Below are 57671 nucleotides of genomic sequence, written 5' to 3'. Positions count from 1 at the left end.
ACCCACCGCGGACGCGCTCCTCGAGGAGTCCGCATGAGCACCCCCGAACCGCTGCAGTCGGCCCCCGAACGCTGGTGGACGCTGACAGCGGTCTGCCTCGGAACATTCATGCTGTTCTTGGACCTCACCGTCGTCAACGTCGCACTGCCCGCGATACAACGAGACCTCTCGGCCAGCTTCGAGCAGTTGCAATGGGTGATCGACGCCTACGCCCTGGCACTGGCCGCGTTTCTGCTCACCGCCGGCTCGATCGCGGACAGACTGGGCCGCACCCGGATCTTCGCCGTCGGCGCGCTGGCCTTCACCCTCGCGTCCGTGGCTTGCGGTCTCGCTGGGTCAGCAACTCTGCTCAACGCAGCACGTGGAGTTCAAGGCCTCGGCGCGGCCATCATGTACGCCGTCGGCCCAGCGATGATCGCAGCGACGTTCCACGGCCGCCAACGAGGAACCGCCTTCGGCATCTTCGGGGCCACCTCGGGCATCGCCATCGCTGCGGGACCGTTGATCGGAGGCATCCTCACCGAAGTGGACTGGCGATGGGTGTTCTACCTCAATATCCCTGTGGGACTGATCATTCTGGCCGTCGTCGCTCTGAAAGTCCGGGACCACCAGACATCGACCGCGCGCCGCGGTCTCGACCCCCTCGGTCTGGCACTGTTCTCCGCAGGTCTGTTCGCGTTGATCTTTGCAATCATCCGGGCACCCGTCGTGGGATGGACCGACCCACGTACCGCGGTAGCGTTGGCGGTCGGTGTGCTCGCCCTCCTCGGCTTCGCTGTGGTCGAGCGCCGCGTCCGCAATCCCATGCTCGACATGGTCCTGTTCGGAAACCGTTCCTTCAACGGCCTGTCCGCGGCAACGTTTGCGATCAACTTCGCCGTCACGGCCACCATCTTGTTCTCGGTGCTGTGGATGCAAGGCGTGCTGGGCTACTCGGCTATCGAGACCGGATTGAGGTTCCTGCCGCTTACCGGCGTCCTGCTGATATCCGGTGCCGTGGGCGGAATACTGAGCGCCCGGATCTCGACATCGATTCTGATCGGAATCTCGCTGTTGTGCACAGGAATCGGGTTTCTGTTGTTTCGATTCGCGGACGTCGGTGACAGCTGGACGGCGTTGTTACCGGGGTTTGTGATCGCGGGACTCGGTATGGGACTACACAATCCACCCCGTGCGAGCGCGGCAGTGGCTCTCGTTCGGGCCGAAGACTCAGGGATGGGAGCTGGGATCAACGAGACATTCCAGCAGGTCGGTGCGGCATTGGGCGTGGCGGTACTCGGAGCTTTGGCTCATCGCACCATCGAATCCGAACTCGACACCGCGTACGGATCCGCCCTGACTCCGGCCCAGCTCGACGCCACCGTCGACGCCGTGGCCTCCGGGGCCGTCGCGGCGCTGCAAGAGACCGGGCAGGACGTTGGGGTGGCAGCAGAAATCGCGTTCATCTCGGCGCTGCATCAGGTCACGACGATCGCGGGAATCGTCACCCTCATCGGTGCGATCGCGGCATTCACCCTCATCAGACGCAAGGACTTCCTCGTCGACCCCGCGGCAGCAGACCCGCACGCAGCGGCCTCTCCCCTACCCCGCGACGCGCCGTCCACCGGATACGAGGACGTGATCTCGGCCGAACAATCCAGCCTCGCCCCGCCTCGCCCGTCAGGAGTCCGGACATGACCGAGCACACCGTCCTCATCGTCGGCGCGGGCCCCACAGGTCTGACGCTTGCTTGCGAGCTCGCCCGCAGGAACGTCGACCACATGATTATCGACGGCAAGTCGGGGCCCTCGACCGAACCGAAAGCCCTCGTACTCTGGAGTGCCGCCCAGGAGAGCCTGCGCATCCTCGGTGTCGATCCCGCGGTATTCGATGCCGGCGTCACTCTCGACCGAGCGTCGTACTGGTCGAAAGGGTCACAGATCGGCCACGTCGACTTCACCGGCCTCGACCAGCCCGGCCTGCACAAACCACTGTCCCTTCCGCAGCCCCTCGTCGAGGCAGCTCTCCTCGAGCTCTACCAGGCGCTGGGAGGTACGGTCCGCTGGCGGCACAAGTTCCTCGGTGCCCTCGATCCGGACCCTGCCGGGCCCAGCGACGGGGCGAGGGCGTCATTGGTCGGTCCGAGCGGAATCCGCTTCACCACAACAGCAGAGTGGATCGTGGGCACCGACGGTGCACACAGCACCGTGCGGAAAACAGCGGCCATCGACTTCGACGGCGACAGCTACGACGACGCTTTTCTGCTGGTGGACGGCACCCTAGAAACCGATGGGTCGGTCGGGGAGGCTCAGTACCATCTCCACCCGGACGGGGTGACGGTCGTCGTCCCGCTCCCAGGTGGTGGACACCGGGTATTTCTCGGACACCGTCAGTCCGCTTCCCCTGCGCTCATACCGCCGACTCAGATCACCGATCGCGCCAACATCATGCTCGGCCAACGCGGCCTCGGCCGCTTCCGGGTCAGTAATGTGCTTTGGCAGAGCGACTTTCGAGTACACCGGAGACTGTCCTCGCGCTACGTGTCGGGCCGATTCATCCTTGCCGGCGACGCTGCACATATTCACAGTCCTGCGGGAGGTCAAGGTATGAACACCGGAATACAGGACGCGGCGAATCTCGCGTGGAAACTTGCAGCAGTAGCGGTCGACGGAGCCGATGCAGCACTACTCGAAACATATGAACTCGAACGACGACCCGTCGCAGAATCGGTCGCCGCGATGACCGATCTTCAGACGAAACTGTGGACAACTCGTGCTGCCGTTTCGCGGTGGATCCGCGACCGAATCCTCGGAATCCTCTCGGCGACAGGGCTCCTCACCCGGCGTGTCGTTCCTCAACTGGCGCAGATCGATACGGCCTACGGCCCGTCAGTGGCCCGCGGGGGCGGGCGCGGTCGAACCATCTCGCCGGGCAAGTTCCTGCCCCCGCATCCCGTCCAGTTCGACGGAGAGGTCGACAAGTTGCTGCCCGACCTCCTCGATGACCGACGAGTCCTGGCGCTGGCCACCATCACCAGTATCGACGAACTCCGGGCCTTACATGCCATCCTCGACTCGTGGGGGTCGCGGCTGCACGTCGTGGTCGTGGTCCACTCCCCCACCACACTTCTGAGCGCAACTCCCACCGTGATCGACACCCACGAGATCGTTTCGAGCGAGCTCGGACAGGGCGGTGTCGCTGTCGTGCGTCCCGACCGCATAGTGGGCATGACCGGCTCGCTGCAGAACCCTGCAGCCATACGGACCTACCTCACCGCAGTGGCCGGACCCGCGGACACACAGGCAGTCGAACGCGGTCGACCCGAAACGAGCGCCTCCAAGGAGACAGCATCATGACCGACTTCCCACACGTGAACCTCGGAACAGGCCTCGAAGTATCCGCACTCGGATTCGGCGGCATGGCATTGACCTCGATGTACGGCGAATCCGACCCCGACCAAGCACTGAAGACCCTGCATCACGCCGTCAACCTCGGCATCGACTTCATCGACACCGCAGATGTGTACGGCCTCGGGACCAACGAGGAACTGATCGGCAGACTCCTCGCCGACCGTCGCGACGAGGTCACCGTCGCCACCAAATTCGGTATCGATACCTCCGTAACCGAACCCGGCCGCAGAAGCCGCGGAGACAGGGCTTACGTCCGCCAGTGCATCGACAACAGCCTGCGTCGCCTCGACGTGGACGTCGTCGACCTCTACTACCTTCACCGGGTCGACCCACACATCCCGATCGACGACACCATCGGAGCGATGGCCGAGCTCATCGCCGACGGAAAAGTCCGGCACATCGGAGTATCGGAAGTAACCGCCCCCGAACTAGAACGAGCGCACCGGACCCATCCGCTCGCCGCGGTCCAGTCCGAATGGAGCTTGTTCAGCCGCGACGTCGAGAACGCCATCGTCCCGACCGCAGCTCGACTCGGCATCGGATTCGTTCCCTACTCCCCACTGGGACGCGGAATGCTCACCGGAAAAGTGAAACAGGAACAGCTCGGCGACAACGACTTTCGGCGGTATCTACCCCGCTTTCAACTCGACGCATTCGAAACGAACACCGACGCCCTCGCCCCATTGACAGACATCGCGTCACAGCACGGATCCACGCCCGCCCAGATCGCATTGGCGTGGCTACGGGTGAAAGGTACACAGTTCGCGCTGCCCGTCGTTCCGATACCCGGCACTCGGAATGCGGATCGGGTCACCGAAAACGCGGGCTCGGTGCACATCGAACTCACCGCGGACCAGCTCGCCGTCCTCGACACCCTCGCCGACGCCGTCACCGGAACCCGAGCACCCGACATGAGTTGGGTATCAGCCGGCCGCGAATGACACGGGCACAACTGCACGGCACAGCCGCATTCCCGCCCCGTCGATCAGATCGACGGGCGGGAATTGTGCCGCCGGGAACCGGAGCGTCACTGCGCCGAAATGCCCGAATTGCGATGACTCCAACTACGGCCACGACGAAAGCGCCAGTGGCCCAGGGGATCCACGCGGGGTTGGCTCCCAACACGCTTCCCGTGGTCAACAGAAGAGTGACCCACACGGTTGCGGCGACGATATTCAACACCGCGAACCTCGAGAACGACAACGAGGAACCCGCAGCGAGACGTGGCCCCAAGGTCCTCGCGCCTCCGACGAAATGCGTGGTCACTGTCCCGACGCGCGCATCCCCCGAAAACAACTGACGTGCCCGAGCAAGCACCCTGTTGATCAGGCGCGCAAAGCGGCCTGCGCCGGCGATATCAGCGCGACACGATCCACGCCTGATGGACCGAAAGGCCAGCTGAGCCCCTGCTGTCGACGAAGCGATCAGGACGATCGCCGTCACGACGGGATCAAGTTCGCCCAGCCCCACGAGAGCACCGACCGCCAGAACCGTGCCAGTACCCGGGAGGAGAAACCCGACGAGCAAGCCGGATTCCACCAAGAGGATTGCGGCAGCCACGAGCAGAACCATCGGAGCACACCAGGAAGCGATTGAGGCTATGACATCGATGAACAGATCCATCAGATCCCCACGTCCAACGGTGACGGCCGCTGCCATCAAATACGAGTATTAACTCGTAGAATACCATTCGTCTGGATTCGCCGCCTGCGATAGCGTGACTACCGAGACAGAACTGCGGGGCTCAGGTGTGGCCCAGCGCAATAAGCGGCTGCTTCAACACCTACTCGCCTCTGAGCGTTGCCGACACCGATTCCCGTCCGCTTCTGCGGTCGAACGCCGCGAAGCAATCGGCGACAGCGTGCGCCCGATCCAGCGCCGAAGGAAATTCCGCGAGCTGCACATTCCACAATTCGCAGCACACCTCCAGCCGCGGAATGTTGGTTGCGGGGATCCCATGGGCACCGGCGGTCAACGCCGCGATATCTGCGGGCAGGTGGTGCCAACGCGACCGGACACCATGCCGGTGAAAGACCTTGCTCAAAAATGCCGCATGGATCTCCGGATCTGCGCCGCCGAGCGTGTTTCCAGCCAACACATCACTGAGCGCCGCGAGCTCCGTTCCAATGGTCAACGCGTCATGCTGCGCCTTTTCCACCAGCCGTCGACGGTGGTATCCGCTGAGCTGCAGGAATGTTGAATCCGCCCGTTCGAGCTGTGCCGATGTCAAAGGCAGCGCGAGATCCCACACCCTCCCGGATGCACCGTCGATCGCGGCGAGCTCGAAGGCCTCGTGAGCCTCGAACGACGGCCCCGTGGTGTGGACGTCAACAACGACGAGCTGCCGGCCCCTCATCCCCGCAACTCCCCCTGCCACACCGAATCGATACACGGCACACCCACGCCGGCAGTATCGACGTCGAATTCGGTCATCACCGCGGCGAACCTGTCCACGACGTGTCCTACGGCGTCCCCGCTTCCGTCGACGTTCACATCTCCACCGCTCTTGTCTCGCATGATCATTCACCCCCACCGATAGGCCAAGGCCCCTGTTGGCTGTCTCTGTCGATGCACACTAGCGTCAGGACCGGACACCACGAACAGCTCGAATTCTCATCCGCAGGCCAACGGGTCTGCCGTTCAAACGGTTGTCAGCCCTAACTACCAGTGACATCGCCCCCCAACACGAGGACCATCAGAAGCGGCCTGGCCGCAACGACCAGCTCAGCGGGTTCGCGGTTGCACCTCAGGTATCTCCACCCGTCGATTTGAGTCAAGGACGACGAGTTACAGCGGGGGCATGTGCCTGCTGCGACGAACACTCGTGGAGGTTCAGATGGGCGAAATAAAATGCCGACCGTTAATCCTGATCAGGGGGTTCGGCGGCGTCGATGTCGCTGATGATCAGCGTAGTGCGTATCAGGGATACAACGACGGCACGGTCTACCCCACCAAGCGTGGTGACAACTACATCTACGAGGGCTTCCTGCTCCGCGCACTGAAAGCGAAGAGGTACCGCTACACAGACGCGACCAACGTTGTGGGCTACTACGCGCAGAATGTCGAAGGACCCGCCGACACGGGCGAATACGACCCCTCTGATGTAGGCGGCAGCGTTGTCATCGATCCGCGCACGGCCGCGCGCGTTCTCAACGAGGCCACTTCCGGGACGATATGGGTGTACCGATTTTACGACCTCTCGCCGCGGACCCTGGCCCGATACGCGGAAGGGCTGGTCCGCCTCATTTCCCTGATCGAACGGTCGTCAGAACAGCACAACCAGACATTCGACGGCGTCGACGTCATCGCCCACAGCATGGGTGGGCTGGTTATGCGGGAGGCCCTGTTGGCGATGGAAGAGAACGCACACCATTCAGCTCAAAGACTGGTGCATCGCGTCGTCACCCTCGGCACACCGCACCGCGGGATTGCCTTTCAACGCGTGCCCCGCTGGTTGCTCGACCTGCTGCCGGGCGCGCGCGACGCAAGCGACGAACTGGCCTCGTTCTCGCCGTCGAGCACGAGGTTCTTGAAGGTCTTGGACGCGTTTCCGATCCAGCGGATCCTGACTGTCGTCGGCACCAACTACCGCACCTACGGCGCGAGCGGAGCTTCGTTGGCAAATCGGCTGTCCACCCTGTTCGACGGAGGTTCGCTAAGTACGAACCGCAGCGATGGGCTCGTCAAACAGTCCGCCGCGCAGCTTCCCGGCGCGCCCCGCACCTTCGTACACAAGTGCCACGGCGGGGTGGACTCACTGGTGACGTGCAGGGAATCCTACGAGATAGCGATGCGGTTCCTGCACGGGTCGCATCGCATCCAGCTCTGGCTCGACGAGGCAAAAGTCGAGCGGGGACAGGACTGTTTCGGAAAAAGTGAGTTCTACTTCGGGGTGACGATCAAACCGCGGTACGTGGACTTCGAGCTGTTTCACCAAAGCCCGGAGGCGGAGAACTGCTACGGCCCGTTCGACCGTCCGGACCTGCTCGGCGGGCCACCCGACCTGGAAGGTGAACTCAGGAATCCCCTGGACGATGCCGGCGATCGCACCACGGGGTGGGCTGGGCCGGATCGGTTGGTCTGGGAAGGCTGGGTCGATCAGGATGACAAACCTGACACGGACGTGCCGGGTCTGGTCTTCCGCCTCGATGTATACGTCGGCGAGAGAGACAGCTACGGCGTCGGGTTCTCCGACAACGTGATCTTCCGAAAGCAGTATTACGTACAGGTGTTCCCTCGCGCTGGTGGACCGGCCGTGTTCGTGCACACCGGTGAACGGTTTCTCGGCAGCAACGACCCGCAATACGAGGCCGAGCTGGGACTTCTCGCCGACAACACGGCCAACGGCGTGCAACAGCTGGCACGGAACGACGCCGGTGACTGGACGTTTGCCGTCGACGGAACCGGATTCGCAGGAGAATTTCGCATCGCAATCAATGCCGAACAATGATCGGACGACCGGCTGTTCGTACTGGTCGTGGCTGTCCGCTCCTAGACCTCAGTCACGATGACTGCAGGCTGACCCCGATCAAGCACGACTGCATCGTCGTCGAAATGGCCCCGCAGCATACTTAGCGGAACCAGCATCGACCTGCCGATAGCACCCGTAGCGTCGGCAGCTATCGCTCAAACTCAGCGAGTCGGAAACCCTGAAACAACATGGGAGTTCGCAGGTACAGTCGAAAGCCGCTGGGCTCGACGAAGGGTATGTGACGTTGACGATCGATGGCACCGTGCCGGACTTCGCAAACCGCATGACTGCGTTGGGATCTGCACGTTTCATCGGGCTACGTCCCAGCCAGAGCCAAGTTCTCAGCGCATATGCCGCAGAACATTTGGCCACTCCGGACCTGGCAATCGAAATGGGCACCGGCGAGGGCAAGACACTAGTTGCTCTGCTGATCGCTGACTACGCGCTTGATCAAGGCCGCACTGTCGCCTATCTGGCCGGAACACGTCAACTCGCCGAGCGGGTTCGAGCGGAAGCGGAGGAGCTCGGGTTGGAGGTGGTCCTTTTCGCGGGCAAGTCCTACGGCGGGACCACGCTCGACGACTACAACCAGGGTCAGGTCGTCGGCGTAATGAACTACTGGGTCTACTTCAACTCCAGCCCAGTCCCCGAGCCCGCCGACCTCGTTATCTTCGACGATGCTCACCTCGCCGAACAACCGTTGAGTTCTATGCAGACCTTTCGCATCCCCGACGAAAGCGGTGCGGCCAGGTCGCTCTATCGGACGATCTGCGGGTTCGTGATCACATACACATCGTCATACCCCGGACTGCACGCCATGCAGGACGGAACAGCCCGGTCTGGTACTCCGCCAGAACTACTGTCCTTCAAGGACTGGAAGACTCTTGAGGAACGTATACGTAACGCCATTGAAGCATCGCCGTACGTCGAGGCCCAAGAAGCCAAATATGTGTGGCCCACCATCCGAGACCACCTCGGGCATTGCGGGGTACTGATCGGGCCTTCCGGGATCGAGATCCGGCCCTATCATCCGCCGACAACCCTCAACAAGTGGTACTCACGTGCCAAGCAGCGTATCTACCTGTCGGCAACGCTCGGAACCATGGACGACCTGCAACGACGAGTAGGCGGCCGACAGATTATGGCCCTGTCAACCGCCGACCCGTTGAATGCGGCATCCACTGGTGAGCGTCTGTTCGTACTCAACCCCAGCCCAGACGAAGCGCTCGGTCCGAACACACTTGCCTGGGCGCTCGAACAGTCGGCCGAAGCGGGCGGCAGAACGGCGTGGCTGTGCTCGAGCCACGCAGAAGCCGACGCCCTACAGACCAAATTGTTGGCGGAAAAGCTCACTGTATTTAGGCTGAAGCCCAGTGACGACTCCGCATTCGACAGTTGGACTCACGCACCCTCTGGCCACCTCATCGCCGCCGGCCGCTACGACGGTCTCGACCTCGCCGGCGACCTGTGCAAGCTCGTCATCATCACATCGGTACCCCAAGCAAGCAGCGAATTCGAGCGCTTCGTCGTCGCTTATCTCGGTGATGCCAGCTTCATGCGACACCGCGTCGGCCAGCGCGTCACGCAAGCACTCGGCCGCGCCAACCGCGAGCCCTCGGACCGATCGATGTACCTGGGCTTGGACCCACTGTTCGCTCGTGTGCTGGCCGACAACCGTCGTTCGACAATCCATCCCCGACGGCACCCAAGACACCATCAAGGGAGCACTGGAAATCTACGACACCGGCTGGGCCGGCACACGGGAAGCCTGTGACAAGTTCTGGACCGCAGCGACGTCGACCGCGTCACCAGCGTCTACGCGGCCTCGCCGGCGACGACCAGGAAAGAAGACAGGCGGCAGCAGCACCGTATCGAGCGCCGACCTCGAAGTGACCGCCGTCGCTGACATGTGGATCAGCGACCACACAGCAGCGGCACAACACGCACGCGAAGCATCGGACAAACTCGCGGCCGCGGACGAAACCGAACACGCCGCGTTCTGGCGGTACGTCGAAGCCCACGCACACTTCACCGGCGGCACCCCCAAAGACTTCGCAGCGGCCCGTAATGCATTGGAGGATGCCACCCACGACGGACCCCGGACCGCATGGTTCCAGAGGCTTCGTCGCACAATCTCGGACCTCGACGGCTTCACCAATCCCGCAGATGACACCGACCAGCTGTTCCTCGCGTGGGATGAGTGGCGTCGAGAGGCCGGTACCCGACTGGCAAAGGAAATATCGGCCGGACGCGCCTTGCTGGCCGGAACTCACGACGAGCAATGTGCCGGTCTGCTCGCGCTGGCGCGGTTGGCAGCTACCAGCGGTGAACGACCGCCGGACAAGGAACAAAGCGCCACTGACTGTCGATGGACATGGTCGACCACCAAACGCTCCGAACGCCGTGTGTGGGAAGTCAAGACTGTCCCGTCCGGTACCCCACCTCCGTTGAGCCGCACGGACGTCAATCAGCTGCTCGGTCAGATCCGGGTCGAGAAGACCCGCGCACCCAAAACCCATGTCTACGGCTGCCTGTTGACCCCCGCTACGGAGGTTCAGAAGGACGCGCAAGAAGCCGCACGAGACAGCATCGCCTTGATCAACCACGCGGCCGCGCTGCACCTGTACGACCTACTTGCAGATCGACTACAGCAATACGACGCACTGTGTGGAGACGACAGCGCAGCCTCTCGTGGAGATGCCCGCACCAAGGTAGAAACTCGACTGCCCAGCGGACGCTGGCTCGGCACCCTCCTGAGCCCGACACGCGGGAAGCTGCTCACCGGGGCCGAGCTAGACGACCTCTTCCCGAACTGAACGCCACCCAACCTATCTGCGTTGTCCTCGCCGAGGAGGGGGTGCAGAGCCTCAAGGGTTCAGCGCAGAAGAGACCAGTGGGGCGCACCATACCTAACTGATTTCTCGGTGCACGATCTTCACCACAGCCCCAGAGGCAACTGAGCTCGTGGAGGCACGAGGAACAACCAACAGAACTAAAGCAGTCGACGTCGTCGCCACCGTCGACTGCCAGATGATGCCGCCGACGGACCCGTCGGGCAGCATCGTCCTCGGTAGCGAGAATTTGAAAGATGGCAATGCGGTGCACTATCCCGCATGAATGGGTGGCAGAGATTCTGGTCGGATTGTGGAGCGCAAAGTGGCTGCAGACACCCGGAGTACCGACAGTAATAACCGTCGCGGGTCTTGCCATTGCATACAAATTCTTCACAGACCAGCTCGCCCATGATCGCTGTCTCGACAAACAACAGGCCCACCGCGACAGGAAAGAGCGCGACCGCGACCGCAAGATCGGGTTCGCATCGGCATTCGCGCTGGAGGAGAGGCGCATTGCCTACAACCTCCGAGACCTCGACCACGAGTTCCATAGTGGGCGAAGCGTCGACGACGTCGCCCCGTACATCGCCCGATCGCGTGAACTACCCAACGATGCGCGCCGCGCCGTAGACACTTGGGCCGCCCAGGTAGGAAGAGGCAGTTGGTCTGTCGAAACCCGTGGCGCGATAGCTGTCATCCGCAGCCAAGTGCGAGTGCTCGATCGTCGCAAGGAGGAACTGTCAGACACACGCTCGTCACCCGGCGCTGTCCGCCGACACCGAAGTTTCGTCGTGAACTCGACTACCGCGCGTGCCACAACTTTCCTCGATCGACTGACTGCAAAATTCGACATTTGGGATGGCGAGGAACCCGTACCGCAATTCAAGTTCAAACCACACGAACGACGGCCAGCGCCAGTCGGGCAAACGAATGGCATGAGGCAGCTGATGGATTGGATCAAAGACAGAAGCGACGAGTTTCGGGATGAGCTGTCAGCCCGATTCCAGCATGCCCCTCGGCCCTAGAATGCATGCAAGAAATCTTGCCATTGCATCGGCTGCCCCGACATTGAAGTGCACACGACTAGTAACTTGGGCTTCATCGCCGACCACGAATGGAGCGCTGCCCATAATCGCACTCTCTCGATCCTGCATCCGAACCACGCGCGCCGCACCCACAGTTGTCACGACCACGCAGACCCGTTATACGCTCACTTAGCTGTCTTCCATACATTTTTGCGAGAGGGTTTCTTCACTGTGGCCAAGCTAGAAACGATTCAATTGGTCGACGACATCGACGGATCGGTCATCGACGACTCCGGTGAAACGATCGAGTTCGCGGTCCAGGGCGTCGAGTACGTGATCGACTTGAAAGCAAAGAACGCCAGCGAGTTTCACAGAAAGCTCGACTACTACATCAAGCACGCCGCGCGGGTTGGCGGACGCAAACGTAAACCCTTCCCCGCAACCGCGTCGACGCCTTCGACAGCCGGGACACCGGCCAAGCGTGACCCGGCGCAGACTCGCGCAATTCGGCAGTGGGCGGCGGACAACGGTCACGAGATCGGCGATCGAGGCCGCATCCCCACCGACATCGAAGAGGCGTACAACGCCGCACACTGACAGCCCAGGAAACTCACCTGGCACGTCATCGAACGCCGGATCACCGACGCGCTCCGAACGATGTTGGTCACCGGCTCGACTACCCGAAAGGGCGATTCGGATGTGCGCACGATCGGCTCTGCGATCAGCGGGTGCAGCGGCGATACCCAGTCTGCTGCCGACTGACGTAACAGGCCCAAGGCAAAGACCGCGTCCGGTGTCCGGGCGACCACCCCTGAAGGGCTCACACACATCTCTCGTACGCCGACACCGGTGCCCCACGACAACGTGAGCTGGCCCGGCTCGTCGCCCACTACCGGCCGCGGGTAACCGGCGGAGATCAAGGCTTCCCGGAGTCCCCGCCACCGCTGTTCATACCGCCACTGCACCGGCAGCCGCGATCACGGGCCCCGTCAACCGCAGGACGGTGTCGAGATCGCCGCCGTCACCGAAGCCCCCCGGCCCGGCGGTGGTCGTCACGCCGCACACGATGGCCATGACAGCATCGGCAGTGTCCACCGATATCGTCGGCAGCCTGCCGTTGCTGGTCAGAAGGGCCAGGACCGCGGCCCTGAGAGGGTGGTAGGTCGCGGCCCGTGCGACGTCCTCGTAGTGGAGGTCGGTCCACAACACCGCTGCTGCCCTCAGAGACCAATACCGTTTCGCATGAGTGAAGTAGCCGCCGAGCAAGTCCTGAACATCGGCCACAGTGTCTCCTGTAGACGGGCGATGCGCCCGGAGGAACTCGCATTGTCGAGCAGCCTGGTCGACCACTGCATGAACAACAGCGTCCTTCGATGGGAAGTGGAAGTACATGCCCCCTTTGGTCACCCCTGCAGCCTGTATCAGGTCGTTGACCGTGACGCCGCTTCCCCCACATGCGATGGTTCGAGCCGCACCGGTAATCAACGCGTCACGGGTCCGTTGCGCACGTTTCTGCGGAGGACGCGCGCGATGCTCGGCATTCTCCCGCTCCGAAACCTTCTGATCGGCAACCGTCATGTCACACTCTCTCCGGTCCATCGCCACATAGGACTGCCTTCTACTCCGATTCGCACGCGCGGATCCGACCATCTGTCGGCGACCGAAGCACTACCGTCCCTAGGCGAGGAATTTCGCCATTCCAAAGTCGATCGGCTCCAACAGTCCACGATTATGCCTGCGGAGGTGGACACTTCGAGCACCGGCAAATATTCGGGAGTCGGAACATCTGCTGCCGCGTGAGGCGCAATAGGTACGGAAAAATCTCTCCTTTTTCACCACTCACGTTGCGTCAACCGACCCCAAGTTCTGGATCCGAATACTGTTACGAAATGGATATCAGTGGTGTGGCCTCGATTATCGGAGCTCTCGGTATCGGATCCTTTGCGGGCCAGTACCTGATCGGCAGTCAGCAACGCCGTCAACTGCGTAGCGAGGTTCTCCGGCACTTGGCGAGCACCGAACGCACCCGATGGGCAGGGTCGTCGTCCACTGATCCGTCGTTTCAGCACTTCAAGGACAGTGTCCGCGAGCTTGAGACGGCCGCGATCATTGCACGGGTTCCGCGACGGCCACTGCGTTTGTACATCCAACTGGCCACTGTGGCGCGCCTGACGAGCGACGACGACGTAAAGCAGAAAGACGGTCAGGAAGAAGCCGGGGGAATCAACACTGCGCTGGGGCGATGTGTGCGCTTGTCAGCAGCGCAGCTCAGTCGACTGATGTGGTCGCCGTGGCTCGCCAGAGCAGGCATGAAGCGACGGGTAAACGCGATCGAACGAGAAGCTCAAGGCCTCGACGCTGAGGTCCTCGATGCGGTGGACAGGGCCAAGCAGTTTCACACCTACTACTGAAGCTGCAAAGGGGTTGGTAAACCCGAATTGCAGTTCAGGCGATGCATTTTGCGAACTACCTACGCCGGTAGTCGTGTCCTAGCCTGCAGCGATCGCAGCGACGACGTGAGCTGCGGCGATGGTCTCACTTACTGCAGAACACGCTCGTACCAACGCATCCTGCAATACGACCAGCTCCCGGCGGACACTGCGACCGGCCCCGTAGTGGTCGAAGAGATGCTGGAGGGCGTCAGCGTCGATGACGTCGACCGCGCCGAGATTCGGATTTCCCGCGGCCTGGCGGGCCCGCCTACCGATGATCGACCCCAGCGCGGCTGAATTAGCTAAGGCGGGCAGGGTGATTCGCGTGTTCAGGTATTCGCGAGCCTGTTTGTAGTGGGGGCTGTCGATGTAGTCGTTATGGACGGCGACGACACATGCTGCCGGAAGTCGCTCGGCGATCATCCTCAGAGTCAAGCCGAAGAACATTGCGATCCGCGGCTCCGGATCGACGCCGATACCTGGACGACGTATCCACTGGTCCGTGTCATCGAGCACGAGCGTCGGAATCAAGCCACTGCGCGAAATCAGTTCCAGGACCCTGATGGCCTGATCCACGACATCCTCACCTTGCGATGGTTCGTTCACCACGCTGCCGAGCTCGATCGCGAGATTGCCGGCCAACCATGGGAGACCAACCGAGAATTTGACCGGTCGATGTGGGGAACCTCCACGCATTTCCCGAGCAATCTTCTGGACTGCCCGGTTCTCGTCGAGCTGTTTGGCGATGGTGTTGACCAACAGACGCGGGAATTCAGCCGGATCGGAGACGAGGGAGTCGGTCTGAAATCCCATCCTGATCCTCAGTGCTGCAACGTTTTCGGAGTGAAGAGCGTCCATCACGTACTCGGTGATCGAGGACTTACCCGAGCCACTGGCACCGATCAGAGCCACACGCTCACGCCGCCGAACAGCGTCCATGAAGCGCTGCTCGTAGTCACCACTCACGGGGCCAGTGAGGACGTCGAACGGCACATGGACCTGCCACATACGATCCGGATCCGGCGACGGGTCGAAGGCCTTCGAGTCCCGCAATTGACGCAGTAGGGCGTCACTCATTTCTGGTCCTCCGGATCAGCGTGTTCGGTCCGCAGCCATTCCGCCGGCGGAGTCAACTCGTACACCCGCCGCGGCCGCCCGGGACCTGACGAGACTTCGCTGCTCCGGACCAGCCCCTTCTCGTAAAGTTGCTTGAAGACTTGTACAGCACGAGGACGCGTCCACCCCAACGCGGCCAGCAAGTCTTCATCCGATGCGCTGACCGGGCCCCGCACCTTCATTTCGGCCGCCAGCATCGACGCTGGGCGACCCAAAGCCCAGAGCGCATTGTCTCTATCGGCGAGGGCCAGGTAGTTGTCCTCGTACGACCCGGGGTCCTGCAGGAATCCCCGCAGAGCACTTACCAGATCTCGGGGGTTTCGCCCTACCGCATCAGCGAGGGTGCTGGCTTGCGGTTCCATGTCGATTCCCGCGCGGCGAGTGATCAACTTGATGCTTTCCGTTCTCGAGAGCGGGGGTACGTCGACGATCTTCTCGAAGAATGCATCTGCAGGCGGAGTCAGGAGACCTTGACGGTCACTTTCACGCACCGACACCGCCCACAGGTATCCCGTCGCCCACACCTCATCGCGGTACCGCCCGAACAGTGCGTGCCCGGCCGATGCGGTGACGTCGTCGACGATGATCACCGGATACAGCCGCGTCCCAAGCGGAGCAGTGCCGTCGTCGCTTTCTGCTGCCCACCTCCGAAGCGTGGCGTCGATGAACTGCAGGCGAAAGTCACTCAATCGCCGCAGCAAGACGTCGGGCCCGTCACTGTCGACTGCCGGTTCGCCGGTGACCTGTTCTACGACGCGGGCGAGCACGTCACGGCCGTCCGAGATCCCCTCGACCCGAACGAAGCTCATCGGGAAGTCGCCTTCGCGGCGGGCACCGGTGAACGGCTCTCGGCTGTCGAGCTGCAGCTGTCTAAGCAGCGACGTTCGGCCTGTGCCGCGGTCCCCCGTCACCAGAACGTTGAGCTCAGCGTTCAATCCGTCCCATATCGCGGCGAGTTCGTCTCGCCGGCCGACGAACAGTTCGGCGTCGACGGAATTGTCGAGCAGAGGACGTGCGCTGATCTTCATGAGACTTACAGTACTTACTGTAAGTTTCGTTAGCAATACCTTGCGGGCGGTTGACCACGATCGCTACAACAGATCTGGTACGTCCAAGATCGCGACACCAGTTTCTTCACGCCACCGCTCCAGCAGGTCCGCTCGCTCAGACAGGGTGACCGTGGCCTGGACGGTATGACGATGCTCCTCGCCTGCCACCCCCGCTTGCCCGAACAGTGCAATGCACCGCCGGGCATGTTCGAGGTCGTGGCGGGCCCAGTACCGCAGACCCTCGAACCCGGCCTCCCGTAACGCGGCCGCCCACCGCTGCGTCAGCGGATAGTCGGCGGTAGTAAAGATTTCTGCCGTGACTCCGAGCGCGACACCGGTGTTCGCAGTCAGATCAGCGAGCCTGATATCAGCATCCAACGTGATCGTCGACGCTGCACGCGCATCGACCTCGTATCTCGGCACGACCTGTTGGCCACCGAAAATCTCCAGGAGAGTGACCACTTCGTCTTCGGCCAGGTAGCAAGTCCCATCAGGGGCTTCGAGGTCGAACCTGCCGCCGCCATTCGATGAGTACCACCACGGTCCCAGACTGGCCTGATGCGATCGAAACAGCTCGGCCCCAGCCGGGTAGACGCACGACGGAAATCGCTCCGCCAATTCACCGACGGGCTTGGGCTCGAACAGATGAACGACGGCGCGTTCAGCGCTCACGCCGCAAGCCGACTGACCGCAGCCCGGGCAGCGCGAGCAGCCGTAGGAACGTCCCCGTCGAGAAGTGCTTGCCGAGGTGTACGGCCGTCGAGCTCTGGCTGTTCGGTAGTCAGCCACGCGACCGCCAACCATCCACGCGGGTCCTGCCCCGCCCACACACGCAGCACCTCTTGGATGCCGAGAATCGGCTTCGCCGGTTGGGCATCGGTGAAGCCTGCGGCGGCGTAGCCGTATTTGCCGTTGCTGCCGGTCAACCGAAGAACGCGGTTCTCTTTCACAGCCTTGCTCAAGGCAGCACGCGTCCAACCCGCAACGTCGAGGGCCTGACTGGGGGTCAAGATTTCCCCTACGTGCTCACTCCACGCGCGACGCGCCTTGAGGCCGTTGACGATGCCGCCGAGGCCCGCTATTGCATACGCCAGATCACGCTCGTCCGGCGCGCCACTGGCCTCGACCAGCCGGTGCGCCATGACCTCGAAATCCTTCTCGACAGTGGACATACCCTGATCATCCCCGGCTGTTCGCGTCATGTCAACCATGTCAACCTGAATACAGGGATGTGATCGTTAGCGTGCGGGAAGTGTCGTACCTGGCCGGTACGGTCGGGACGCGAAACTCCTGCGACGGGGCAGAGAGTCGAGGTGGGTTGGGAGCGTCTAAATGTCACCGGTGAGCAAGAAACGCAAGGGTGCAGGCAAGGGGTCAGGGCGATCGCGTAGCGGTCCGGGAGCCGCTGCATTGCCAGAATGGGCGCAGCGGGCCGGGTACGTCACACCACCGGTAGCGGGGATCCGTCCCCCTGCGAATCCTGGCGTGACTGCACCGGCAGAAGTGCAGATCATCGACCGGCATTGCCAGATTTGGCAGGCCTACACCGAGGGCGGTTTTTCCGGCACCTGCATTGCTGCGGTGCGTTGCCTGATTCCGGCATTGCGTGACTACGGGATCGAGGCTGAGCCGTTGGTCGTGTACGGGCAGGTGGCGTGGTCGGACGAGCAGTGGGTGGAGCTGGGAAGCCGCACACCGAAATGGGAGTCGGACACATGGTGGACAGGACACCTAGTGTTGTGGATTCCGGCAATGGGCCGGATTGTCGATCCGACCGTCTACCAAGCAAACCGGCGCGGAATGCCGACAACGATCACTCGGGCTCTGGTCTTCTCGATCGGTTCACTAGATCTGATGGAGACAGCGGGAGTGAACAAGGATGGTGCCCTGGTGCAGTACGAACGAGTCATCGGCGCGGACATGAGTTGGTTCGATCGCGATCACGCCGATCGCGAGGCGATCGAAGATGCCCTCCGAATTCTGCGAAGCGCAGTATCCGACTCACTCGGCAGCAAGGCGGACCGAAAATCTGGTTGGATGGAGACCGCGACCCACCCACCATTGGTGGAAGCCTTACGCCTACGAGGCTTGATCTCCGCAACATAATCCGGTAGCTACGCAATCTTCTCAGCGGTAGGCATCTGACCGGTGTGAGATCGCGGTGACCTGCACGATGCGCTGCCCGGCGTCGATCAGATAGAGAACCCGGTAGGTGCCTCTGCGGGCGCTGTAGGCGGGCGAAAGCGGCGGGGCCAGGGGCTTCCCGACCCGCTGCGGATTCTCCAGCAATGCTCCGGTGATGAACTCGTACACCGCAGCGGCGACCTTCTCGGGAAGAGTGTGACTGATAGCGCGAGACGCTGATCGAGCAATCACAAGCCGATACGGCGCTTCAGGCTCACTCACGCGCGGGTAGACCGGCCAGCGACCCGCATGACCTCGGCCAACTCCTTCGCATCGAGACTGTCACCCTCAGGCAGCTCCGCCACGCCCCGAAGATGAGATGTCAGCAGTTCCTGATCCGATAGCACTGCAATGGTCTCCTGCAGCGCATCGAAATCGTCGGCAGCGAGCAACACAGCAGCCCGGTGCCCATTACGGGTGATCTCATACCGGGCGTGGGTTTGTTCTGCATCGTCCACAATCTTGGACAGACGCGCACGCGCATCCGCGACCGGCAAAGTAGTCATGTACATAATTAGAGCGCAAATAGTGCGAGGGTGCAATTGCCGTTCGACGCGACACAGCACTAACTGGTGACCAAAACCCGAAGTTCGCCCATCCGACTTCAGTGCGCGCGGTCAGCGGCGTGGGAATTTCACCACCGCTCTCGGACTCGCTGCAGCCGCCCGAACATGCCGTAGGTCCTAAGATGCATCGTCGAACGGCCCGAATGCCGCTTCGTCCCAATGCCGTTCGAGCGCCGCGTTCCATTCGTCGATATCCGACGCGGAGAACAGATGCATGTTGTGTTCGGTGAGCAAGAACCCGGTGTCGCGCCATGCTTGGAAGTAGGCGGGGTTCTCCCCTGCTTCGCGGGCCTTGTCGATCAGGGAGTCCACGTCCGCCAACAAGTTCTCCTCACTGATCTCCTGCGGCGTGTCAGCAGCTGGGTCGAAGAACAATGGATCGTTCGGCCCGAGATCTCGGCCGAACTTGTCCCGAAACGCCTGTCGCTGCTCTTCGAGAGAGTCGTTGAGCTCCGCACCACCCACCATGTCCTTGCTCCACGACAGAGTGCGCCCACCGTCGGCGTTGGTGCGCCGTTGCACGAACGAGGGATCACCGCTGCGCTCGAGCACCAGCGCAGCGTGCTGCTCACGTGAGACCCCTTGCTGTGCAAGTCGCTTTCGACGTTGCTGGACCTTGCGGGCGCGTTTGTCGCCGGCGGAGGTACGTTTCGATGTCATACCTCCACCGTCTCAGAGATTCTCCAGAACATCCGGTATTCGGCCGATTGCTAACCTTCACGCTATGAGCGCAATCAATCCGAGGGTGGCGTTCGCTGTACCGATGTTTCTCGAAGCGCTGGCCTTGATCGAGTTGGGCCAGCCTCAGCCCGCTGAAGTCCTGGAACATCCGAAGATGATGGCTACCACGATGCTTACTCTGCTCAGTCATGGCGACGACGCGATCTTGGATCTGGGAGATCTTGCGCTCGCGTCGCTTGCCAGGGCTGCGATCGCGCTCTGCGATGCTCCGACTGAATCGGGTGCTGTGGCGACCTACCAACACGCGTTAGACGCGTGGGGTGAGATCAATGCGAACCCATGATCAGAGCGAGACTGGAACAAAATGACCGGCACCATCACACTTGCGGGGGCGTCCTTCGGAACAGCTCGGACAAGCCCTGCAGAGCCATCGTAACCCGATCTACGATTGTCTCGAATTGTTTGTCCGGCTGAAGAGAATTCAGTCCTGCGGCCGACAGCGCAGTCGTAAATTTCGTGCCCTTCATGTGGGCCGAGCCTGCCGATCGGATTCCCTGAAGCTGGCGTAGGGGTCCGACGAGACCATTCGGGTCGGCACCCAAGTTCTCGACGAGTAGCTGTAGGCAGGCAAGCGAAGGACTATTCGTGTCCGCGCCCGAGGACTCTCGAAGAGTCTTGACATCGAGTGCATCCACGATCCCTTTCGACAGAACCATGACACCGTTGTCGCTTTGGCCTTCGGTTGGATTGGTACACAATGCCAAGGCATCGAACGCACGGAGGTCAGCCGGGCCGAGTTGCTTGTACAACGACTCACCGAAGTAGCCAGTGAACGCCTCGATGAGTTCTGCCTTAGCTCGTCTCAGCCGAGCAGGGTCAGGGCGTTCGTCCTCTACCCACTGGCCCGCTAGGTCCCGCACGCTACGTGTGATGGTTATTCCACCGTTCGGCGGGACGTTGTGTGTGAGCCAGTGCTCTCGCTCGGTCTCGGGTAGCCGGATGAGGTGTCCCAGCCACACCTGGACGAGGTTGGCACCGTTGATGTCGACATCGATGGCCCACCGACCGTGGCACGAGACATCGGTCCGCAGCACCGTGTAGCGGTCTGGGTTGTCGCGGTATCGGGTCAGAACATCCGTGTCGAAGAAGACTGGGGTGAGGTAGTTCGCTTCATCGCGCTCGCAACTCAAACGAACCTCGTCGCCGGTCGAGGGGTCGATGTCAACGATGAACGATTGAAACCGCTCAGGCCTTTGCAGATCGTCGGGGTGCTCGCCAGCGGACGCGAACGGCAAAACTGCCTGTTTCCCAACCAACTGCGCTACGAAACCAGGCCCCCGATACGCGTCCCACGCCGTGTAGGCGAACGCTGCGTCTTTGGTGCGAATCTCAAGGTCGATCCGAGCTTCATGCACGCTGTCGTCAGCCCGAGAATGGGCGTGCTGGATCACCAGGCTCATGCTCCGGGCCGCGAGATACTTTCGGAGGTGCCGTGCATTGACTCGAACCTCGTATTCACCAGGATTCGGTCTGACGATCTCGACGACCTCCTCATCGCGGCCCGCGTGATTAGTTCGATACATTGTCTCGTTCGATCGCGTGATCAGGCCCAACCACCATACGAACGACGGCGTGAATTCGATAACGGGTTCTGTGGTTGCCGATGGCACCCAGGACACGTTGACGAACAGATGAAGGTCGTAGCCATCAGGGTTGGAGGTCAAGCCGTCGCGGAAGGCCGGGAGGCGATCAGAGCTGTAACTGGGCTCGCCGAGGTCGTTGATGGACCAATCGGTAGTGGCGAGGAATTTGCGCTGGTCCGATGTCGCCACCAGAAGAGGTTGAAGCGAGCTGTACTTGATTCCGCTCCCTCGATTCCGTAGAACCGAGATCCACTCGGTCGGCTCCGCCTGGATCTCCGAGAGGTAGCTCCTCAGCTGGAGAATCGTGGGCAAAGCCTCATAGCGCTCAAGTGAGCCGGAATTCGGCAGTGGATCGGTCAGCACCCCCTTGATCGTACGGAGGGCAGGCGACCGGGCTGAGAGTCGACTTAGAATGGGCCACCCGTGCTCGCCCGGATGACTAGGGCTGAGCTGCGACATCCAGTCTCGCCAGCGGGAAAATCATGGTCCGCGGCGACTCCGCCTACGGCAACAGCCGCGTCGTACGCGCCTGCATCAAGTTCTCGTTCGTACTGATCAAGAACCGAATCGTCCAACGAGCGATCGCCTCCATCCCTGACACCGCGTGGACGCCCGTGCGCTACCCGGGAGCGGTCCGCGACCCCGACACCGACGGCTGGATCTCCGACGCCGAGGTCGCCGAAACATCGTTCACCGCTTTCTCTTCCACCGCGTATCCTGTTTCTGCACGGTTGATCGTGCGGCGGGTCAAAGACGCCCGCTACCGCGATGCATTGTTTCCGGTGTGGCGGTATCACCCGTTTTTTACCAACAGCACCCTGCCGACGACGACCGCAGATGTCGTCCACCGTGCACACGCGGTCATCGAGACTGTGTTCTCGGATCTGATCGACGGACCGCTCGCGCACATGCCGTCAGGATCGTTTGGCGCGAGCTCTGCCTGGGTGCAGTGCGCAGCGATCGCCCACAACCTGCTGCGCGCCGCCGGAACCGTCTCCGGCGGGCGTCACGCGAAAGCTCGCGGAATAACGCTACGGCGCAAATCGTCAACATTGCCGCGCGTTTCGTGCGGCCACAACGCACACCCACACTGCACCTGCCGCGACACTGGCCGTGGCTCGATGCGTGGCTTCAATTATGGCGCAACATCATTGGCATCAGCCCACCCACACCCGCCTGATCCTCACCCGACCCGCCGACTCGGCCCGAGCAACGACAATCGTGGAAATGCTGGGTAGACCAGCGGACGAAACACGCCCAACCAGTCCCGACCCCACAATTCGGTCATCGACCACAGTGGGTCACCTCAGTCCGTGGATCGAGGGTAAGTAAATGTGATCCTTGCCACTTTCGGAAAATCATGCGACTGTATGAGGCAATCGCCGTTCCCCTGCAGACAGTGTGATGACGGGAAGTGTGCAGTGACCAGTACCGAGTTCGGACGCAGTTTGAACAAGGATTCCGGCCCCACCAACCAGCCACCTCCAGCCAGCGACGCATCCACGTTGAACGTCGCCTTGTACCCGTACACGCCCGAACCGAAATGGTTCGAGTCCACCATCAGAGCCGCGTGGCACAGCGTCCAACCGGATGTCGCTCTCAATTTCGTCTACACCTACGACTGTTACAAAGGCGATCCGCCGTCCACTGTGGACGTTTTTGCCTACGACTGCATCTTCGCTGATCACATGCGTCAGTTCTGTGTCGAGTTCGATATCGACGGCACCGCAGACTTTTACCCGTGGTCTCTCGCATCGCTGAAAACGGAATCCTCGGAGTATCAAGGAATACCGTATTTAGGGTGCATGCAAATTTTGATTCGCCGTCTCACTGACGCAGCACTGGGTGCGCCGGGGATGACTGTCGAAGAATTACACAAAATCCTCGGCGACGGGGATCCGAAAGCAGTCTGGCCCGCGCAGGGTCAAGGCATGCTGTTGGATTTTACTGGGGGAACGACCGTCGCGTGCATGTACGAGCAGGCCGTCATGGAGGAGTCGGGCCAGTTTCCGCTCACTCCCGCCCTTCCCCCCTGTCCAGGACTCGATCAGCAAGGCCTCGCCGACATGCAGGTGCTGCGAAACATCGCCGGGTACGCCCAGGCGACATATCCCGACTCGGGCTACGACCGAATCACGAAATGGAACCAGCGGATCGGTCGAGCCTTCGTAGGCTTGACCGAAATCTTCCACTTCATCGACAACGTCGACGCCTCGACCTATTCAGTCATGCCGCTGAGCTCCGAACCTATCGAAAAAGTGGGGATACCGCTTTATACCGACGCACTTTCCGTCAATGTGGCCATCGCCCAGGAAAAGCGAGCAACGGCTATCCAGCTCGTGAAGTTGATTGCATCGACCAACGTGATGCTCGAGTGCATGTCCCCAACAGGAAAGAAACCGCAATACCTGGTGCCCACCCGGCAATCGCTGATGAATCAGCTCCTGGCCCGGCAACCCAATTCGGCGGTGTACAACATCATGCGCAACATCATTTCCAACGACATGGCCCATCCATTTCGACTTGGGGCCGATTCCCGTACCTGGCTCGACTCGACCAAAGGCTGCATCAAAACTGAAATCCTCGGGCCACCCCCCGCTGGCGTTGCGGAGCATGTCGGCGAAGACAGCGCCGTGTTCAACGACCCCGCGTACGCTTCCACACCTGCAGGGCTACTTCGCCGCCCGTGACAGGAGTCCGTCGCAAAGTCGTAAGCAATGGCTGGTTGTGCCACGTTTGGTCCTCGCCGTTCGGACACGCGGCAATGGAGTATCGCTATGAGATCCATACATGCGGTCCGGTTGCCCACACCACCGCTGTCTGAGTGTCGCGGGGTTTGCGTCGAAATTCGTCGAACACCGTGCAAGCTTTTGGCTAAGGGATTACCCTGCCGAGTTTCACCCGATGCTCGACTACTACATCGAGCACTCGACGCGGGTCGGTGGCCGCATCGTAAGCCCTCCCCCGCTGCTGCATCGATCACCACAGCTGCCCAGGTAACGGCCAAGCGTGATCGGGAGCAGACACAGTCGACGCTGCAGATCGGCGACCTGGACGAACACGTTTGGCACCGTCTGCTAGCCCAATTTTGGATCATCTACGACACAGCGCAAAGGCGTGCGCGCGAAATTAGTGCTCGCGGCGGACAGCGGACCGCACATTTTGAGGTGCAGCCCCCGCAGTGATGCTGCGGATAGCTCTCTCGTTGGGTGCTGCCCGAACAATGGTGCGATCACCCGCAGCCGATGTCGGGACCACCACCACAGGGCGCGCGCTGGCACGTGGAGCCGACGACCCCGCCGGCGGATTCTGATCTTTCGAGGCCGTCACGCCGACGCCCCCTGCTGCTTCTCTATCTGGCGTCGCACTTCGTCGATCGTGCGGGAACTGCCCTCGTAGTTGCCCACCAGCCGAGGATTGGGACGCAAGGCCACCTTGCGACGCCGCGACGCCGTCGCCGGGCTCGCCGAGCCCACCGGTCGATCAGGTTTCTGCTGCTCGTTCACCGTAGCCATGATGTCCTCCTACATCCGAATGATAGCCGTCACGAGCAACACCAGCACAGATCCAGCCAACAGACCCGTCGTGATCCGCAACCGCATCAGCTTGCTCCGAAGCCGCATCTCTGTCACCTGATAAATCGACACCAGTGTCGACGCGATCTCGAACCGGCCCGTCGTCTCATCGACTGTCGAATACTCCTCCAACACCACTTCCGGATTGAGCCCCGACGCGGTATTGGGTGCAATCACGAATGCCGCCATGATTGCCGCCGCACCGGCCAGGGCAGCACCCGCAACCTCCCACACACCGATCCCCGCGGGATTGCGCAACACGATCCCCACCAGAATGCCCGCGAATCCCAGCAGCACACCCCCGCGCTGATCGATGCTCGTCACTCGGCGTTCCTGAGAATCCAGCGTCCGTTCGATGCTCGCGTGCACCATCTCGATTGCCGCCGGATTCAGCTCGACACTCACCGGGTTGAGCTCGGACGCCATCTCTTCGCCAGCAGCGGAGTCCGGTGAAGCATTTTCGCGCCCACCCCGGTCGTTCGATTCCACTGCTAGCGCCCCCTTTTCGACATCAATTTCGGCTGCGCCGAACCTCGTCGGCCACACCGCACCCATCAGCCGGCGCACCATGACACTCACCGCAATATTGTCTCAGCACACCACCGGCAACGTGTGTGAACACCTCTCACTGCGTCCTGCGTCTTCGAGCGGATCGACGGAGCAGACGACGTCTCAGGTCATCAGGATCGGACATGATGTACATCAAGTACAGCAGCGGCAGGTACATCAGTGTCGCCGGCAGCCGGCCGTTGTGTTGCGCGAAAAGTCGGTCACGGACGGGATCAGGTTTGTCGAACCCGTGTGTAGTGTTCCTGCGCAAACGCATGAACTGACTCACTGCGTCATCGAGTGACAGGGATTTGTCCGCTCCACCGGGCAGCTTCAGAATTACCTTCTCCGACCTACGGTAATTCTTGATGAAGAACCCGTCCCCCACTTCGGTCAACGCTTCCACACCAAAAGCCGCGTACGGAAGCAGGACGGACTGAACATCAGCAGGCATACGTTCTCGAACTTGCTGCAGCGCTTTCGCCGCAACCGAGGGCTTGCACAGTGCCGTGAGATCCCATGAAAGCCAGGTCGCCTCGATCAGGTCCATTGCTGACCACATCAGAACTCCGGCTGCGTAGTCGTCGTGCAGCGATAGCAGCGTCGAGGTAACTCGTTGCAGAAGATCCGCAAATTCCATCAACCGGTTCTGCTGCGCATAGGGGAGGTAGTCACCGTCAGCATCTGCGAACAGGCATGGGTTCAGGAGATGCCCGAGAACAGAGTTCATCTGAGCAACCCACCAAGCGACGGCCGCACCCCACGCCTCCGGTGCCGGCGGCTCCTGCCGCTGGGGAAGGCGACCCACTGGTGATCGGGGAAGTACCTGATGCGCTTCGTACGGAACAGGAGACCTCCCGACAATATCTGTGCCGAGAGTGAAAATCACCGCACCCGACACCCTGTTCGCTTGAAACGCCCATACCCATGGAGACCGTGCGGCCAACAACGGACCGAGATGGCTCGCGGGAATCAAGACACTGCTCAGGATCGACGATCCCGACGCGAAAATGGTCTCATCGACGTCGATCGGCCCGCGTCGTATGTCGTCGAGAAGTTCGGGGTCCTGATTCAGACGTAACACGAAACCAGGAAACCTGATCCGACGGTGCGTGGCGTTGCCATAGCGAACAACGTGGACAGCATGCCGGTCGAACGGATGCTCGTCATCGTCGTCCGAAGTTCCGGCCAACTCCCTACTCGCGTCCTGTACTGCCGCGGACAAGGCTCGATCGCTGGCGGTGATGACAGGTAGCTGGAGTCCGTACAGGAACGATCCCACCGCACCCGCGCTCATCTGTCTGATCGCGCGAAGGCGCTCCTCAACGACTCGCCCATGGTCCAGCCTGGAGACGTAAGGGTCTTGCGGGAGGTCGACGAGCTCGTCATCGACGTCCGCTTCCGAACCCGACAGGGTGCGAACGGTCATAAAATCGACACAGTCCATGCTGGCAGCCGGCTCGGTTAACGCCCACACATCGGGCGCGGACGTGTGGGCGACCTCGAACCCCAACTCTTCCAGGTAGGCCTGCACTTGCCCCCCAGCCAATTCCGGTGGCATCGTGACGTTGACAGTCAACCGTTCAGGCATTCCACCAGCCTACAAACCGGTAAGCCTGGAGTGACTCAATTTCGCACCCGAGGAGCGGGGGCGCACGGCTCTAATTTGTGACCAGGACCTGCAGTTCACCAATCCGAACTTCAGTACGCGAAGTCAGCGGCGTGGGTATGACTCCACCGACCGTCCCGTTGGGTGTCGTCGCTGTCCACGTGACGAGCCAATTCGATGTCGCGGAGACCTTGAATGTCCCACCGGGCTCGGTAGTGGACGTCTTGTGATAAACGATATTGCCGCACGTCGGACTTGGAAGCCCTTGTGCAACATCGGTATACGGCGTGAAGGGCAGTAACGCACCTGGGCACACCGACGGCACGGATCCGTCCCCCCAATTGACGACCACGGACGTATTGACCCCTGTAGCAGAAACTATGACACCCGGTCCTGCTGCAGTTCTGGTCACGGGGCCGACTGTCGATTCCCGTGGGTCAGCGACCCAGAACCAGCCGGGTAGACCAACCAGGCCGACAGCACCTGTGTTTGCGGGGTTCGGGGTGATGCCTATTCCGGGCGGATCCAACTGCATTGCCGTAACCGCTTGGCCGACAACGGTCATAACGTCGACCACCGGAGGCGTAGCCGGCACCCCAACGTCCGGAATTTGAACACACGGACCGGCCGCTTCGCAGGACCATGTTGTGCCGTCATCATTAACGACGTTCACTGCCATCGGGGCACCACTATCAGCATTTCGAACAAGCGTCATATTGGCGGCGTCAGTCGACGGAACGAACTCGAGCGGCGGTCCGGACGGCGCGGCGCTCCCACCACCTCCCCCGCCCACAGCAGCTGGCGCGGATCCAGTCGTTCCACCCCCTGACGGCACACTCGTGTACGTACCTTCGACCACAACTGTCGAACCACCCAAGCCTCCGCCGAAGGCACCGCCAGTTCCGGTGCCGATCCCCGGCTGCGCAAATACTGGGTTCGCGTTGAACACTCCAACTAGAAGCACTGATGCGATAACCCCAAGCGGCTTACGCATGACCCACCGCCCTTATGGATTCCAGTTGCCTACTTGCCAAACCGTCGATCATGGTGCGTCGCATGGGGTACCCGAAGAAGTCACTGCATCGGAAACAATGCGCCAGCCTGATGAATCTGGCCACGCCACGTTCTCCAGAGTCGGCTTGCCCAGCTCCCGCCGGACTCGGTCAGGAGGGAGCACACTCGTGCCGTCCGGACGGATCTGGTCATAGTTCGAGCTGTCGATGCAGACTCGCAATGTTGCCGACGCTTCTTCCTTAATTGGGTTCCCGTCAGCATCCTTTGGTGCCTGCAGTTCCGTCACGAATGCATCTGCGACAGTCGCAGCACCCGTGGAGACAATTCCTTGAGATCGGCGCAGGTTCACGTTTGCCTTCAACTGATCGAGGATCTTTCCACTCGCAACAGAGTCCAGCATGTTGATGTCTACAGCAGGATCGCTCTCGACCTTCGCGAGAACGGCGAAGAACTCATTCACCTTTGCTGTTGCCTGCTCGGTCGCCTGTTGTTCCGGGGACTTTTCGACGCCCTCTGGTCCCGTGAGGACCGGCTGCGTGGTGGTCGTTACGGGGGTCGCCTCAATGTCACCGCTCCCGCATGCGACGCTGATGCTTGCAGCGGCTGCTACTGCGAGGATTGCCGCGCCTGTGCGACGTCGTGTGCTGATCATCGTGGACCCCCTACGTTGTTCTGTGCGTTGTACTGCGATAACGATAATGGTGCGGCTGTTTGGACCGTAACGTGCTTACCGGACACTTCAGACACCTCGATTGACGCGACTGCTATCAACTGGCTATTGCTCCGATCCGGTAGAGGGCGTTGCCGCCATTGTGGAATTGCGCGAGGGCGCGCAAGAGTTCGTCGGTTTCGGGTTCTGGGTCGACATCGATGTCGGCGAGGTTCGCGAGCAGTTGGTCGATCAGCTCCTGGGTCTTGCTGATCTCGTCGCTCCCGTGGGTAGCGATGATCGCCAGTCTCCAGAGACCTTCTCGGAACGGTTCGACGGTGACGCCGCGGTTTGCGGTGGTGAGCGCGGCGGAAAGATCTCCGGTCTTTATTTGTCTGGTGGCGAGCTCTTCGAGGGCATCCGCGAGGGTCGAGATCATGTGCTGCTGTAGGTTTCGTGCCCACCCGTAACGGTCTGACCGTGTCCCGGCGAATGGTTGATCGTTTACCAGTTCTGCAGCCGTCCGCAATTCCGCATCGGTGGCGGCGGCCGGAGTGGTGTCGATCAGTTGTTGCCAGTAGTCCCAGTCCGATCGGACATCGGGGTGCAGTCGGTAGCCGGTGCGGCCGGTGCGGTCGCCGTGCTTCGGAAATGCCTGCTCACCGTTCTCTGTCTCTCCCAACCAATTTCGCAGTCTCGAGAGGTAGTTCTGGCGTCGTGTCGCCTTCTTTTTCGGCTGATCCTCCAGAGGGAGTTTGTCGAAATTGTCTGCAGGCCAGATCTTTTTGTCGATGGAGTCGTGTTTGATTCCCGGGTGGATGGAGAGAAGAGCGGCGATCTCGGTTAGGAGTACTTCACGGCCGTCCTTGGGTGGCTCCCCGGTCGGGGTGGTGACTGCTGGTTTCCCGAGAAGATGGAGCCAGAGATGTCCCGGGGCCGGTACGTCACCAGCGACAGGAGCGATGGGTGGGGCCTGGTCGTCGTACCTGATCGCTTCTGGGGATGTCCACTGCGCGGCGTCCGGGCTGTAGGTCGGAACGTTTGTGACGTCGGGGGCGGTCTCCGATGCGGTAGTTCCGTTCAGCAGCAGCTGGTCGGTGGGGTCGATCGTGGTGACGGAGTCGAGGAAGGTCTCAGCGCTTTCGGCGTCGGTGAGGTGTGCGTCGATTTCGGCTGCAGCCCAGGGGTCGTGCATGGACGACTCTGTGGGGATAGCTGGCTGTGTGGCGGTCGCGAGGTAGGCGGTAATGCCTTCATATTGGTCCGGCTCGAGAAATGCTGGCTGGAATGCGAAGCCGCCGTCGGTGTCTCGTTTGACAAGGCTTGCGGTGTTGCGGTCGACGATGTCGAGTGTCCACGCGGCCTGGGTGTTCTCGCTGGCGGTGCTGGCGGTGCTGGCGGCAGCGAACGCCACGCGCGGTGTGGCGGCCAGGATCTGATCGAGTGATTGCTGTTGGTCGGCCGTCAACTGACTCGCGATGAGAACTACTTCGGGGGCGGTCATTTCGCTTGTGTCGTAGATCGAACGGGCCGCTGCAATGCTGTCGATGTGTTGTTCGACGAGGGTGTCTTGGTCACGTTCGGCTTGTCGGGCGAGTCTGGCCAGCACTTCGCCTGGTTGGTCGGTGTGCTCGATTCGACCGTTGCCGAACAGTTCGGGGAGCTCCTGTCCGAAACCGATCAGCGTCAGGTGCAGATTGTCGGCGAGCGGGGATTCGACGAGTTCGAGGGCCAGGGCCTGGAGAGTGCCGCGGGCGTGCTCTGGTGAAGCTGAGACGCCGAGGTAGCCGAGTTCTTCCAGGTTGAGAAGAACTTGGGTTCGGTCGTCTGTGGAACCGAGTGTCACGAGCGTGGGGTACGGGCTGATTGTGGTGGGTGCTGGGGCGATCCGGACGTCGGCGGGGAGGGTCCAGGTGCCGGTCTCTGATCTGAGCCACTGGTCCGGCAGTACGGAGTCATCAAGGATTACTAGCTCCACCGCATCGGGACCGATGAATGCGCCGAGTAATGCCGGCAGTGCGTTGCCCTGTGTCCGAGCGTGTTCGGCGATAGTCCTCAGTGCTTCGTCGAGCCGCGTGAGGACGTTGTTGTCCGCTGCAGAATGAATCTGTTCTTCCACAACTGCTGCAGCGCCCCAGGTTTGAGGGAGGGTCTCGCCTCTGCGGCGATCGTGCTGTTGACGGTGCCGGCGCAGCCCGAAGGCCCCAGCCAGTCCGATGGCCGCTAGGGCTGAGATACCGAGCCACAATGTGCTGTTCTGATCCTCGGAGACATCGCTTGGCTGCGCAGTGGCGGCGATATATACCGGGTCTGTCGTCGATGTATTCAGTGGGATCTGGGTGGCTGGCTGAGTCGGGGCGGGAGCTGCAGCAGGACTGGGTGACGACGTCTGCGCTGGAGCAGGCATTTGAGCGGGTGCCGGCCCGGGTGCCACAACATCTGCGCCCGCGGACTCAGCAGCAGGTTCGGAAGCTGCCACCGGGGCGGGAGCCTCTGCTGGCTCAGGGGCGGCCACCGGAGCAGGCGCTGGCTCAGGAACCGCCGACGGGGCGGGGGCCTCTGCCTGCTCAGGGGCTGCTGGAGCAGGCGCTGGCTCAGGAGCCGCCGCTGTCGGAGCAGGTAGCTGTGACGAAGCGCTGTTGAGTTCGATGCCGAAAATCTTCGCAGCGGCGGCGGCAGCGGCCTGCGCTTCTGCCTGAGCCTGTTCGTCACCGCCCGGAACCATCTCCGCTTGTTCCGGAACGTCGGTGCCACCCAGGAGAGGTGCAGCGGAGGACAGTTCAGGCGCTGCTGCGGGGGCCGGTTCAGGAGCGGCAGCCGGAGCCGGTTCGGGAGCGGCAGCGACCGGGGCCGGTTCAGGAGCGACGGTCGGTTCGGGCACAGCAGCAGGTACAGGAGCGGCAGCAACCGGGGCCGGGTCGGGGGAAGCAACCGGACCCGGTTCGGGCGTGACGGTCTCGGCGGTTTGATCGTTGACGGTGAGCTGCTGGCCGACGTGGATGATTGTCGACGGTGCAGTTCCGTCGGCGTTGATGATTTCTTTGTAGCGGTGTCCGTCACCCAGATGTTGCTCGGCGATGCTCCAGAGACTGTCGCCTTCTCGAACTGTGTAGGCCCCGTCGACGGTTGTGGGTGCGGCGGCGGGGAGCTGAAGTTTCCATCCTGGTTGCAGCCATCCGTCGACGGTCAGGACGTCGGCGTTGAGTTGCTTGATCTCGGTGTATCGAAAGCCATCGCCAAGGTGGCGTTCTGCGAGTTTCCATAGGCTGTCGCCCTGCTGCACCGTGATGGTTTCCCCGTTGATGGGGCGGGCGGGGGCTTCTGCTGGATGCGGTTGGCTTTGTTGCGTTACTTGGATCGGTGCCGAGTGGGCAGGGGCGTCGAAGAGCGGTAGTGCTGTGGCGGTGAGGGGTTGGGCTGTGGCGGTGCCCGCTGTTACCAGCATGAGCGCTCCGCCTATGAGAACGGAGGCGCTTCGCTGCTGGAAGCCGAGGCCTCGGAGTTGAGGTGCTTTGATGCCGCGTAGTGCTGCGACGAGTTCGATGACGGTGCTGAAGGTGAAGGTGGCCCAGGCGAGCCAGCCGATCCAGGTCACGAATCCGAGGAAGAGTGATCCGTCGTCTTGGGTGGTCAGAGCTGTTTTGATCTGGTCGAGATCGGGCAGCGTCGTCGGTATTGGGTTGCCGCGGAATGTCCACAGTGCGAGCGGAATTCCGACGACGAGGACGAGTAGGACGATCAGGTAGAGCAAACCAGTCAAGCGCCGTCGGATGGTGGTCATGCGGGTGTCCTTTCCGATGGCTGCAGGGTGGCCGGGGTCGTGCAGCGTTGCGCCGCGAGCTGTCGAATCACGTCCTCCGTCTTCTCGTGGAGTTCTGCGACTCGTCTGCTCTGCGGTCGATTGGTCATGGTGTGCCGGGGATTCCGAGGTTGGTGCGGTTCAGGTTGACGGTGGCTGTTCCGATGATCTGCTGTGGCCCGACGCCGATCAAACCGAGGACACGGGGTTGGTAGGTCGTTGTGGTGGTGATCAGCAGTGTTGTCGGTCCGGTCTGCACGACGACGCCGGGGATTCCTGCTGCGGCAAGGTATTTGGTGGCTTTGGCTTGGGCTGTCAGCGGGTTGACGACGACGTTGGTACCGCGGACTGCGAGTGGTTCGATGATGGCTTGTCCTGCCCCGCGGGCTGCTTCTTCAGCGACTTGCTCGGCGCGCTGCTTGGCGTAAACTTTGCCGCCGCCGTCGACGACGAGACCCATCATGATCAGCAACGCCATGGCTGTGATGACGCTCCACATGGCGATGGTTCCGGCGTCGTTGTGCGCGTCTCGCCGTGTGCAGGCGGCCACCGCCCGGCGTAGTGCTTCGGTCATCAGGCGCGCTCCCGGTAGGTGTCGACGGGTGAAGTCGCGGTTGCTGTGATGGTCCGTGAGCCCATGACTTGCGGGAATCCGAGTGCGTCGAGGGAGATGACGCACGTGACGGTGGCCGAGACGGAAGCCGTGACGCCGGGGCGAGTTCTGAATCCGCCGAGGTCGGTGTTGACGTTGAGAGCGGAACAGGTGAGCCCTCGTGCTGCCAGGTCGTTTCGCGCGGCTGCTTGCGCATCGGGGGCTGCGGAGAACGCCGTTCGCGCGATGGAGGCGGTACGCGCGGCCTCGTTCGCGGCGTGGACTACTTTCTGGTGCGCTTGCGCGAGAACGCCGAAGGTGACGATCAGTGCGATCAGGAACAGTGTGGCGGGGGCGACGATGACAGTCTGCAGGGCCGATCCTCGGTCGTCGGCTCTGGCTGCGGCTGCCAGCTGGCGCAGTTTGTTCGCGGTGTTCATCTGGTTCCTGGGGCAGTGACTCGTTCAACGGGAAGCGTCTCGCTGACATTGATGTCGAGGGAGAAGAAGGGGATGAGGCGGATGGGTTGTCCGGTGATCTGGACAGTTGCTTCTCGCAAGCCTCGGTTGACGACAATGACGGGTGCTCGAAGGGTCGTCGGGCCGGCGGTGGATGCGAAGGCGTAGCCCGCCGCTGTTCCGGCCGCAGCGCTGCCGAATTGCGATCGCGCTTGTCGTAGAGCTTCTTCACCGGTCGAAATCGCTACGGTCCGTGCGTGAGCGTAGAGAGCTGCCTGGATTGCGATGAGGAAGAGCAGTAGGACGACGCCGAATACCACGACTGTTTCGAGGGCTGCGCCGCGGTCGTCTCGACGTATGCGGGTGAGCCATTCGCGTAGTGGTACATGTGTGTCGGTGAGCAACGCTGGTCCTCCCCTGTCTCGTTGGGCGAGTGGTGGGGTTACTGGATTCGGTTGAGGTAGCGCTGTGCAACCACGGTGATTCCGGCGACGATAGCGATGGCGAGGATGACGAGGCCGGCGGTGATGACGACGGTCTCCATGCTGTAGCCCTTGTCGCTTTTGCGTCCGCCGGCGCGCTCGGTCATCCGGGTATAGGAGAACAGTGCCAATGCGAACAGTGTTGCGGTGGTTGCTGCGATCCGGTTTGCGATTGTGCGCGATGCTGCCATGTGACGTTTCCCTTCGATATGTAAAAGCCCTGGTTATGACGGTTCTGGATGCCGGTCAGACTATCGCCAAGACCGGACACTTCGAGCAGGTGAAGTGCACGGATCGGTGTTTGCACAGCTCAAACTTGGTAGTTGATCGTTGAATGACAACGCATTCGGGTTGTTCGGTCTAGACGCCGCCCATGATGTTCACTCCGGCCGGCACGATCAGCATGATCATGAACAGCACGGCCAAGGTGCCGAGAGGTGCGTCCATCTTCTTCGTTTTGGCTCCTGCTTCGCCTTGTTCTTTCGAGAGCAGGGCACTGCGGAGCGCTCCGGCCCGCGCGGCAAGAGTGTCGGCCACGCTCGCTCCCTGGTCGCCGGTATAGGTCATGATGTCCGCGAGATCTCCCAACTCCGGCAGCGCCAGTTCGGCTGCAAGATTGGACAGAGTAGCCCATGGTGCCTGTCCGGCGAGGGACGCTTTCTGAAGCTCGGCATCCAGACGTAGAAACACCCAGCTATCGCCCACTGCGGCAGCGCGTTCGAGACTTTGGAATGCAGCGACGCCGCCACTTCGGTTCAACGAAACGAAGTCGATGAACGCCGCCAATGCTCGGGTGAATTCGAGTCGGGCACTAGCGGCGCGAGTCTTGACGTCGGCGTCGGGCGCGAAGAATCCCACCAGCGCCAGGACGAGGGAACCGGCTACGGGAAAAGTCAGGGGCACTGCCATGCCGAACAGCGCCAGGAGTGCGATCGAAATCGGCGCGATGATCAGACCTATTGCAGCGGAAAGGATTTTGTCTCCGATGAACTTTTGTGGAGTTTCTCGGAGGATCGCCAGGTCCGCGGTCGGGATCCTGAACCACGCCTGCGATCGCAGCCGCGGGTAGAAGCGGGCACCGACCTTGTAGGACAGGGCATCCGAACCGGTGAGGTCGTCACCGCCGCGGGTGTCGACGGTGTACGGGTCCGGGGCTGCACCGGACAGTCGTTCCATGGCATCGCCGAGTGCTGGGTCGGCCGGCAGTATGCGGAGAACGAGGAGGATCAAGCCGAGAGCGGCGAGAGCGGCAAGGGCGATCGCCCAGAGCTCGAAGTTGTTCATACTGCGCTCCTCTCACGTGCGGTGTTTGCTGCGTCGCGGTCCTTGGTGCCGATGAACCTGGGGTATTTCACTGGCAAGGTGTATCGCTTCATCCACCCGAGCACCAGGCCGAAACCGATGAATTCGAGGAACAGAACGGGCTGGAGGAGGGGCTGTTTGTACGGGTCCATGTAGTTGGTGAACAGGAACAACCCAACGATGACAACGACGGTGATGACGGTGACCCCGCGAGCGGTCGTGCGGGGCCCTTGCCGTTCCGCTTCGGCCGTTCTGCGGTTGCGCACGTTCTCTGCCACCGATTCTGAAAGTCGCTTCAAGGCTGCGGTGAGTCCGGAGCCGCGCAGGCGAGCTGCCTGCCGCAGTGCACCGACCACGTAGTCGCCGGTGGAATCGTCGAGATCGTCTGCGAACCGAAGCAACGCTTCGTCGATCGACACATTGCCACGCAGGCGCGTGATGAGGCTCGTAATTTCCGGACGCAATGCTTGAGGCATTCCCCTGTGCGTTGCGATGATGGCCTGTTCGAGGCCGGATCCTGCTGCGAGCACTCCAGTCAGGTTGCGCACCCATTCTTCGAGGGCATTGAGGCGTTCGATGTCGTCGGCGGCGGCTGACGATCCGAGTAGGTAGGGGACGCCTACTGCTGCGATCGGAATGATGGGGAAGAGTACGAACCATCCACTGAGGAGCCATGCAGCAAGGCCGACGGCAGTTCCGATGGCGAGGAGTAATTTTGTCCGCCGGGCAATCCGCGCACGTGAGGTGCGGTGGCGTGTCGGCGCAGTCGGGTCGCGGCGATCGCGAATTCCGTTGGCAAAAAACCACATCCCGGCGGCAAAGACAAGGACGATACCGACGGCCGTGAACGTGTACATCAGAGCCCACCACCTGTGATCGTGTTGATGGGGATTTGGTTCGGACTGAAACCGCCTGCGTAGAGCTTGCGGAGCAAAGCTGGGGGCAAAGTTCCGTATTCGCCGGTCCCGCCCGGCTTTCCTTCGTAAATTTTGGTTACTGCGGGCATGGCGTTTTCGCCGGCCTCGATATGGATGACCTCGCTGACGAATCGGACCTGACGCCTCTCGCCGGTGTCGGTAAATTCGTAGTCCGTCTGCAGCTGAATGATCAGATTGATGTGGTGTGCCACTTGGCGGTAGGCGTACTCGACCGGCACTCCTGCTTCGAGGGCGCAGGTGACGAGGCGGTCGATCGCGCCGGCGGCATGCTCGGCGTGCGTGGTACTCAGGGAGCCTTTGGCCATCTGCATTGCTTTGAACATGTCGATGATCTCGCCGCCGGCTACCTCTCCGACGATGACACGGTCGAGCTGCATTCGCACGAACTGGTAAAGGATGTCGGACAGCGTCGTCGCGCCGCGTAGCGCTCCGGTCAGCTCGTTTCGTTCGCCGCCGCCGGTGATTGCCTCGGCTGCAACAACATACGGTCTGCGACCGTCGAGTTTGTCGAGGAACAGTTCGTACTCTGTCTCTGCTGTGCCGATCCGTGTTTGCAGGGGAAGGCAGTTGGCGAGCGCACGAAGGTTGGTTGTTTTACCTGATCCCATGGGCCCGGAGATCACGATGGAGGCACCACCGATGACTGCGGCGCTGAGGATCTCGGACAACAGTTGGGGCATAACACCCATTTCGACCATCTTGTCGATGGTCACATCCTTGTGGCGGTGCATGCGGATGGCGATACTGGGATGGCGGACCGAGTAGCCCATCGCGGACAAGCGGATGTCGCCGGGCAGATTGAGGCGGAGGTTGGGGTTGACCTGCGAGAACGGTCGTCCACCACCGGGTGCGCGCTGCGCGAGGTTGGTGAGCCAGTCGTAGAGCTCTTCGTCGCTGTCCGCGATCGGCGGTCGTGCCTGCAGACTCCCGTCGGGGTACATCACAATGACGCTGTCGCCGTTGATGAGGATGTTCTCGACGTTCGGGTCGTCGACGAGCGGCTGAAGTGGGCCGAGTCCGAACAGCGTGTCGAAGACCGCTTTGACCAGCGTCTGTTCCTCTTGGACGCTCAGCTGTTCGTGACCGGTGTCGATCGCGGACTGCACTTCTTTGCTGACGAGATCTATGACGATCTGCCTGCCCGACTCACGCTCCTCGTCCGGGGTCATGGCAGTGACGCCCAGCTCAGGGTTGAGGGCCTGATCTGCTCGTTGGGTCTTACGGAGAGAGAGGATTTCGGATGCTTCTTTGGTCAGTTGCTTGACCAATTGGTGGTTGGTCCTCGCGACGTCCGACCGCTCAGCTGGAAATGGTGATGGCGATGTGAACGGGACCGTCTCGAGTCGCTCGGGTTCCGGGTGGGAGTGGCGACCGTCCTTGCCGGCTGCGGCGAGCAGACCTGCAGATGAGGAGCCGTATTGCCCGCTCCTGTAACGAGTTATCTCGTTGTCGCCATCGTCGAGGATGATCGGATCGGCGGCAAACATCGGTAGGTCGGGTAGGGCTGGTCGCTCGTCGTAGTCGAAGTCGGGGGCGTTGTTGGTCATGCGGGTGTTCTCCCTTTGGCCTTGTCGGCTCGTTACGCGGGCTGTGAGCTGTATGGCGAGTTGGCGATCCATACGGGCTGGTGCGTTTCGTGGAAGCGCTCGATCTTTTGCCAGGTTCCGTCGATTGCGCGTAGATAGCTTGATCGACGTCGCCGCCAATTACTGAGCGAGGCACCTTCGGAAAAAACTTGCGCGTGTACCGGTGATTCGGGAAGGACTGCGATGACGTCGAGGCCGGTCGCCGCGGCGGTCTCGGCTGCGCTGTAGGGCTCGGTACCCCTGACAATGAGGCCGATGCTGGCCGGCGACTTCGTATTCTCCAGATGCTGCTGTAGTGGGCCCAAGCCAGCACGAACCGCTGCCACTGCGGTCCTGGTCGGTCTGAGCATTATGGCGATAACGTCACTGTGACGGATCAGGTCTTGATGTCCGGACCGTAGATTGAGGCGACCGGCGTCGACGAGCAGGTCACCGCCGCCCTGTTTCGACAACAACGCCAGATGTGCCCCCAACGGGCCCCACGTCGACTTCATCGATTCCGTTTGAGCTGCATTGACCAGGCCGGGGACGAACCATCCTTGCGCCTTGGTCGGCTCCTCTGGATCGAACGGCCCGATTCTAACTATTTGGTGCTGGAAGGCTGGGCCTATTCGGCCGTGCCTGTTCGGCTCGACCAGTTGGATGATCGATCGGTCGTGCCGGCGGCGCGCGTGAAAGTACCCGGCCAGCGTCGGGGACGATCCGATCGGATCGGCCTCGATGTACAGCAGCTTGCGGGAGTCTGCGGTGAGAGCGATGCCCAGGCCGGTCGTCGAGACGCCTGGCGAGCCGGAGATCGAGGTCAGGGTGACGAGCATGGCTCAGCGCTCCCGGGAGTCGAGGACGATGGCGACGCGGTTGGTGGCGGCTCGGGCGGCGATCCAGCTGGCCTCGTCTTTCTTGACCAGAACGTCCACTGTCGTCTGTCCGGTCTCGGGGATGTCCTTCACGGCAACGACCTGTGCGTTCGCGGTGACCGGACCCTGCACCGGGGAATCGTCTTGATCTCGGGGAGTGTCGACGATCCGGACGTTGTCGCCTGCGAGCAGTGGCTCTGCGGGAAGTTTGCCGATTGCGACGGTGATGCCGACCAAAGTGTTGTCCCCGCTGGGGATTACGGCGTTGGTGAACGACGATGGGTTCAGTGCCGATCCGCTCAGGAGCGGAACTGCTGCGCTCTGGCCCACGACCGATGCTTTGTCTGTGGCAGGAACGGTCGCGATGGTCGCATCGCTGTTGACCTCTGCGGTTTTGAGGTCGTCGGTGGTGATCGTCTCCCCCTGTGGCACGTCGCGGGCGAGCACCAGAATTGTCGTGGTGGCGCGCATGGCGTTCACCAAAAAGACCGCTCCTACGATTGCGACGGTCATCAAGGCGACTCCCGCGATCCAGTACGACCGTCGACGGCGCACTTTGGTGGTGGATACGACTTCGGTGAAGTCATGGCCCGGCTTAGGAGATGCCTCTCTTGCGCTGCGCGGCTCCCCCACTGTGGCGGTCGATGTCTTTTCTTTGAGATTGCCGAACATGGGCATAGCTCAGTCACTTTCCGTTTGTGTCGTGGCGTCGAGGCCGAGATGTGCTTTGAGGGCAGTTCCGATGAGGTGGCTGCGGGAACGGGCCTTGAACTGGTCTTTCAGTTGATCGATGATCACCCAGTCATCGGCGTACAACCCGACCGTGACTCCCTTCTTCTCCGCCTTACCCTCAGACGGCTTCCCACCTACTCCCCTGGCGCGGAACAGACCTCCGCCGACCTTGCCTCCCGGAAACAGAAGGCTTTCGAGATCGCTGTGGACATCCTCGATAGCAGTGATGACCACCTCGCCGTGGGTTCTCCCTGTCCGTTTGCTCTCCTTCGCCAGACCGTGTGCAACCCCGACAGCAAGATGAACCGTCGACGGCACAATCGTGTCGTCGTGCCCCAATTCAGCTGCACCAGAGGATGTCTCCTCCTCGTTTGAACTCAACTGCACCACCTCCGCTGACATAGCACTTATCGATCCGGCCGGCGGCGGTGGCATGAAGGCTGCCCCGAGCGACTGTCGCGCAGGCGGAGATGTCGGCACGTTCGCACTCTCAGCGCTGTCGGTCCTCACTCACGATCCTTCCGATGTCCCCGTGTACCTGAGTCGCAGGCTTGAGTGCGACGTACGAGATATACCGGGTCTCCCGGACACCGCGAACAGCGTCGATCCGAACCGAACCCTGCAAAACGAACCCCGTGTTCGTCCCGCAAGAGGACCCCATCCCCTCCCCACCAGGACAAAGGCTATCTCCACCTCAACAACAGTGGTGATCAACACGCGGTACATAACATTTCAGTAACAAGGTAGTCGATCGCGCACTCGTTCAGTTCCGAAGCAAACGCGGCGCGGCACCGACCCCTGACGGTCCGTGCCGCAAGCAATGTCCTCTGCAACTTCTACGGGCCGTTGACTGACTCTCAACCGAACTGCACTCGGCGCTGCCTCTTGACTCCAAGACAAGTTGGATTATGATCACTGCCACGTGATCACAACACGATTTTGTTATCGTTTGACACTCATGTCGGACTGATGTGGTTCTCGTGACTCAGTGCTATTTGATTTGATGGCTTTCATGTGTGTCCACAATCTGCCGCCAATGTTTCTTCAACGCAGCGTCGTTCACCGACGATCTTGAACCGATCGCCATGCAGAGCTCACCAGGAAAACCACCACATCTACCTCTTCGGCCGTGGGCACAGTCATAGAACTGATGCCAGAGGGGTGGTGACACACCACCATTTACCTGCAACCATTGAACGATGAGCTTCTCCGACACCGCCACCGCGCCAGGCAGCGGCGTCGCAGCCCGAACGCTCGACGACCTACGATGGCACCGCGAGTTCCATCGTCAGTCCCAGTTTCGCTGGTGGGACACCGAGGCCGCGCTCGTTGCCACCGAATTCACTCGTGGACAGGACCAGTTCCACACAGTGCACGACCTGGCACAACTGGAGCGATGTCGGCTAGCGCTCGCCGACTACACCACGACCTGCCAGCGAGCCCTGGGCCGCGCCCTCAAACAGTCACAACACGTTCTCGACACGCAGAGCTGGACTTTCGCGACTGATGCGCTCCTGCTGTTGCCGTGGACATGCGAGCAGAGCAGCTACCTTGCGACCTGGGCCGACCCGCACGATCCGACAGCTCTGAGCAACCCTCAAGTCCGGCGCATTCAACGTTCCTGTGAGCGCATGATGTTCGGAAATCCCCTCATTCTTAGTTGGGAATTGAGCCACCTGTGGAGCCTCTACCGAGCCGCCGAGACACTGCTCGAAGACACCCTTGTAGATCTCACCGTTGAACTCTCAGAATCAGTCCCTGACGCCACCCTGCTGTGGGCCACCCAAATGGCGTCGAAGATCGGTCTGGAACAACGGATAGCCGAACAGCGAACGACCCGCGGAGAGCCTGGCGATCCCCGCCGCCGACTGCGTCAGAGCTATTCGGATCTACGCTGATTGGAACGCGAACAGTCCCCCGTTGACCTGGCGTCTTATGTGAAATTCGTGCCAGGCTCGCGTCGAACTACGTAGCAATCCTCGCACTCCCCTACCGATACCTCTCCCCTCAACACTTCGCTTGAGCCTTCGCGAAGCCAGCAGAGCCTGCGGATTGGGAGTCGCGGCCATGATCGCAGCTCGAATCGCACGCTGATTCGCACATATCGACGCTTTGTTGATCCGACATAACTACCCACTCTCGATCCCGTTCATCATCCCAGTGCTCTGCTCCCCTACCTCCGTTACCGTCTACCGGGCAATCATCCCAACACAATGGGCGTAGCACTTCGTAGTACTCCTCGCACAGTAAAGCGTTGGTTTCATCGCGTACTAAACCGCGTGTTTGAGGGCGTACAAATACGCTTGTTACACCGTTGGTTAATACGCGTAATACTACGCATGCAATACCGGGTAGAACTCCCCACGTCAACACGCGGGTTAAATACCGTTTTGGTCAGCACATCAATGCCCGTGTTTCTTCACGTGTTAACAAGGGTGTTGATATGCGACTTAACGTGCGTATTGGTACGCTGTTACTAGGGCGCAGCACTACATGTTTTATTGCGCGTGTTTTGCCGCGTAAGAGTGCGAGCATTGATACGCATGGTGTTACGCGACTTAGACCGTGTTGACTGACGTGCGTGACTGGGCGTACTCTCGCGCACACAACCACGCACGACAACCTGCGCATCCGCCCGCACAAGAGCGTGCGGGACAAGTCGAGCCGCTCGCACGTACCGATTCGGCACCGTGAACGCCTCCCGGTCACGCTTCTCCACGGCAGCGCTCGAATAGATGCACGCGGATCCAGGACTCTGGAAGGAAGGTTCTATCGATGGCAATATCAAATTCCCTCGCAGTCACCCAAGGTAAAGGGGGAGTGGGCAAGACGACGGTTGTTGCCAACCTCGCAGGCCTGTTCGCCGCTGCCGGCTACCGTGTTCTCGTCGGGGAGTTCGACCCTCAGGGCAACCTGGCCCGCGATTTCGGTTACGAAAAGCAGTCCGGTGAAGAACTTCTGATGTCGTTGATGTCAGGCGGACAACCCCCGATCATCAAAGACGTCCGACCCGGTCTAGACGTCATTCCCGCTGGTCCTGCGCTCGTCGACGTTGCTGGCATGATGCTCTCCAGGCTCAGCCGCGGGGGCGAATCGCTGGGGCAGATCCTCCACAAAGTCCTTGCCCCGATCGTTCCCGACTACGACATTGTTCTCTTCGATACCCCGCCAGGCGACGTGATCATCGGTGATGCGGTGCTGTACTGCACGTCGTCCGTTCTCATCCCTACTCGCGCCGACGATGGCAGCCTCGACGGCCTCGACCGCGTCGCCGAGCGCTTCGCGCGTGCCCGGGAGCACAATCCGCAACTGAGATTGGCTGGCATGCTTCTGTTTGCGGTCGGCAGTAGGTCACAACGGCTCCAGGACCAGGTGAGGGAAAGTATTACGCAAGCCATTCCTGACACCATTGCCCCCATCTTCGGCACGACAATCCGCTACATGGAGAGCGCCGCTGCCGACGCGCGGCGGCATGGGCTCCTAGCTCACGAACTCGAAGGCGCTACTGCTAGCGCAAAGAAGGCTCGGTTGAAAGCGCTGAGGGACAAGGTGAAACCACCCAGCCTTCTGCTCTCTCGGGATGCAACCGGGTTGGCGGATGACTACGAGGCCCTAGCAGCTGAGGTCTTGCAACGCTTGGCCGAGCTTGCTGCCGAAGCCGATCACGCAGAAGAGGTAGCACCCGCATGAGCACCACTGATCGCAAGAAGCGACCCAGCCTGGCGGACCAATTCGACAAGCCCGCTCCCCGTGGATCTGGCCTCGCCAACATTTTCCCTCGCAATGGAACGGGTTCCCTCGCCAGGCCTGCCGCAGTGGAACCACGCTCGACCGACGTGGCTGCCGAAAGAGCCGTCGACGAGCCGCACGTACAGGCTCCGGACGTGACATCTGCACCGGATGCTCCTGCAGCACCTGCACCAGAGCCTCCGACCGAGGTTGCTACATCTGCCTCGCCCTCCGGGGGCAGCACTGCCGCAACCGAGGACGTAGCCACCACACCCGAAACCGGGGCCGACACCGCTACAGCGGAGCCGTTGGCTGCGATTGTCGGTGATGAAGATGTGCGCCCGATCGCGGTCTACGTTCCCGCGACGGTCAAAGAGGCCTGGAAGACGCGATCTCAGCGGGAGAAGAAGTCCTACGGCGAGATCGTCGAGGATGCCTTCGCCGCGCACACCCCGGAAACCTTGGTTCGCCTCTTCGCCCCTCGCGCCGTCGAATCGCCACGCGGTGGCATGCCGCGTCTGGCCCGCCCGAAGGTCGCGAGCGGGGGAGTGGAGGTGCGTCCACATCTGTGGGTAGCCCAGACCCGATGGATAGACGAGCAGGTAGAAGCAAGTCCGCTCATCCCCTCACGAAGCGCGCTGATTGCTGCGGTCGTTGAGGACTATCTGATCTCTTGATCCGCCGGGCCAGAGCGTCTTGCTCCTGGCTCCCCACCGTGCTCCCCACCATGCTCCCCACTCCGGTGGGGAGCGTTTTTTTGCCTTTGAGCTGCCCTTATCTCCATGCTCCCCATGCTCCCCACATAAAAGAGCCAAGGTCACGCGTATATCGATGAAGGGGCTTGCGCAGCGGGTCGGTTCGACGAGCTGGGGTGTTCGTCGTGTCCGGTGCCGCAGAGACAATGTCGAGAGATTTCGCCACTTCTGTCACAGAGGTAGATCGAGACGGATCTACCTGTCATGTGTGGTGCGAGGGCGGGTACGGACGAGGTGCGGAGGAACATGTGAACGTGGCACGACAGGCAGGCGACACACCGGATGTCGCGGCCTCCCTGTTTCTGTTACCGAATCCGTTTAATGTGATCGCATGGCTGGAAGCAAACCTGGGAGAGAGTCGAAGGGCCCTCGCATACCCGCAATGGTGCGCACGCCCGACACGCAGTATGCGCATTACAAAAACGAGGCCGACGCCCTTGGCCTCGACCTCAGCGACTACTACGTCTATGTCATGGCGCTGCACCATGATCTACCCATGCCGCATTACATCCAAGATCGAATCGATCCCGCACAGTACAAGCTGGGCGCGTGATGACCTACCCCTAGACAGTGAAAAACCCCCCTCGTGCTTGGCGGCGAGAAGGGGGGTCTTCCGGATTCACAAGTGAGCGAATCGCTCCGCTCCAACCACCCACCGGGAACAACCACGAACACGACAGGAGGTGTATTGACATCATAGCTCAGTACCCCTGCCTCGCCGTGATTTGCGCTCCGAACCCAGCGCGCGTCGTACATCTACGTGTCGGCGGTGAGTCGTGACGTCACCGACTCCCAACCGCGGCCACATGTGGTCGATGGACAACATCCGTCCACGCCTCGAGCAGCTCGGCGGCTTCAAAGCCACATCGAGTACCCAGTTTCAGGCGAGATGCCCCGTTCACGACGACCGTCACGCTTCGCTGTCTGTCACCTGGACTCCGGGCCACCACGGTTCTGGAATGGTGCTGCTGCGGTGCCATGGCTGCTCAGCGACGGCCGCAGAAATCGCCGAGCGTCTCGATATCGGTGTGTCCGATCTGTTCGACGAACCCTTGCCGAGTCGGGATCCGAGCGCACCGCGTGTCGGTAGATCCCCGCAGCAACGGGCAGCGGGCAAACGACGTGGGCGTCTGGGGCGTCTGCCTGCTCGGATTGCCGGTCCGATGCCGGAGCCCGAGGTCGAGCACTCTTGGTCGGAAGTTGCGCGCTATCCCTACACCGATGCCGACAGCGTATTGGTGCAGGAGGTCATCCGCGAGGAGTGCACCTCGTGCGGCGTCAAACACAAACGATTCCGGCAGTTGTTCGTCGGTCCGAATCGCACGTACGTCAAACGTAAGCCTGCGGTGTTCACTCCGGTCCTGTTCGCGATGCCGCAGCTGCAAGCGGCGCTGTCGGCCGGCCAGCCGGTGTGGCTGCTCGAGGGCGAAAAGGATGTCGAGACCGCGATGCGTCTCGGTCTGTGCGCGACCACGAATGCCCAGGGTGGCCTGAACTTTCCGCCACAGCTCGCCGAGGTGTTCGCCGGTGCCGCAGTGCGCGTTGTGCTCGATCGTGACGCCGCAGGATACGAGCGCGGCATCGAACTGGCGTCGCTGCTCGGCGCAGTTGATGCCGAGGTACAACTGCTGCTACCCGGCACAACAGATGACAAATCAGACTTCACAGATCACGTCGAGGCCCAGCTGTGGGATCCGGACGATATGTGGAACGGGTTGATTCCCGTCCATGTCGGTGAGGTTGCGGCACATGCTGCGCTGGCCAAGCTGCGCGGCAAGGCCGCCGAGGTCGAAAAGGCGGCTCAGGAAGCGGCTGCGCGTGCCGAGCGCGGGCGAGTATCAGGTCACCAGGATGAGTGCGCAGACGAGATCCGCCTCGCTGGGCGCTGGGCCGTCGAGGCGGAGCGCCTGTTCGAGCCGTTGAGCGAAGCCGTCGATGCGGTGCGTAGTTTCGCTGCCGCTGAGGGCACGAAGTGGTCGCAAGAAGCGGTCGATGCCGCTACCGCTGTGTGGCGTACTGCCCGCACGGCTGCCCGTGCCGCACACGATATTTCGCGCACTCCGATTCCACCGCTGCTGCACGACGAGGACGAGCACGACGCGGTGCCGCCGGCGACCGGATCCAGCCACATCGACGCCGGTGAATCGACACATCCGCTCCCTGACGGACCCCGACTGCACCTGGTCGGGGCGGCCACCCGCGGCGCTCAGATATCTGCACCGACGTATCGGGTCGTAGAGGGAAGCCTCGTCGAAATCGTCACCAACCGAGATGGCGAGCAGACCGCCAAAATGGTGCTCAGCATCGATGCTCGGATCGTGGAGATGGAATACCTCGAATCGCAGGACGACGGCCTCGACGTCGACGCACCGACCCTGCTCGGACGCGAAGATATCGTCGGGCAGCGGGAAGCCAATCCGCCGTCGCCCGAACAGCTTTCCGCTGTCGTCATCGGGTACACCCATCCCGATACGGGCGAGTTCATGCGTATGCGGGTGGACGCACAGGACTATCGGGACTGCACCTGGGCGGATTCTCTTCCCGGGCCGCCGACGTACGACTCCAAACCCTCTGGAATCGCCAAACTTCGCGACGCCCTGAAAGTGGCGGGTGGAGTGACGATTGCCCGGACGGTTCGATTCCGTTCCACCGGTTGGCGTAAGGACCGAAACGACGAGTGGTTCTACGTGCACGCGGGTGGCGCTATCAGTGCTGCCGGTGCCCGTGTTGCGCCGGTTCTGCTCAGTGGACCGCTCTCGCGTTACGACCTGCCGTGCCCGATCGCCGATGCACCTCGATTGCGTGATGCCTTCATGGTCGATTCGGGATCGATGCTGACGCGTCTGCCGGTGCGAATCGCTGCTCCGTTGCTCGGGCACGTCTTTCGCGCGGCCTTGGGACCCAACCCCTGGGTTCTTTCGCTCATTGGTTCGCCCGGTTCGTACAAGACCTCGATCGCGTCGATCGCGATGCATCACTTCGGTGAGCTGTGGGATCGTCGGCGGCCGGCATCGTCGATGTCAGGTAACGGTGACACTCTCAATGCGCTTCGCATCAAACTGAATTCGTCGAAAGATGCGCTGTACTGGGCCGATGATGTCGCTCCCACACGAGACTGGGGGGCTGCACAGAAAGCGCTCGAAGAGTTCGCGCGCATGGTCCACAACGGCGAACAACGGAGCCGTTCCAGTCGCGACGGGTTGAGCATCCTCGACGGCACCGCCCCCCGATCGTCCGCGATGGTGACCTCCGAGGTCATGCCTCGACCAGGGTCCGGCGCTCAGCGCATGTTGGTGGTGCCGTTGCAGTCCGACGAGATCGAACTCGACGAGCTGATTCGACTCGACAGTGAGCAGTCTCGACATGGACGCGCCCTGCTGATGGCCTCGTTCCTGCAGTGGTTGTGCCCCCGCCTCGAGGAACTGCGGGAAAAGGTCTTCAACGAGGGCGCGCACTACGCCGAGGGCTTACGTGAGCAGGGTGAGACCGTGCGCCAGGCCGAAGCGGTCGGTGCAGTGTGGGCAGGGTGGCAGGCGTTCACCGCTTTTCTGCTCGATGTCGGCGCGCTCGATGCCGATGAGGTCGAGCAAGTTCTCGACGTCGTCGACGGCGGATTGCACGACGCGGTCGTCGCTGCGGCCGATCCCGATCTGCCTTCACGTACCGGGGCGCGGGTGCGCGAGCTCCTTGCGCACGCACTGCGTACCGGGTTGGCCTACGTCGACGACGTTCGTACCGGTGAAGCACCCGACCGCCCGCTCGCCGGCCGGTTGGGGTGGCGACGGACGTTGGTCTCGGACTATCAGGACGTCAAGAAGTACCGCGAAGACGCACGCGGGATCCGGTTGGGGTACGTGCTCACCGACCCCGGACCACGCGACGGTGAAGCGCAGCTGTTGATCGAATCGACTGCCCTCGAACAGGTTCTGAAAGCCGCGGCATCGACGATGTCCGATGCTCCACAGATCGATCGAGGCACGGCGCTGCGGGCCCTCTACGACGAGGGAGTTCTGATCGCCGAGGAACGCGCAGGCAAGACACCCCGTTACACCGTCCAACGCACCATCCATTGTGAGGAACGGCGGCAGCGGATGACCGCTCTCCGTCTGTGGGCGATCCTCGGCGACGGCCCCGACGACGGTCAGATCGGCATCTTCGACGCTGATGGCGGACCCGACGATGCACCGGACGGTACGACACCGAGCGACGTTCCGGGTTCGACCTCCGCAGTGGCCGACCTCGCGACGTTGTTCTCGGTATCGAACAGCGACACCTCATCGACGACGGGCAGCTCTCGTGCCAACGACGCGGAAGCTACGTCTGACAACTCCGAACAGGAGGACATTCCAGTGGGAAGCTACCCCGATGCCGAGGGCCATATCGCTGTGGCAGAACATATTTCGCCGAGCGTCCCGTGCGTGAAGTGCGGAGTGGGCTCGGGCCTTCGCTTCGATGGCCACGTTCTGCACGCGCAGTGCTGGTTCGGAAGCACAGCTGCCTCCCGCGCTGCACTGGTTGCCGATACCGCAGCCGCAGCGAAGCCGCCTGCACCCGCCTCCACTGGCCCGCGGCCGTCGAACGAACCTGCTCGTCGAGCTGCTTCCGAGGCCGCCGAGTCGAGTGCTCCTACGGTTGCGCAACCCAGTGCGCCGCTCGAGACCACGCAGCCTCGGCGTTCAGCTCCCGCGAAGACCGCGGCCAACCCGTTCGCTGCCCCTGCCGCCGTCCTGGACGTCGATGGCATTTGGATGCCCGACGGAAGTCGAATCAATTTGCCACAGAACATCTCTCACGTCGGTCATGTCGCCGCGCTGGTGCAGGAGCTGCGTCTGGGCACTCAGACTTCGTCGTGGCAGAGCGAACCGGGACAGATCTGGGTGACCGCGGCGATGACCGAGAAGTTCGGGGTGGATCTGAGCACGCTGAGCGACGATCCGTCGCAGCGACGCAAAGACGTCGGCGAGGCCACTGCCGGCACAGCGTTCGTCACAGATGCAATCGCCGACGGTTGGACCCTGGGCAAGCCCGGTGACCGGCTCGGTGCGTGGACCCGTGTGTGGCGCACCCAGGGCGAGCACCGCGGTGTGTGGGTCGTCCTGGCTGCCGGCATGAACGCCGATCCACGCGATATCCCTATTCTCGGAGACCGACCGTCCCCGAGCAAACTCGCGCGTCGATTGTCGCTGTTCGCCAGCGCGTTGAAGATGCCGTGGGTGATCACCCCGCAGTCCACAGGTTTCGACCTGATGATCTCGACTCGATTCAAGGACCGCGAGCGGATGTTCGGGGCACAGACTCCCGTCGGCCCGGCCACCATCAGCTCCCTCGAGGACGATTACGCATGGTCCCGCAAACCGACCAGCGACGAGACATCGATGATCTACGTCCACGCGTACGACCGAGGAGGCTCGCATGCTGCGGGAATCGCCGGTTTGGAGATGCCGATCGGATCGGCCACTCATCATCCAGACGGGCGAGCGTTCGACAAGAAGCTGCCGGGCTATTGGCGGGTAGAGGTTCCCGAGGCAGGGGACTGGCGCATCCCACATCCATTGATGCCTCTCGGCGGCCGGCCGGGCCTGCTGTGGGTGACCACACCGAGTCTGCAGGTCGCCGGAGAACTCGGCTACGAGCTCGAACCTGTCGAGGCCTACGTGTGGAACGAACATGGCCGAGTACTCGATCCGTGGTACGAGCGAATCCGGGACGCACGAACAGCTTTGGACGTCGACGACGTCGACGCTCAGTTGGCCAGAGATCTGCTCAAGGGCGTCTACACGCGCACGATCGGCCAGATGGGGTCCTCGGTTCATATGACCGGACGAGCAGGTTTCTCGCCTGAGCGACGCCATCACATCATCGCCAAAGCGCGGGCGAACATCACTCGTCGCATCGTCAAGATCGGCACCGTCTCCGACCGGTGGCCGGTGGCCATCACGAACGACACGGTTCTCTACACCAGCAACGATCCGGATCCGATCGCGTCCTGGCCTGGGGAGGACAAGCAGCTCGGTCGAGGGTTCGGCCAATACAAGTGGGAGGGCTCCGCTCGACTCGGCGATCATCTCGAGTTCCTCGTCGGTGGCCGCTACAAGGGCAAGGAAGCGCTGACGATGAACTGGGATGCCACGACAGGCAAGGGGGAATAGCCAATGGCCGGGCGCAAGCATGCTGGCTTCAAAGAGAACCTGGAAGCAGACGAACGCCGACGCAGCTCACTGTTCCAGGGCTTGACGGGCAGGCGTGGTGCCGATGTCTCCGGCAAGGCCGGCACCACCCCTGACATGCGTGGGATGCTCCTCGCCGCGTACGGCCCGGGCACTCGGGGCGGGGTGAACACTGCCGCAGCTGCGCGCGATCTCGGAGTCTCACGTCGTACGGTGGAACGCTGGGTTGCCGCCGAGGGACGCCAGCGAATCTCGAAGCCGAAGGCCGAGACTCTGAGCAAGCTCACCACCAAGTCGCGGCAGGCAGCGACGACGCAACAGGGCCGGCGCGCCGCCATCAAAGCTGTCCGAGAGAGCAAACAGGGCAAGTCGATCGCCAAATACGGTGCGCGCGTACAGATCAAGGGCCGACAAGGCGTCGCCGGTGGGGGAGGGTTCTACATTCGCAATCGTTCCATCCAGATCCCCCCGGATCAGAGTGGTATGTCGCCATCCGATGTCGAGTCGATGTGGTCGGCGTACGAACGCGGCGGCGACAAAGCGCTCTCGAAGTGGCTCAGCGGCTACGCCAGCGATCGGTACGTCGACGGATGGACCTTCGAGAGCATCGACAACATCTCCATCGACCCGGTCTGACCATAAGAGTCTGCGAGTTCAGGTGTTCGGAGTGTCCGGTGCAACCGCTACGGTATCGGTGGAATCGCGCACGGCAGCGCTCTGCAGGAGGGATCAGAAAGACATGTTCGAGACCAAGTCTCAGCAGTGGAAGACCCGCGTCGTTTCTGCGTTGGCGGGTCTGATCCTCGTCAGCATGGCTGTGCAGGCCAAAATGGGATACGGCGTCTTTCTCGGACCACTCCATTAGAGCGACATGAACCCGAAGCGGCCGCGGTGGACCAAACGACAGCTCGAGGTCGCATTCACCGCGTGCTACGGCCCCTTGGTCAACGGTGGTGTCGATATCGACTATGTCGCAGCGGCATTCGGGGTGACTCGCCGTACCGTTCAGCGTTGGCTGCAGGGCTCACCTCGCGCTCGAGCGGCCATTCCCGTCCGCCGGTTGCAGCAACTTCAATTTCCCCTTCCTGAAATCCGACGTGTCGAACAGCAGACCCTCGACAATGCACGAACTGTCTTGACCGGGCTCGATCTTCCCCGTGGCCGCGGTGTCCGCAAGGAATGGCGAGAGCGACGATGGCTGGACCCCCATGTCGTGGCGATCCTCCGTCCCCACGGCTCTCCGGACCTGCGGCAGGTAGCGATCGCCAGAGGCGCACCACGCCCCGTCGCGGCACTACATAAGCGGGGCCCGCTCGATGACTTCGTCACCGTTCCCACCCGTTTCCACGCCGACGCCCTCGTCGGTGAACTGCTCGACCGCGTCGGCCCATGGCGGCTCTATCCGGACGACCGTGTCGTCGAGCTCGGCCGAACCCGCGTGTGGGCCGCATGGGCACCACCGATCGACCTACCCGCTATTGCCCGCGGTGCGGGCCTACTCGACAACTGATCAGCCTCGACCGCCGTACCCACGCTCAGTACTCGTATCCGCACCCATGACTGTCCTGTGTCGCCGCGACGAGAGAATGTCAAAGAAAGAGTGAATCGCGATGAATCGCAACAACAACTGGAACTCAAGCCTGTATATCGCTGCTGTTCCGCTCGGGCTTGCTGCCGCCTACCTAGTCGTGTGTTGGCCTTTCGAGGCATTAGTCTCGGTTCAGAGGCATCTCGGTACCGGATCCGAGGTAGTCACCGAGTCGACCCCGCCGACGATGCCCGGCGCTCAAATTGGCTTCCTAATTCTCTTCTTCGCCGCAGTTGCCGGTCTCGCTCTCGTCGCGGCGGTGCGCCGGTTCATCGAACCGAACGAGACCGAACCGAACAGCTTCCCTGGGACGTGGCGAGCGCGGACGCTGATGAGTGCAGGATTGTTCCCCATCGGCCTGTGCATGGCCTCGTTGCTGTCCCCCGAGGATGCCGAAAACCTTTCGCGCACCAGTGACTACGGCAACCCGGCACAATGGTGGAACAGTGCGCACCTTCTCGTCGCCGGCTTGGCCGAGGAACCGTTCTTCAGTGCGCTTCCGGTCTTGTTGCTCTTCGGGGTCGTCGGACTGGTCTGGCGCGTCCAGCCGTGGATGCTCGGCATCGTCATCGCGAGCTCAGCTCTGTTTCGAGCCTCCATCCATCTGTACCAGGGAACAGGGCAAGCGTTGTCGGCGTTCGTATGGGGCGCTGTGGCCGTCTACGTCTACTATCGACTCCGCAGTCTCACGGGACTCGTTCTGGCCCATACAGCTTGGAATGCATTCGTCATTGCGAACAATGGTGACTACACCGCGGCTCAGATAGTGATCGGCGGGTGTATCGCATTCACCGCCCTGTGGTCGATTTACCGACTGTCGAACACACCCACCCTCAAGCACGCCGATCTAGCACGCCCGACGGCAGCGGCCGGCCACTTTTCGATCACCACCAGCGAAGGACATTGATGAGGAATCTGACAACCATCAAACGTTGCGCGGTGATCGGCAATGCGGTGATCGGTATCAGCGCCTTCACAAAGAGCGGAATATCGTTGTGGCAGCTCGCTACTGCCAGCGGATACCCGGCAACACTGGGATGGGTTCTGCCACTGGTGCTCGACGGAATGGTAATCCTCGCAACACTCATGCTCGTCGTCGACGCCTCACACCGCTGGTTCGCGTGGGCCTTGCTGATTCTCGGGTCGATCGCATCGACGGCCGGCAACATCGTGCACGTCTCGATGGTGGACTACAGCTCGACCTTCACCGTGGCCGCGCTGGCCGCTGCTGCGCCGCCGCTGGTGCTGCTGGTCACCACGCACCTGATGATCCAGCTGGTCCGACTCGAAGCATCAGCTGTAGACGACAGCACCGACCAGCGTCACTCGGCCCCGAACAGCTCCACAGAGGCCGAAACAGCCGTTCTGTGTGTCCACGTCCTGAAACTGGCCAGCGAAGGCCACGAGCACGCTGCAGTGGCCACCAAGACCGGGCTACCCATTGAGGTCGTCGACGCAGTCATCGCAGCCGCCGAGGACGAACTCCAGATCGGCTCTGAGGAGGATCGATACCTCGCCCCGGCATGAGTTCCCCGTCGGTCTACTTCATTCGCGAGCTCAGTTCGTCGAAGAATGCTGCGAGCATCGACGGCGCGTCGGGGCTCTCGAACTCTTTGCCCCCGAACCGATAGACCTCGTATCCCGCTAGCCGGAGACGTCGGTCTTCGGTGACCATCTCGGCGTACAGCTGCGTGCTGGCGCGGCCGTCTTCGTTGGCGTAGTGCTGACGACCGTCGACCTCGATGACGACGCGTTTTCTTGCACTGAAGAGCAGCAAGAAGTCCATGCGTTGGCGTTCGAGGGGACTGCTGCCCTTGCGTTGATACTTGGTGTACGGGTCGTAGTGGAGGTAGACCTGCGGGATCAGAGGGGGAATACCGAAGCCGTGCTCTCCGTATCGACGTGAGTAGACGTCCAAGACCATCCGCTCGGGTTCGTTCTTACCGAGGCTCTCTCGCAGCCGTTTGTACAGTGACCGCCCGACATCGCGATCGTCCGTGTCTGCCATTGCTTGGTGCTCACGCCACCACTGAATCAGCTCCTGAAAGGACAGGCCGGCCTCGGTTATCGGTCTGTCGTAGACCAGGCAGAACTCAGCATTCTTGGTGATCAGGATGTCGTTGCTGACCGCGTCGCGGAGCACCATCTCCGGTTTGGGACCATTGGCCGCGAAAATGAGGTTCTTTGCGGGAGAATCGACACCGCTGGAGCCCTTTTCGTACTCTGCGATCAGCACCGCGAGCCCGTGGTCCGCGACGTCGCATTCTGCAAGCACGCGACGCGCCAGTGCGACGAGCTGGGGGATCTCGAATCCTACGAGGTAACCATCGATCAGCGACCGCTTGGTGTCGGCCTCAACCGGGGTACCTGTACCTGCCCACGTCAGGTCGAGTTCGTCGGGTAGGACCACTTCGAGGGCGGCTCGCGAGAACCCATAGATCAAGGTGTCCTCGATCGCCGACCTGAGCGTTCTGGTCGACACGATCACCCGTCGCGGCGGCTCCTCCGAGAGGCCGGCCGCAAGTGAATCCCAGAAGCTCATCGGTCAGAGGCTCCGCGGGCGGCCATGTTGAGCGGAGCGCTTACCGGCGTCGATGGCCTGGATCCAAACGAACTTCGGCGAGAATCGCCCAGAGCTTGGCGTCGTCGCCGTCGTCTCGGTGATCGGCGATGGCCTGCACGAGGGTGTTGATGACCTCACGAGAGCGTGGATTGAATCCGGCAGCTCGCGCACCAGCCCAGGCCAGGGGGTCGTCGACCACCTTGTCGAGCCTGTCGAGGGCGTGGATACACAGGTCGTGGAACTTGCCGGCACGTTTGTATTGGGCGTCGTCGAGTTCGCCGGTATCGAGCGCTGCTGCTGCTTGCTCGACGTAGACATCGATGATCGCGTTTGCGCGATCGTTGAGCTGCGGATCGAAAGTGAGGGTGTTCCAGAATGCACGCCAATTGGCTGTATCGCCGGCGGTGTTCGAGCGCGGCAGGAGGTTGTCACGAATGATCGCAGCCAGTTCCGGGTCCGTCAGTTCGCTGATCGCTCGGGCGTCGGCGGAATTCGAGGGGAGCGGGGCCGGCGTCTTGCTTCGACGCCATGGCTCGGGCTCGGTCATGTGTGCAGCTTCCCTCTCGAACGTCGCGGTTGGTGCGTTTTTCGTCGGCGGCCCGTGAGATCTGCTCCGGTATTTGTATCACTCGAACAGGACACTTCGGTCTGCTCTTTTGGCCGCTTCGTGAACTTACCGCCCGGCGCACCCGCTGTCCCCGGCACCGGGTGCGCCGGGGACATTTTCGCTTGTCAGGTGCTGTTTTTGTCGGTGTGTCGGGGTAGGTTCGAGTTGTTCTGTTGATCGGGCGGACTGACCATCTGCCCTTGTGTTAGCCCTGGGAGGGTTTCGTCGTGAGCGGTGTGTCGAGCGAGAACGCGGTGTCGGGTAGCGAGATGGTGTGGCGTGAGCGTGTTGCGTGGGCGTATCTCGCTCACGTGGCGCGGGGGCAGGGCTCGTTGGTGCATCTGGCGGTGTCCTTATCGGGCGTGGAGGCTGCAGCCGAGGCTGTGCGGCATCGGGAGGTGTCGGAGGACTTGTTGCGTGCGACGGCTCGCTCGTGGGACTACTCAGGTGCCGAGGCAGACCTCGAGACGGCGGCAACGCTGGGAGCACGATTGGTCACTCCTGCGGACGCTGAGTGGCCGCAGCGGCTGCGGATGGCCGGATGGCTGGAGGGATCGACTCCGGTCGCTCTGTGGGTTCGTGGACAGGGCGCGCTGCCCGGTGCTGATGTGTCGGCGGTGGCGCTCACCGGCACCCGGGCTGCGACCGCTTACGGCGAGCATGTCGCGTCGGAATTTGCCGGGGATCTGGCGATGCGTGGGGTGGCGGTCCTGTCGGGCAGCGGGTTCGGGATCGAGGGAGCGGTGTTGCGGGCAGCGTTGGGGGTCGGTGCAGGACCGGTAGCGGTAATGCCGTGCGGCTTGGATCGGGCGTATCCGTCCGGTCACGCTCGGTTGCTCGAGCGCGTCGCGGAACAGGGTGTGGTGGTGAGCGAGTACTCGTTCGGTGCAGAGCCTCGACGAGAACGATTCAACGGGAGTGGCGCGCTGCTGGCGGCTCTCTCCGATGCGGTAGTGGTGCCCGAGGCCGGGTCACGCGGACGTGCACTGTCTGTGGCCAGGGAAGTGCACAGGCTCGGGCGGGCGGTGTACGCGGTACCAGGGCCGGTCACCTCCGCAGCGTCGAACGGATGCCATACGTTGATCATCGACGGTGTGGCGCGTCTTGCAATGTCGGCTGCTGGCGTGTGTGCTGATCCGAACGTCTCCTGATCGGCTCGACACCGATCCGAAAGTGTGGTCGGGTATGGACGTGAGCCCTAGATGGGCCTCGGAAGCCGACTCCGCTCCCGAGGAGTTAGAGCGAGAGCCTTTGTCGCTCTGATCCTTTCGCTTCTCCCTAGACGTTCGACAACAGGCTCGCCCAGCGAAACACATGGGCGGGCCTGTTGTCTTTCCCCACCGAGCCCCGGCGCACTCGGTGCGGTCCCCGGCACCGAGTGCGCCGGGGACCAAATGTGTTGCGCGTGAGCCGTTCTTGTCGGTGGTCTCGGCTAGATTGTGGGTGTTCTGTTGATCGGGCGGACTGACCATCTGCCCCTGTGCCCTGAAAGGGGTTTGTCCGATGTCCTCTGTTTTTCGTATCTCCTCACCCGCTGATGCTGTTGCCGTGGCCGTGATGCTGGTCCGCTACGTTCCCGAGAACGAAATGGTGGTGTTCACCCCAAACTCGACAGGCGGGGCCGTCATGGCCTGCCCGCTGGGGGAGGAAGCGCCGATCGGTGGTGCCCCGTTGCTGGTGCCCAGCGGTCACCCCGTGCGTGATCTATCCGGACCGCGCGTGGTGGTCGTGTTCGGCAGTGACACACACGCCGATGCGGCATCGATGGCCGTTCTCCACGAGTTCTCGGGCGATGACGTTGCTGTGTTCCAGTTCCACGAGGGACGTGCGCGCCGCTACTTGATGAACGGGGTACTGGCGGGACCGCACGAGGTCGGCGAGGCGGTCGACCTGACGGCTCACCCCTACGTGGTCGGAGCGTTGCTCGAGGGGCAGGTACGTCTGGCCTCTCGCGCCCAAATCCGCGCGGGCTTCGTTGCCGAACAGTTCGGTGCCGAACGCGCCGCGAGTGTGGTGGACATGATGCGGGCTGCACGCGGGGCGTTCCCGGCAGTAGGGCCGATCTCGGCCGCAGAGACCATCCACCGCGAGGTACTCGCCGGGTATCTCGATTCAGGCAACCGCGGAATCGAGATATCGGATTACCACGCTGCGATGCTCGCAGCCGCCGCCTCTGACGTGCGCGTGCGCGATGTGCTGTTCGTTCACTTCACCGAAGCCAACGCCGCAGTCCTCGGCGAACTGTGGCGGCAGGTTGGCGCGGTGTTGCCCGCCAGCGAGGCAGGCCCCGCCTTCGTCCTCGCTTCGCTGAGTTACTGGATCGGACGGGAGGCGGTGCCGGCGCGGGAGGCAATGAACGTTGCCCGTGGGCTCGCCCCCGATCATTCCTTGGGGCAGCTGCTCGAACGCGCATACAACGCGGGAATCAACCCGGCGCTGTGGGAGCAGATTCGGCCCGCTGCGCTCGATGCAGAATCCGAGCGATCCCGTAACGAATGACTTGAATGCGATTGATCCGAAACCGGTTTCGCTGAATACACCATGCATCGGCGAGCCGGTTTCGGTTCGACCGCCCTCGAAAAATTCTCGATTGCAAATTGCAAATTGAGCGCGATCGAATAACAGATGCAACCGCGAAGGCGCGCAGCGCTTCGACCGAGTCCGCGAGTTCTTCGGAACGGCTTGCCGTTTCGCCTGCAGCGGCGGGCGCGCAGCGCCCAGCCCCAGCCC

The 57671-nt window shown here is 62.0% G+C and carries 54 protein-coding genes and 1 pseudogene (1 of these 55 running past the window's edge); 27 read left to right on the top strand and 28 right to left on the bottom strand.

What is annotated here, in order from left to right:
* The 4 genes in view from CH285_RS05250 to CH285_RS05235 are tightly spaced (each overlapping or abutting the next) and all read left to right on the top strand, a layout consistent with a single transcriptional unit that may run on beyond the window.
* Nucleotides 1–37, top strand: the 3' portion of a protein-coding gene (locus CH285_RS05250) for an HAD family hydrolase (protein ID WP_052047793.1). 665 nt of this gene lie to the left of the window's left edge; the window shows 37 of its 702 coding nt (coding positions 666–702); its start codon lies off the left edge, out of view; it ends in the stop codon at nt 35–37.
* Nucleotides 34–1677, top strand: a complete 1644-nt coding sequence (locus tag CH285_RS05245) for an MFS transporter (protein ID WP_015586112.1) — start codon at nt 34–36, stop codon at nt 1675–1677. The genes CH285_RS05250 and CH285_RS05245 overlap by 4 nt, the downstream gene beginning before the upstream one ends.
* Nucleotides 1674–3335, top strand: coding sequence for an FAD-dependent monooxygenase (locus CH285_RS05240; protein WP_015586111.1), 1662 nt, complete (start codon nt 1674–1676; stop codon nt 3333–3335). The genes CH285_RS05245 and CH285_RS05240 overlap by 4 nt, the downstream gene beginning before the upstream one ends.
* A complete protein-coding gene (locus tag CH285_RS05235; protein ID WP_015586110.1) occupies nt 3332–4330 on the top strand; it encodes an aldo/keto reductase in 999 nt (332 codons plus the stop codon). Before CH285_RS05240 ends, CH285_RS05235 begins: the two co-directional genes overlap by 4 nt.
* Before the next feature lie 842 nt (nt 4331–5172).
* Here CH285_RS05235 and CH285_RS05225 read toward each other — a convergent pair.
* Nucleotides 5173–5745 carry a hypothetical protein gene (locus tag CH285_RS05225; RefSeq protein WP_015586108.1) on the bottom strand — a complete coding sequence of 191 codons (573 nt, stop codon included), beginning with the start codon at nt 5743–5745 and terminating at the stop codon, nt 5173–5175.
* Nucleotides 5742–5906, bottom strand: a complete 165-nt coding sequence (locus CH285_RS27795; protein ID WP_155289035.1) for a hypothetical protein — start codon at nt 5904–5906, stop codon at nt 5742–5744. Before CH285_RS27795 ends, CH285_RS05225 begins: the two co-directional genes overlap by 4 nt.
* A gap of 319 nt (nt 5907–6225) precedes the next feature.
* On the opposite strand from CH285_RS27795, the gene CH285_RS05220 reads away from it, so the two are divergent.
* The 6 genes from CH285_RS05220 (at nt 6226) to CH285_RS05200 (ending at nt 12316) form a co-directional block, all read left to right on the top strand.
* Nucleotides 6226–7839 (top strand): esterase/lipase family protein, encoded by a 1614-nt coding sequence (locus CH285_RS05220; protein WP_032375847.1) that lies wholly within the window; start codon nt 6226–6228, stop codon nt 7837–7839.
* 265 nt (nt 7840–8104) lie between these two features.
* Nucleotides 8105–9634, top strand: a complete 1530-nt coding sequence (locus CH285_RS05215) for a DEAD/DEAH box helicase family protein (protein WP_141214993.1) — start codon at nt 8105–8107, stop codon at nt 9632–9634.
* Between the two features lie 115 nt (nt 9635–9749).
* A complete protein-coding gene (locus tag CH285_RS05210; RefSeq protein WP_032381211.1) occupies nt 9750–10676 on the top strand; it encodes a hypothetical protein in 927 nt (308 codons plus the stop codon).
* A gap of 148 nt (nt 10677–10824) precedes the next feature.
* Nucleotides 10825–10977, top strand: a complete 153-nt coding sequence (locus CH285_RS27790) for a hypothetical protein (protein WP_155290115.1) — start codon at nt 10825–10827, stop codon at nt 10975–10977.
* Between the two features lie 4 nt (nt 10978–10981).
* The gene (locus CH285_RS05205) at nt 10982–11719 is read left to right on the top strand and encodes a hypothetical protein (protein WP_141214994.1); all 738 of its coding nucleotides are present in this window, start codon (nt 10982–10984) and stop codon (nt 11717–11719) included.
* Between the two features lie 231 nt (nt 11720–11950).
* Nucleotides 11951–12316 (top strand): histone-like nucleoid-structuring protein Lsr2, encoded by a 366-nt coding sequence (locus CH285_RS05200; RefSeq protein ID WP_015586104.1) that lies wholly within the window; start codon nt 11951–11953, stop codon nt 12314–12316.
* Nucleotides 12317–12667: 351 nt separating this feature from the next.
* Here CH285_RS05200 and CH285_RS05195 read toward each other — a convergent pair whose 3' ends face one another.
* Nucleotides 12668–13297 carry a TetR/AcrR family transcriptional regulator gene (locus CH285_RS05195; protein WP_015586103.1) on the bottom strand — a complete coding sequence of 210 codons (630 nt, stop codon included), beginning with the start codon at nt 13295–13297 and terminating at the stop codon, nt 12668–12670.
* Between the two features lie 311 nt (nt 13298–13608).
* Between CH285_RS05195 and CH285_RS05190 the strand changes: the two genes are divergently transcribed.
* Nucleotides 13609–14130 carry a hypothetical protein gene (locus CH285_RS05190; RefSeq protein WP_015586102.1) on the top strand — a complete coding sequence of 174 codons (522 nt, stop codon included), beginning with the start codon at nt 13609–13611 and terminating at the stop codon, nt 14128–14130.
* Nucleotides 14131–14208: 78 nt separating this feature from the next.
* On the opposite strand, the gene CH285_RS05185 is transcribed toward CH285_RS05190, so the two are convergent.
* The 4 genes from CH285_RS05185 to CH285_RS05170 all read right to left on the bottom strand — a co-directional run bounded on the left by CH285_RS05185 (nt 14209) and on the right by CH285_RS05170 (nt 17488).
* Nucleotides 14209–15228: an ATP-binding protein gene (locus CH285_RS05185; RefSeq protein WP_032364995.1), complete on the bottom strand. Its 1020-nt coding sequence runs from the start codon at nt 15226–15228 to the stop codon at nt 14209–14211.
* Nucleotides 15225–16295: an ATPase AAA gene (locus tag CH285_RS05180; protein WP_015586100.1), complete on the bottom strand. Its 1071-nt coding sequence runs from the start codon at nt 16293–16295 to the stop codon at nt 15225–15227. The genes CH285_RS05185 and CH285_RS05180 overlap by 4 nt, the downstream gene beginning before the upstream one ends.
* A gap of 63 nt (nt 16296–16358) precedes the next feature.
* On the bottom strand, nt 16359–16988 hold the full coding sequence (locus tag CH285_RS05175; protein ID WP_015586099.1) for an RES family NAD+ phosphorylase: 630 nt from the start codon (nt 16986–16988) through the stop codon (nt 16359–16361).
* Nucleotides 16985–17488: a hypothetical protein gene (locus tag CH285_RS05170; protein WP_015586098.1), complete on the bottom strand. Its 504-nt coding sequence runs from the start codon at nt 17486–17488 to the stop codon at nt 16985–16987. Before CH285_RS05170 ends, CH285_RS05175 begins: the two co-directional genes overlap by 4 nt.
* Before the next feature lie 313 nt (nt 17489–17801).
* On the opposite strand from CH285_RS05170, the gene CH285_RS05165 reads away from it, so the two are divergent.
* Nucleotides 17802–18422: a hypothetical protein gene (locus CH285_RS05165; protein ID WP_032364994.1), complete on the top strand. Its 621-nt coding sequence runs from the start codon at nt 17802–17804 to the stop codon at nt 18420–18422.
* 21 nt (nt 18423–18443) lie between these two features.
* Here the strand turns inward: CH285_RS05165 and CH285_RS05160 are convergent, their stop codons facing one another.
* The 3 genes from CH285_RS05160 to CH285_RS05150 all read right to left on the bottom strand — a co-directional run bounded on the left by CH285_RS05160 (nt 18444) and on the right by CH285_RS05150 (nt 19726).
* Complete coding sequence (locus CH285_RS05160) at nt 18444–18692, bottom strand: type II toxin-antitoxin system RelE family toxin (RefSeq protein WP_371828030.1); 249 nt, start codon at nt 18690–18692, stop codon at nt 18444–18446.
* A gap of 26 nt (nt 18693–18718) precedes the next feature.
* On the bottom strand, nt 18719–19006 hold the full coding sequence (locus tag CH285_RS05155) for a type II toxin-antitoxin system Phd/YefM family antitoxin (RefSeq protein WP_230591632.1): 288 nt from the start codon (nt 19004–19006) through the stop codon (nt 18719–18721).
* A 177-nt stretch (nt 19007–19183) separates the two neighbouring features.
* Nucleotides 19184–19726 carry a hypothetical protein gene (locus tag CH285_RS05150; protein WP_015586094.1) on the bottom strand — a complete coding sequence of 181 codons (543 nt, stop codon included), beginning with the start codon at nt 19724–19726 and terminating at the stop codon, nt 19184–19186.
* 64 nt (nt 19727–19790) lie between these two features.
* Here CH285_RS05150 and CH285_RS05145 point away from each other — a divergent pair, with 64 nt between their 5' ends.
* On the top strand, nt 19791–20090 hold the full coding sequence (locus tag CH285_RS05145; RefSeq protein ID WP_015586093.1) for a hypothetical protein: 300 nt from the start codon (nt 19791–19793) through the stop codon (nt 20088–20090).
* Between the two features lie 34 nt (nt 20091–20124).
* Here the strand turns inward: CH285_RS05145 and CH285_RS05140 are convergent, their stop codons facing one another.
* Nucleotides 20125–21753, bottom strand: coding sequence for a hypothetical protein (locus CH285_RS05140; RefSeq protein WP_052049375.1), 1629 nt, complete (start codon nt 21751–21753; stop codon nt 20125–20127).
* A gap of 110 nt (nt 21754–21863) precedes the next feature.
* Between CH285_RS05140 and CH285_RS05135 the strand changes: the two are divergent.
* Together CH285_RS05135 and bcmE are read left to right on the top strand one after the other, a co-directional pair.
* Nucleotides 21864–22570: pseudogene (locus CH285_RS05135) on the top strand (transposase); the annotation flags it as partial.
* 241 nt (nt 22571–22811) lie between these two features.
* On the top strand, nt 22812–24080 hold the full coding sequence (gene bcmE / locus CH285_RS05130) for a thiamine pyridinylase (protein WP_032364993.1): 1269 nt from the start codon (nt 22812–22814) through the stop codon (nt 24078–24080).
* Nucleotides 24081–24716: 636 nt separating this feature from the next.
* On the opposite strand, the gene CH285_RS05125 is transcribed toward bcmE, so the two are convergent.
* The 15 genes from CH285_RS05125 to CH285_RS05055 all read right to left on the bottom strand — a co-directional run bounded on the left by CH285_RS05125 (nt 24717) and on the right by CH285_RS05055 (nt 40042).
* The gene (locus CH285_RS05125; RefSeq protein WP_015586087.1) at nt 24717–24905 is read right to left on the bottom strand and encodes a hypothetical protein; all 189 of its coding nucleotides are present in this window, start codon (nt 24903–24905) and stop codon (nt 24717–24719) included.
* Between the two features lie 9 nt (nt 24906–24914).
* Nucleotides 24915–25544 carry a hypothetical protein gene (locus tag CH285_RS05120; RefSeq protein WP_139278539.1) on the bottom strand — a complete coding sequence of 210 codons (630 nt, stop codon included), beginning with the start codon at nt 25542–25544 and terminating at the stop codon, nt 24915–24917.
* 46 nt (nt 25545–25590) lie between these two features.
* Nucleotides 25591–27105, bottom strand: coding sequence for a hypothetical protein (locus CH285_RS05115; protein WP_015586085.1), 1515 nt, complete (start codon nt 27103–27105; stop codon nt 25591–25593).
* A 1060-nt stretch (nt 27106–28165) separates the two neighbouring features.
* Nucleotides 28166–28789, bottom strand: coding sequence for a hypothetical protein (locus tag CH285_RS05110; protein ID WP_015586083.1), 624 nt, complete (start codon nt 28787–28789; stop codon nt 28166–28168).
* A 115-nt stretch (nt 28790–28904) separates the two neighbouring features.
* Entirely contained in the window at nt 28905–32567 is a 3663-nt protein-coding gene (locus tag CH285_RS28575; RefSeq protein ID WP_015586082.1) for a LysM peptidoglycan-binding domain-containing protein, read from the bottom strand.
* Nucleotides 32568–32691: 124 nt separating this feature from the next.
* Entirely contained in the window at nt 32692–33159 is a 468-nt protein-coding gene (locus tag CH285_RS05100) for a pilus assembly protein TadG-related protein (RefSeq protein WP_015586080.1), read from the bottom strand.
* Nucleotides 33159–33617 carry a TadE family protein gene (locus CH285_RS05095; RefSeq protein WP_015586079.1) on the bottom strand — a complete coding sequence of 153 codons (459 nt, stop codon included), beginning with the start codon at nt 33615–33617 and terminating at the stop codon, nt 33159–33161. Before CH285_RS05095 ends, CH285_RS05100 begins: the two co-directional genes overlap by 1 nt.
* On the bottom strand, nt 33614–34039 hold the full coding sequence (locus tag CH285_RS05090) for a type II secretion system protein (protein WP_015586078.1): 426 nt from the start codon (nt 34037–34039) through the stop codon (nt 33614–33616). Before CH285_RS05090 ends, CH285_RS05095 begins: the two co-directional genes overlap by 4 nt.
* A gap of 38 nt (nt 34040–34077) precedes the next feature.
* Complete coding sequence (locus tag CH285_RS05085; RefSeq protein ID WP_015586077.1) at nt 34078–34308, bottom strand: hypothetical protein; 231 nt, start codon at nt 34306–34308, stop codon at nt 34078–34080.
* Between the two features lie 169 nt (nt 34309–34477).
* Nucleotides 34478–35401, bottom strand: coding sequence for a type II secretion system F family protein (locus CH285_RS05080; RefSeq protein WP_015586076.1), 924 nt, complete (start codon nt 35399–35401; stop codon nt 34478–34480).
* Nucleotides 35398–36276: a type II secretion system F family protein gene (locus CH285_RS05075; RefSeq protein WP_052047795.1), complete on the bottom strand. Its 879-nt coding sequence runs from the start codon at nt 36274–36276 to the stop codon at nt 35398–35400. The genes CH285_RS05080 and CH285_RS05075 overlap by 4 nt, the downstream gene beginning before the upstream one ends.
* The gene (locus CH285_RS05070) at nt 36276–37904 is read right to left on the bottom strand and encodes a CpaF family protein (protein ID WP_015586074.1); all 1629 of its coding nucleotides are present in this window, start codon (nt 37902–37904) and stop codon (nt 36276–36278) included. The genes CH285_RS05075 and CH285_RS05070 overlap by 1 nt, the downstream gene beginning before the upstream one ends.
* 32 nt (nt 37905–37936) lie before the next feature.
* Nucleotides 37937–38761, bottom strand: coding sequence for a hypothetical protein (locus tag CH285_RS05065; protein ID WP_015586073.1), 825 nt, complete (start codon nt 38759–38761; stop codon nt 37937–37939).
* Between the two features lie 3 nt (nt 38762–38764).
* Nucleotides 38765–39313 carry an SAF domain-containing protein gene (locus tag CH285_RS05060; RefSeq protein WP_230591630.1) on the bottom strand — a complete coding sequence of 183 codons (549 nt, stop codon included), beginning with the start codon at nt 39311–39313 and terminating at the stop codon, nt 38765–38767.
* Between the two features lie 168 nt (nt 39314–39481).
* A complete protein-coding gene (locus CH285_RS05055) occupies nt 39482–40042 on the bottom strand; it encodes a hypothetical protein (protein ID WP_139278540.1) in 561 nt (186 codons plus the stop codon).
* Between the two features lie 689 nt (nt 40043–40731).
* Here CH285_RS05055 and CH285_RS05050 point away from each other — a divergent pair.
* The 10 genes from CH285_RS05050 to CH285_RS05010 all read left to right on the top strand — a co-directional run bounded on the left by CH285_RS05050 (nt 40732) and on the right by CH285_RS05010 (nt 53298).
* The gene (locus tag CH285_RS05050) at nt 40732–41430 is read left to right on the top strand and encodes a hypothetical protein (protein WP_015586069.1); all 699 of its coding nucleotides are present in this window, start codon (nt 40732–40734) and stop codon (nt 41428–41430) included.
* Nucleotides 41431–42307: 877 nt separating this feature from the next.
* A complete protein-coding gene (locus CH285_RS05045) occupies nt 42308–43222 on the top strand; it encodes a ParA family protein (RefSeq protein WP_015586067.1) in 915 nt (304 codons plus the stop codon).
* Nucleotides 43219–43938 carry a hypothetical protein gene (locus CH285_RS05040; protein WP_015586066.1) on the top strand — a complete coding sequence of 240 codons (720 nt, stop codon included), beginning with the start codon at nt 43219–43221 and terminating at the stop codon, nt 43936–43938. The genes CH285_RS05045 and CH285_RS05040 overlap by 4 nt, the downstream gene beginning before the upstream one ends.
* Before the next feature lie 460 nt (nt 43939–44398).
* Nucleotides 44399–44569 carry a hypothetical protein gene (locus CH285_RS27785; RefSeq protein WP_015586065.1) on the top strand — a complete coding sequence of 57 codons (171 nt, stop codon included), beginning with the start codon at nt 44399–44401 and terminating at the stop codon, nt 44567–44569.
* Nucleotides 44570–44792: 223 nt separating this feature from the next.
* The gene (locus tag CH285_RS05035; protein ID WP_032364989.1) at nt 44793–50165 is read left to right on the top strand and encodes a telomere-binding protein; all 5373 of its coding nucleotides are present in this window, start codon (nt 44793–44795) and stop codon (nt 50163–50165) included.
* A 3-nt stretch (nt 50166–50168) separates the two neighbouring features.
* Entirely contained in the window at nt 50169–50819 is a 651-nt protein-coding gene (locus CH285_RS05030; protein ID WP_015586063.1) for a helix-turn-helix domain-containing protein, read from the top strand.
* A 103-nt stretch (nt 50820–50922) separates the two neighbouring features.
* On the top strand, nt 50923–51048 hold the full coding sequence (locus CH285_RS28230) for a hypothetical protein (protein WP_254924250.1): 126 nt from the start codon (nt 50923–50925) through the stop codon (nt 51046–51048).
* Between the two features lie 6 nt (nt 51049–51054).
* Nucleotides 51055–51693: a hypothetical protein gene (locus tag CH285_RS05020; protein ID WP_015586061.1), complete on the top strand. Its 639-nt coding sequence runs from the start codon at nt 51055–51057 to the stop codon at nt 51691–51693.
* Between the two features lie 100 nt (nt 51694–51793).
* Nucleotides 51794–52678: a CPBP family intramembrane glutamic endopeptidase gene (locus CH285_RS05015; protein ID WP_015586060.1), complete on the top strand. Its 885-nt coding sequence runs from the start codon at nt 51794–51796 to the stop codon at nt 52676–52678.
* Complete coding sequence (locus CH285_RS05010; protein WP_015586059.1) at nt 52678–53298, top strand: DUF2637 domain-containing protein; 621 nt, start codon at nt 52678–52680, stop codon at nt 53296–53298. The genes CH285_RS05015 and CH285_RS05010 overlap by 1 nt, the downstream gene beginning before the upstream one ends.
* A gap of 13 nt (nt 53299–53311) precedes the next feature.
* Here the strand turns inward: CH285_RS05010 and CH285_RS05005 are convergent, their stop codons facing one another.
* Both CH285_RS05005 and CH285_RS05000 read right to left on the bottom strand, forming a co-directional pair.
* Nucleotides 53312–54313, bottom strand: coding sequence for a hypothetical protein (locus CH285_RS05005; protein ID WP_015586058.1), 1002 nt, complete (start codon nt 54311–54313; stop codon nt 53312–53314).
* Nucleotides 54314–54353: 40 nt separating this feature from the next.
* Nucleotides 54354–54881, bottom strand: coding sequence for a hypothetical protein (locus CH285_RS05000; protein WP_015586057.1), 528 nt, complete (start codon nt 54879–54881; stop codon nt 54354–54356).
* A 287-nt stretch (nt 54882–55168) separates the two neighbouring features.
* Between CH285_RS05000 and CH285_RS04995 the strand changes: the two genes are divergently transcribed.
* Nucleotides 55169–56092: a DNA processing protein DprA gene (locus tag CH285_RS04995; RefSeq protein ID WP_052047799.1), complete on the top strand. Its 924-nt coding sequence runs from the start codon at nt 55169–55171 to the stop codon at nt 56090–56092.
* Nucleotides 56093–56444: 352 nt separating this feature from the next.
* Nucleotides 56445–57440 carry a DUF4192 family protein gene (locus CH285_RS04990; RefSeq protein WP_015586055.1) on the top strand — a complete coding sequence of 332 codons (996 nt, stop codon included), beginning with the start codon at nt 56445–56447 and terminating at the stop codon, nt 57438–57440.
* Nucleotides 57441–57671: the final 231 nt, after the last annotated feature.

This window comes from Rhodococcus sp. 05-2256-B1, assembly GCF_002258465.1.
GTDB lineage: Bacteria > Actinomycetota > Actinomycetes > Mycobacteriales > Mycobacteriaceae > Rhodococcoides > Rhodococcoides fascians.
The sequence above is the reverse complement of the archived record's forward strand: the minus strand, read 5'-3'. Positions and strand labels throughout refer to the sequence as shown.

Excerpts from the sequence above, each read along its gene's own strand:
- CH285_RS05245 (WP_015586112.1), top strand. The coding sequence starts at position 34 with ATGAGCACCCCCGAACCGCTGCAGTCGGCCCCCGAACGCTGGTGGACG.
- CH285_RS05240 (WP_015586111.1), top strand. The coding sequence starts at position 1,674 with ATGACCGAGCACACCGTCCTCATCGTCGGCGCGGGCCCCACAGGTCTG.
- CH285_RS05235 (WP_015586110.1), top strand. The coding sequence starts at position 3,332 with ATGACCGACTTCCCACACGTGAACCTCGGAACAGGCCTCGAAGTATCC.
- CH285_RS05225 (WP_015586108.1), bottom strand. The coding sequence starts at position 5,745 with ATGAGGGGCCGGCAGCTCGTCGTTGTTGACGTCCACACCACGGGGCCG.
- CH285_RS27795 (WP_155289035.1), bottom strand. The coding sequence starts at position 5,906 with ATGCGAGACAAGAGCGGTGGAGATGTGAACGTCGACGGAAGCGGGGAC.
- CH285_RS05220 (WP_032375847.1), top strand. The coding sequence starts at position 6,226 with ATGGGCGAAATAAAATGCCGACCGTTAATCCTGATCAGGGGGTTCGGC.
- CH285_RS05195 (WP_015586103.1), bottom strand. The coding sequence starts at position 13,297 with ATGACGGTTGCCGATCAGAAGGTTTCGGAGCGGGAGAATGCCGAGCAT.
- CH285_RS05190 (WP_015586102.1), top strand. The coding sequence starts at position 13,609 with ATGGATATCAGTGGTGTGGCCTCGATTATCGGAGCTCTCGGTATCGGA.
- CH285_RS05185 (WP_032364995.1), bottom strand. The coding sequence starts at position 15,228 with ATGAGTGACGCCCTACTGCGTCAATTGCGGGACTCGAAGGCCTTCGAC.
- CH285_RS05180 (WP_015586100.1), bottom strand. The coding sequence starts at position 16,295 with ATGAAGATCAGCGCACGTCCTCTGCTCGACAATTCCGTCGACGCCGAA.
- CH285_RS05170 (WP_015586098.1), bottom strand. The coding sequence starts at position 17,488 with ATGTCCACTGTCGAGAAGGATTTCGAGGTCATGGCGCACCGGCTGGTC.
- CH285_RS05155 (WP_230591632.1), bottom strand. The coding sequence starts at position 19,006 with ATGACTACTTTGCCGGTCGCGGATGCGCGTGCGCGTCTGTCCAAGATT.
- CH285_RS05150 (WP_015586094.1), bottom strand. The coding sequence starts at position 19,726 with ATGACATCGAAACGTACCTCCGCCGGCGACAAACGCGCCCGCAAGGTC.
- CH285_RS05145 (WP_015586093.1), top strand. The coding sequence starts at position 19,791 with ATGAGCGCAATCAATCCGAGGGTGGCGTTCGCTGTACCGATGTTTCTC.
- CH285_RS05125 (WP_015586087.1), bottom strand. The coding sequence starts at position 24,905 with ATGGCTACGGTGAACGAGCAGCAGAAACCTGATCGACCGGTGGGCTCG.
- CH285_RS05115 (WP_015586085.1), bottom strand. The coding sequence starts at position 27,105 with ATGCCTGAACGGTTGACTGTCAACGTCACGATGCCACCGGAATTGGCT.
- CH285_RS05110 (WP_015586083.1), bottom strand. The coding sequence starts at position 28,789 with ATGATCAGCACACGACGTCGCACAGGCGCGGCAATCCTCGCAGTAGCA.
- CH285_RS28575 (WP_015586082.1), bottom strand. The coding sequence starts at position 32,567 with ATGACCACCATCCGACGGCGCTTGACTGGTTTGCTCTACCTGATCGTC.
- CH285_RS05100 (WP_015586080.1), bottom strand. The coding sequence starts at position 33,159 with ATGACCGAAGCACTACGCCGGGCGGTGGCCGCCTGCACACGGCGAGAC.
- CH285_RS05095 (WP_015586079.1), bottom strand. The coding sequence starts at position 33,617 with ATGAACACCGCGAACAAACTGCGCCAGCTGGCAGCCGCAGCCAGAGCC.
- CH285_RS05085 (WP_015586077.1), bottom strand. The coding sequence starts at position 34,308 with ATGGCAGCATCGCGCACAATCGCAAACCGGATCGCAGCAACCACCGCA.
- CH285_RS05080 (WP_015586076.1), bottom strand. The coding sequence starts at position 35,401 with ATGAACAACTTCGAGCTCTGGGCGATCGCCCTTGCCGCTCTCGCCGCT.
- CH285_RS05075 (WP_052047795.1), bottom strand. The coding sequence starts at position 36,276 with ATGTACACGTTCACGGCCGTCGGTATCGTCCTTGTCTTTGCCGCCGGG.
- CH285_RS05070 (WP_015586074.1), bottom strand. The coding sequence starts at position 37,904 with ATGACCAACAACGCCCCCGACTTCGACTACGACGAGCGACCAGCCCTA.
- CH285_RS05065 (WP_015586073.1), bottom strand. The coding sequence starts at position 38,761 with ATGCTCGTCACCCTGACCTCGATCTCCGGCTCGCCAGGCGTCTCGACG.
- CH285_RS05060 (WP_230591630.1), bottom strand. The coding sequence starts at position 39,313 with ATGACCGTCGCAATCGTAGGAGCGGTCTTTTTGGTGAACGCCATGCGC.
- CH285_RS05050 (WP_015586069.1), top strand. The coding sequence starts at position 40,732 with ATGAGCTTCTCCGACACCGCCACCGCGCCAGGCAGCGGCGTCGCAGCC.
- CH285_RS05045 (WP_015586067.1), top strand. The coding sequence starts at position 42,308 with ATGGCAATATCAAATTCCCTCGCAGTCACCCAAGGTAAAGGGGGAGTG.
- CH285_RS05040 (WP_015586066.1), top strand. The coding sequence starts at position 43,219 with ATGAGCACCACTGATCGCAAGAAGCGACCCAGCCTGGCGGACCAATTC.
- CH285_RS27785 (WP_015586065.1), top strand. The coding sequence starts at position 44,399 with ATGGTGCGCACGCCCGACACGCAGTATGCGCATTACAAAAACGAGGCC.
- CH285_RS05030 (WP_015586063.1), top strand. The coding sequence starts at position 50,169 with ATGGCCGGGCGCAAGCATGCTGGCTTCAAAGAGAACCTGGAAGCAGAC.
- CH285_RS28230 (WP_254924250.1), top strand. The coding sequence starts at position 50,923 with ATGTTCGAGACCAAGTCTCAGCAGTGGAAGACCCGCGTCGTTTCTGCG.
- CH285_RS05020 (WP_015586061.1), top strand. The coding sequence starts at position 51,055 with ATGAACCCGAAGCGGCCGCGGTGGACCAAACGACAGCTCGAGGTCGCA.
- CH285_RS05015 (WP_015586060.1), top strand. The coding sequence starts at position 51,794 with ATGAATCGCAACAACAACTGGAACTCAAGCCTGTATATCGCTGCTGTT.
- CH285_RS05010 (WP_015586059.1), top strand. The coding sequence starts at position 52,678 with ATGAGGAATCTGACAACCATCAAACGTTGCGCGGTGATCGGCAATGCG.
- CH285_RS05005 (WP_015586058.1), bottom strand. The coding sequence starts at position 54,313 with ATGAGCTTCTGGGATTCACTTGCGGCCGGCCTCTCGGAGGAGCCGCCG.
- CH285_RS05000 (WP_015586057.1), bottom strand. The coding sequence starts at position 54,881 with ATGACCGAGCCCGAGCCATGGCGTCGAAGCAAGACGCCGGCCCCGCTC.
- CH285_RS04990 (WP_015586055.1), top strand. The coding sequence starts at position 56,445 with ATGTCCTCTGTTTTTCGTATCTCCTCACCCGCTGATGCTGTTGCCGTG.